This is a genomic window from Cryobacterium sp. CAN_C2 (assembly GCF_015751745.1).
GTDB lineage: Bacteria > Actinomycetota > Actinomycetes > Actinomycetales > Microbacteriaceae > Cryobacterium.
In genome coordinates this window covers 1-57671 of the sequence record NZ_JADOUX010000013.1, presented here as the reverse complement: position 1 = coordinate 57671, position 57671 = coordinate 1, and the positions used below count along the sequence as shown (strand labels likewise).

The window sequence follows — 57671 nt, the reverse complement described above, 5'->3', positions numbered from 1 at the left end:
GTCCTGCCAGCCGCTCGGGATGCGGCGGGCGACGTTGTCGATCACGCCGAGCACGGCAACGACCGGGGTCGGGTGAATGGGCTGGTCGCCGGTCTGGTTGTAGAACGAGACGTTGCCGCCGGTGACGGGAATCTCCAGCTCGAGGCATCCGTCGGCGAGGGCGGTGACGGCCTCGCGGAACTGCCACATGACCTCGGGGTTCTCGGGTGAGCCGAAGTTGAGGCAGTCGCTGACGCCGGCCGGAACGGCTCCGGTCGCGGCGACGTTGCGGTACGCCTCGGCGAGGGCCAGCTGCGCGCCTCGGTACGGGTCGAGCTGGCAGTAGCGGCCGTTCGCGTCGGTGGCGATCGCGACACCGAGGCCACTCTCTTCGTCGACGCGAATCATGCCGCCGTCGTCGGGGAACGACAGGGCCGTGTTGCCCTGCACGTAGTGGTCATACTGGTCGGTGATCCAGCTCGGGTCGGCGAGGTTCGGCGAGCCGAGCAGGTCAAGGAACTGCTCGCGCAGGGTCTCACGGTCGAGGGCGCGCGGCAGCACGGAAGCGGTGTCGGCCTGCAGTGCGTCGATCCAGGTCGGGTAGGCGAGCGGACGCTCGTAGACGGGGCCGTCGACGGCGACCGTGCGCGGCAGCACGTTGACGATCTCTTCGCCGTGCCAGTTGATGATCAACCGGCCGGTGCCGGTGACCTCGCCGAGCACGCTGGTCTCGACGTCCCATTTCTTGGTGACGGCGAGAAAACCCTCGAGCTTCTCCGGCGTGACGATCGCCATCATGCGTTCCTGACTCTCGCTCATGAGAATCTCTTCGGCGGTGAGCGTGGGGTCGCGCAGCAGCACCTTCTCGAGCTCGATGAACATGCCGCCGTCGCCGTTGGAGGCGAGTTCGCTCGTGGCGCACGAGATTCCGGCCGCACCGAGGTCCTGAATGCCCTCGACGAGCTTGCCCTGAAACAATTCGAGGCAGCACTCGATGAGTACCTTCTCGGCGAACGGGTCGCCGACCTGCACCGCGGGGCGCTTGGTCGGCCCGCCGGCGCTGAACGTGTCCGAGGCGAGAATGGATGCCCCACCAATGCCGTCGCCGCCGGTGCGGGCACCAAACAGCACCACCTGGTTGCCCACGCCGCGAGCGTTGGCGAGGTGCAGGTCTTCGTGACGCAGCACGCCGACCGAGAGCGCGTTGACGAGCGGGTTGCCCTGGTAAACCGCGTCGAAGTAGGTTTCGCCGCCGATGTTCGGCAGACCCAGGCAGTTGCCGTAGAAGCTGATGCCACTCGTGACGCCGTGCACGACCCGGGCGGTGTCGGGGTCATTGATGTCGCCGAAGCGCAGGGCGTCCATGACGGCGACCGGGCGGGCGCCCATCGAGATGATGTCGCGAACAATGCCGCCGACGCCGGTCGCGGCGCCCTGGAACGGCTCAATGTAGGAGGGATGGTTGTGCGATTCGATCTTGAACGTCACCGCCCAGCCCTCGCCGACGTCGAGCACGCCGGCGTTTTCGCCCATGCCGACCATGAGGTTCTTCTTCATGGCCGGGGTGACCTTGTCGCCGAACTGGCGCAGGTACATCTTCGAGCTCTTGTAGGAGCAGTGCTCGCTCCACATCACCGAGTACATGGCGAGCTCGCCACTCGTGGGGCGCCGGCCCAGAATTTCGCGGATCTTCGCGTATTCATCGGCCTTGAGTCCGAGCGCGCCGTAGGGTTGCTCCTTCTCGGGCGTCGCGATGGCGTGAGAAACGGTGTCGGCGACGCCGCGGGAAGAGGTGTTGGAAACAACGGTCACGTGTGGAATTCTCCCCGAGATAGCGGATGCCTGACCTGGCAAGTCTACCCGTCGCGTCGCCCCTGCCCGCGGGCCGTGTTGGGCGCGCTTCTAGATCACTGCGGCACGCTCTCTGGCGCGCAGGTCCTTGCGCAGAATCTTGCCAGACGACGACTTGGGAATCACGTCGATGAACTCGACCGCTCGCACCTTCTTGTGCGGGGCGACCCGCTCAGTGACGAATGCCATGACTTCCTCGGCCGTGACGAAAGACTCAGCCACGACGACGACGAAGGCTTTCGGAATCTCCTGGCCGTCGGCATCCGCTGCGCCGATCACCGCCGCGTCCGCGATCTCGGGGTGGGTGAGCAGCAGCGCCTCGAGTTCGGCCGGCGCGATCTGGTACCCCTTGTACTTGATCAGCTCCTTGCTGCGGTCGACGATGGTGACCTCGCCGAGTGCACTGACCGTGGCGATATCGCCGGTGTGCAGAAAACCGTCGGCGTCGATGGTCTCGCGGGTCGCTGCGTCATTATTGAGGTAGCCGAGCATCACGTTCGGACCGCGCACGAGCAGCTCACCGGGTTCGCTGGACCCGACTGAGGGAACCTCGATCTCTTCCCCGGTTTCGGTCGAGACGAGCTTGCAGTCCATGTTCGGCACGGTCACCCCGACCGAGGCACGCGACAGGTGCACAGCGTCGATCGGGATCAGGTGGCTCACGGGGCTGACCTCGGTCATGCCGTAGCCCTGCAGAATGCGGCAGTCCAGCCGGGATGCCACGGCCGCGGCGAGGGCGCCGTCGAGCGGTGCCGCCCCCGAGAGAATCGTGTGCACACTCGACAAATCGTAGCTTTCGACGAGCGGATGCTTCGCCACGGCCACCGCAATCGGCGGCGCGATAAACACGTAGCTGCAGCGGTGGTCCTGGATCATGCGCAGAAACTCGACGAAGTCGAACCTGGCCATGGTGACGAGCGCGGCCCGCTGTTTGAAGGCGAGGTTGAGTAGAACCGTCATCCCGTAGATGTGATAGAACGGCAGCAGCGCGAGCACCTTGTCTTCGGGCACGACCCCGATCAGGTCACGGGCCTGCTGCACGTTCGCGACGAGGTTGCGGTGGCTGAGCATGACGCCCTTCGGCGCCGCGGTCGTGCCCGAGGAGTAGGGCAGAACGGCCACGTGCGTGGCCGCCTCGATGCTCACGACGGGCGCTGCGGCATCCGCTTGGAGAAGATCAGCCAGAGACGGATGCCCCGGCTCACCGTCGATCACTACGATGCACTCGTTCGAGATGCCCGCCGCGTGTGCTGCCGCCCGGGCACCGGCCAGCAGCGGTGCGATGGTCACGAGCCAGGTCGCACCGGAATCATCGAGCTGGCGTTTGATGTCGTCGGGGGTGTAGAGCGAGTTGATGGTGGTCACCGTTGCGCCCGCGCGCAGGATGCCGTGGAAGACGGCCGTGAACTCCGGTGTGTTCGGGCAGAGCAGGCCCACGACCGTGCCGGTGCCGACGCCGCGCTCGGCGAGAGAGCCGGCCACCCGGGTGATCTGATCGACCAGGGTGCGATAGCTGATCATGGCACCGCTGGCCCCGTCGATGACAGCGGTGCGGTCCAGTTCGGTCTCGCTGAGGTCGCCGAACAGATAGTCAAAAATGCTCAGGTCGGGAATCTCAACGGGAGCGTAGGGGCTCGTGAACACGGGGATCTCCTTTGATCGGGTGTGGCCTGCACACGCTACCGCCCTGCGCTGCCGTGAAACTGTGCATCCGGCCCCAGTCGTCACTGCTCGTTCACCTGCCGGTTACCCGGGGCGACATTGCTGTTGGTGGGGCCTGCCTAACGTGAGGGAGCGTACTGCCCTCGACTCAGGAAGGTTTCACGTGGCAATCCACAGTGCTTCTTCACGCAGTGCTTCTTCACGCAATACTTCTGCCCGCACCGCCAAGACGGCGCTTGCCGCCGGTGCCGCCGTCCTGCTCACCCTGAGCCTCGCATCGTGCTCGACGGACACCGCCGACACGACCGGCAACGATGCGGCCGGCGTGAGCTACGCCGCCGACGAGAATACCCTTGTTTTCGGAGTGGTTCCCGACTCGGTGGACACGCAGACCAACTACCAGCCGCTGATGGACTACGTCGAGCAGGAGACCGGCAAGACAGTGGAATACCACGAGTCGACCGACTACGCCGCCCTGATCGAGGCCGCGATCGCCGGCAAGATCGACGTGGCCTCGTTCTCCGGCTTCACCTACATCACCGCGACCAATAGCGGAGCGGCCATCACCCCGATCTCCTCGATCGTCACGACCGCGGGTGCGGCGCCCGGGTACTACTCGCAGGCGATCGTGCCGGCCGACAGCGCGATCACGTCGCTGACGGAATTCGCCGGCAAGAAGGTCTGCTTCGTTGACCCGTCATCGACGAGCGGCTACCTGTTTCCCTCGTACAATCTGCTCGAAGCGGGCGTTGACCCGGTCGCCGACGTGACCCCGGTGTTCGCCGGCAAGCACGACGTGAGCGTGCAGAAGGTCGGCGAGGGCAAGGAGTGCGAGGTCGGTTTCGCCGAAGACAGCGAAGTCGCCAAGAGCGACCAGGTCAAGGTCATCGCCGAGACCATGGTTCCCGGTGCCCCGATCGTCGTCTCCGACACCCTGCCGGCCGAACTCAAGACTCGACTGGCCGCGGTGCTCGGCGAGGTCACCATCGAGGACATCATCGCGTCCGGAGTGAAGAGCGCGGATACCCAGGCCTTTCGCGACACGTTCTACGCCACCGAGCCGGTCGATGACCAGTACTACGACACCATCCGTGATATTTGTGTGAAGACGTCGGCGGCCCAATGCCAGGGCTGACCGAGCCCTTTCGCTCGCTCACCGGCTCCGCTCTCGAGGTGCAACCGGTGATCGACGTGCGCGGTGTCACGAAAACCTTCGGGGAGACCACGGCCCTGAACAATGTGTCGCTCACTGTTGCCCGCGGCGAAATTGTCGTATTGCTCGGACTGTCGGGTTCGGGCAAGTCAACCCTGCTACGGCACCTCGACGGCCTCGACCGGCCCGACTCGGGAACGGTGACCGTGCTCGGCGCGGCGGTGTCGCGTCTCACGGGCCGTCCGCTGCGTGCCCTACGCGGTCAGGTCGGCTTTGTCTTTCAGCAGTTCGAGCTGGTCGGTTCGCTGACCGTGCTCGAAAATGTGCTCACCGGCGCCCTGTTTCAGGTGCGGGGGCCGCGCCTCGGCCTCTGGGGTTATCGCCGCGCCCTCAAGCTGGCCGCCCTCGGCCATCTCGACCGGGTCGGCCTGCTCACACAGGCCTATCAGCGCGCCGACACGCTTTCCGGCGGGCAGCAGCAGCGAGTGGGGATCTCCCGGGCACTCATGCAAAATCCGTGCATTCTGCTGGCCGACGAACCGGTCGCCTCGCTCGACCCGGAATCCAGTGATCAGGTCATGGCGCTGATTCGCGAAATCGCGCTCGACCAGGGCCTCACCGTGGTGTGTAGCCTGCATCAGGTCGACCTCGCCCTGTCCTGGGGCGATCGCATTGTGGGGTTGCGGCACGGCGAGGTTGTGCTCGACACGCCCGCGGCGGGTCTCAGCAAGGCCGAGGTCATGGAGATCTACGGCCGTGTCGCCACCACGACCGCGGAACCGGGCACGATCGCGAACGAGCTCAAGACCAGTGCTGCTGTCGGCGTGCCCGTCGAGGAAACGGCCAGGAGTGACCTGGTCGACGCGACGTGGGAGCCGCGACGGTGACCGGCACCACGGTCGATCTGCTCGATAGGGTACCGCGGCGTCGCCTGTCACCCGAGAAGATCGCGGCCGGGCTGACGCTGCTGGCGCTCGTGCTCACCTCCGTCGTCTCACTGGTGGGCATCGATATTTCGATCCCGCAGATGATTGCGAGTTGGTCGAACGCCCAGAACTTCTTCGAACGGGTCGGCTTGATCAGCTTTCCCGAACCGGGGGAGCTGCTCCACCTGACCGGTCTCACGGTCGGGCTCGTGCTCTGCGGAACCCTGTTCGCGGCCTGCATCTCGGTGCCGCTGGCCTTTCTTGCTGCCGCCAACACGACGCCCGGCCGCGGCTGGATGGTGGGCGGGCGTTTTATCGGCGTGCTGTGCCGAGCGGTGCCGGACGTCGTGCTCGCCATGGTTTTCGTGCTGATGTTCTCGCTCGGGTCGCTGCCGGGAATTTTGGCCATCGGCATCCACTCGATCGGCATGATCAGCAAGATGTTCGCCGACGCGATCGAGCAGATCGATGAGGGGCCGCGGCTGGCGATTCGCGCGGCGGGCGGCTCGAAACTGCAGGAGTTCGCCGCGGGCGTGCTGCCGCAGGTGCTGCCGTCCTGGGTCGCGACCGTTCTGCATCGCAACGACATCAACCTGCGGGGCTCGGTCATTCTTGGTTACGTCGGCGTTGTCGGCCTCGGCCTGGAAATGTCCTACGCCTTCAAGTCGCTGAACTATTCGCTCGGCCTCGGCATCGCGCTTGTCATCTTCGCCCTCTGCGTGATCATGGAAATCGTCTCCAGCGCCGTGCGCACCATGATGCTCGGTACCGGCCCGACTGGGCGCGGCCTCGATGATCGCCCGTTGCGCCGTCTGTCGATCACCGGTCGCCGCCGTACCCTGGCCACCCGCGCCGCACCACGTCAAGCGGATGCCCGCAGCCGCGACCTTCGCCGCCCATGGAACGCCGCTCGCCGCCGCACCACAGCGTGGGGCTGGGCCGCGGCGCTCGTCGTGGTCGGCAGCGTCATCATCTCCGACATCCACTGGGGCGACTTTGCAACCGTCTGGGCCTACCTGCCCGAGACCGCGGCAAAATTCTGGCCGCCGAGTTTTGGCAGTTACGACGCGCCCACCATGTTCTCCGCAATGGGCGAGACGATCGCGATCGCCCTCGCCGCGACGATCCTCACGATCATCGCCTCCATCGTGATCGGTTCGCTCGCGGCCCGCAACGTGGCACCGAACCCGCGGGTGCGCAGCGGGATGCGACTGTTTCTCGTCACGATCCGTGGCATCCCCGAGATCATCCTGGCCATCGTGCTCATCGTCGTGACCGGCCTCGGCACCCAGGCCGGCACCATCGCCCTCGCAATCGGCGGCGTGGGCCTGCTCGGCAAGCTGCTCGCCGACTCGCTCGAGGAGGTCAAGCCCGGTCCGGAACAGGCGCTGACTGCGGCCGGTGCGACCCGACTGCAGGTGTACGCCGGCGCCACGGCGCCCCAGGGCATGAAGGCCCTGATCGGTCACAGTTTCTACATGCTCGACACCAACATTCGCGCGGCCACCATTCTCGGGCTCGTGGGCGGCGGCGGGGTGGGATACTTTCTGCTCAACGCCGGCCAGGGCTCACGCTACGACCTGGTCGCGACCATCGTGCTGATGATTCTGGCGGCCGTGCTCGTCATCGAGGGCCTCGCTGTGTGGATGCGCCGGGTGTTCCGGTGACCGCCTTCGACGTCGTCGTCGTCGGCAGCGGCATCGTCGGCCTCGGGCACGCGCTCGCCGCGACCGACCGGGGTCTGTCCGTTGTCGTCGTGGACCGCGCGGCGGCCCTGCACGGGGCATCCGTTCGTAATTTCGGGCACCTGTGTTTCACCCCGCAGACTGGCCTGGCCCGTGAATTCGCGCAGCGATCGCGCCCGCTGTGGCGGAGGCTCGCAACGGATGCCGGTGTCTGGCTGCGCGAATCGGGCACGGTCGTCGTAGCACGGCACGACGACGAAACGGCTGTGCTGCGCGAGCTGGCAGCCCAGCGCGGGACCGAGTCGGTCTTCGGCGTCGGGCAGCCCGACGTCGTGCTGTGGAGCGCCGCTGAGGTCGAGGCTCGCCTGCCACTGGCTGCCGGCACGTCGAGGGGCGGAGCCGTTCTGCCTTGGGACCTGCAGATCGATCCGCGTCAGGCCGGTGCCGGCCTCGCCGCCTATCTCGCGAGTCGGGGAGTCGCGTTTCGCTACCGCACCGCCGTGACTGCCGTGTGTCCGGGGCGGGTCACGACCACCCGCGGGCCGATCGACGCTGGAACGGTCGTCGTGGCGGTCAACCACGACATCGACCAGCTCTACCCGGAGGTCGCGGAGCGGGACGGCATTTTGCGGTGTGGCCTCGACATGCTGCGCGTCGATGCCGGCCTGCGCGCGCCGCTGCCCGCGCCGGTGCTCACCGGCTGGTCGCTGCTGCGCTACGGAGCTTTTGCGACGCTGCCAAGCGCTGCCGATCTGGGCGACCGGTTGCGGCGGGAGTACCCGGCGCTGGCCGAGCTGGACCTCAACCAGATGTACACCCAATTGCCCGACGGCTCGCTGATCGTGGGGGACACCCACTATCGCGGGGCATCCGTTTCTCCATTCCAGAATGAGAACGCGTTCGAGCAGCTGCTAGAGCTCACCGGCGACCTGTTCGGCGTGCCGCGCCCGCGCGTGCTCGAACGTTGGCAGGGTATCTACGCCTCGGGCCGTGCCGACTTTCTCATTGACGAACCCGAACCCGGCGTGCACCTCGTGGCGGCCACGACCGGAATCGGTATGACGACCGGTCTCGGCCTCGCCGAGCACGTCATTGCCGGCGTCTGTGACTCACCCATCCCCTCCCTGAAAGGCACCTCATGAGCACCGCACCCCTCTCTCTCGATTTTGACCTAAACGATTTCGACCCCGAAGACGTTGGCGTTGAACTCGTCGTGTTCGACATGGCCGGCACCACGGTGAGCGACGACGGACTCGTCGAGCGGGCGTTTGTGCTCGCCGCCGAGCGCAGCGGCCTGGCCGACACCGCCGACGAGTCGGCGGAAGCCGTTGCGTTCGTGCGCGAGACCATGGGGCAGTCCAAGCTCGATGTCTTTCGCGGGTTGACCGACTCCGACGAAGCGGCCGTCGCAGCGACAGCAGCGTTCGAAACCGCCTACGGTGAACTCGTCGAGCAGGTCGGTGTGACGGCGATCGCCGGCGCGGCTGAGCTGTTTCAGGAACTCCGTGGCGCCGGAGTGAAGGTCGCCCTCGTCACCGGATTCGCCCGTGCCACGCAGAACACGCTCATCGAGAAGCTCGGCTGGAGCGACCTCATCGACGTCAGCCTCTGCCCGGCCGAAGCCGGTCGTGGCCGCCCGTACCCCGACCTGCCGCTCACCGCGCTGCTGCGCACCGGGGCATCCAGCGTCGCGGCCGTGGTCGTCGTCGGCGACACCGCGAGCGACATGCTCTCCGGCGTGAACGCCGGCGCCGGCCTGGTCGTGGGTGTGCTGACCGGCACGCACGACAGCGAGACCCTCGACGATGCCGGAGCCGACGTCGTTATCGCGAGCGTCGCCGACCTCGCCGAACTGCTGGGCCTGCGTGAGGAAACGATCGAGTAACCATGCCCGAACACGATCCGCACGCTGAACCTGCTCCCGTGCCCGCCCCGACGCTCGCCCCGACGCTCGCCCCGACGCTCGCCGCCGGGCGGGAGGTTGTGTTGCCGCGGGCCGCCGAAGCCATGGTCTGGTCGGGCATCGGTCTGCCGTTGGAGCGAGTGGCCGTACCGGGCGTGCTGCTCCGGCCCGGCGACGTGCTGGTCGAGGTCGAATTGGCCACGATCTGCGGCTCCGACGTGCACACGGCGCTGGGGCACCGACCGGCCGCGAAACCGCTCGTGCTCGGGCACGAGCAGGTCGGCCGCATCGTCGCGACCACTCAACAGTCATATGCCGCAAATGGAATGCCTGTACGCGTGGGGCAGCGTGTGGTCTGGTCGGTCACCGTGAGCTGCGGAACGTGCCCGCGTTGTCGCCGCGGCCTGCCCCAGAAATGCCTCGAGCTGGCCAAATACGGCCACGAACGGATGCAGCGTGGCTGGGAACTCAGCGGCGGCTTCGCCACTCACGTGCAGGTGCGCGCCGGAACGGCGATCGTGGTCGTGGACGAGCAGGTTCCGGCGACGGTGCTCGCGCCGGCCTCCTGTGCGACCGCAACGGCCGTCGCAGCGCTGGGGGCGGCCTCCGCTCTCGTCCCGCTGGCCGGAGCAACCGTGCTGGTGACCGGTGCCGGAATGCTCGGCGTGACCGCCTGCGCGATGGCGACGGATGCCGGTGCCGTCGTGGTCGTCAGCGACCCGGATACGGCCCGCAGGCGGCTCGCGCTGGACTTCGGGGCCGCGGCCGTCGCTGACCCGAGTGCACCCGGCGAGTCGCCGGCCGGGGCCGCGAGCGTGCTCGCCGCGCTCGCGCAGGCCGGCGCGGCCGAGCCGACGATCGCGCTCGAACTGAGCGGTGCCCGGCCCGCCGTGCACACCGCCCTGGACCTGATCGGCATCGGGGGCGTGGTCGTGCTCGTCGGGAGCGTTTCGCCCGGGGATCCGGTGCTGCTCGACCCCGAGTCGGTCGTGCGCCGCCTGGTCACCCTCCGCGGCGTGCACAACTACACGCCGGGCGATCTGCAGCAGGCGGTGGACTATCTCAGCGGAGCCTGGCACCGGCATCCGTTTTCAGCCCTCGTCGGCACGACCTTTCCGCTGGAGAAAACGGATGACGCTCTCGCGCTGGCCGCAACCGCCCGCCACCGGCGCGTGGGAATCACCCCGCAGCCGCCCGCGACCCTCGGCTGACGCACTCAGACGGTCCGCTTCTGCGGGTGGCCGAGAACTGGGGCTAGCTGGTGCCGCCGGGGGGACCGATGCTGAGCAGGGTCGCCATGATCGACACCAGAGCGATCCCCATGATGCCGGCCAGTAAAACCGGACGGGCCAGCATCCAGCGCAGCAGGGCGCTCAGCCGGGTGTGATCGCGGGGGTCGGCCGTGCGCGTGAGGCGCCAGCCCCCACCGAGAGCGCCGCGGCGTTCGAGGGCCCGGTTGAACGGGATCGTCGCGAACGGAATGACCGCCGTGAGGCAGGCGAGCGCGATCAGCCGTGCGTTCCAGTGCTGGTTGACGCCGATGAACACGGCCGTCATGCCGTAGGCGATGAAGACCAGACCGTGCGCAAAGCCGCCGATCTGCACGCCCCATTCTCCGGCCTGCGCGACGTATTTCAGCAGCATGCCGGTAATCAGCAGCGCCCAGGTGATCGTCTCGGCAATGGACACACAGCGGTACAGCGAGCGGGGAGACACGAGGACACTCCAGAGGTCGGCAGGTGGGGTGGGCAGGCCCAGTCTTTCAGACCGTGCCTCGTGAAGCTGAGAGCCCGCCACGAGTGTGTGCAATTCTCTCAACGAGCGGTTGCGCACGAAACGCACTCGTAATGGGTGAACCGAACATGGGGCGTCGCGAGAGCACGCAGCGCGAAACAAGCCTGTGTCAACTGGTTCGAAAGCTAGGATGCCGCGATTCTCGGCCATCGTGGCCTCGGGGACCAGCAGGGCCATCGGCAGCGCCGGACGAACCTTTACGGCCTCGTTCCGCGGCCTCGTTCCACTGCCTCGTTCTACGCCCCTGGAATCATGGAGGCGACCCTGCTGGTGTCGTCGAGCTTGGTGCATTCGAGCAGGTGGAGGCCGGCGTGGCCTCCGTGGTTTCGACGTACTCGGGCTGGCTCCAGTCGATATCGGGGGAGTAGATCAATGCGACAGAGCTGGTCACGGCGCGCTCCTGCACGAGAAAATGGTGAACACCGACTATCGGGCGACGAGCGCCTGGGCGATGACCGAGGTGAAGAAGGTGAGGCCGTCGACGCCGCTCGCCATGGCGTCGTCGGTGTCGGGACCGAACCCGGCCTCGACGGCGTGCTCGGGGTGCGGCATGAGGCCGACGACGTTGCCGCGGGCGTTGGTCACGCCGGCGATGTCATTGAGCGACCCGTTCGGGTTGCCGCCGATGTAGCGGGCCACGATGCGGCCCTCGCCCTCGAGCGCCTTGAGGGTTTCGTCGGAGGCTATGAACGAGCCCTCGCCGTTCTTGAGCGGAATGACGATCTCGGCGTTGGCGGCGAACCCGGCGGTCCAGTCGCTCCTGGTGTTCTCGATGCGCAGGCCCTGGTCGCGGCAGATGAAGCGGCCCTGTTCGTTGCGAATGAGACCGCCATCGAGCAGGTGGGCCTCGGTGAGCATCTGGAATCCGTTGCAGATACCGAGCACGGGCATGCCCGCGTTCGCCGCGTCGATGACCTCGGTCATGATCGGCGAGAGGCTCGCTATGGCGCCGGCCCGCAAGTAGTCGCCGTAGCTGAACCCGCCGGGCAGCACGAGGGCGTCGACACCGTGCAGGTCGTGGTCGCCGTGCCAGAGGGCTACGGCGTCGGCGCCGGCCAGGCGAATCGCGCGCACAGCGTCGCGATCATCGAGCGATCCGGGAAAGGTGACGACGCCGATGCGCATCAGGCGACCGCTGACGAGGGAGCGTCCTGAACGTGGATGCCGACGACATCCTCGATCACGGAGTTCGACAGCACGGTGTCGGCGAGCTCACGCACGGCCGCGAGGGTGGCGGCATCCGCGTCACCCTCAATAGAAATCTCGAAGCGCTTGCCAACGCGCACACCGAGAAACTGGGTCTGACCGAGCCGACCGAGGGCGCCGGCGACGGCCTTGCCCTGGGGGTCAAGCAACTCGGCCTTGGGCATTACTTCGACGACGATCGTTGGCACAGGGCACTCCGCATACAGTCTGGGGCTTATTGTCGTGGCAAATCTCTCCAATTCTACAGGCCGGGCCCGACCGGCCCGGCCCGCTTCGGTGCGGGCCTATTCAGCACGCCGCCGGTCTAGTGCGCTACGCCGCTTTGGCCGAGCAGAATGCCGCGCAGCACATCGCGCACGGCGGAGACACCGTCGTAGGTCTCGACGAAACTCGTGCTGAGCGGGGCGAGGCCGAGCCGCAGACCGTTCGGTGCCCGAAAATCGGGAATCACGTCGTTGTCCCACAGAATCTTCGTCACCTGACGCATGAGCGGATGGTTGATGGTCACGTGACCGCCGCGATGCGTCTGCTCCCGCGGCGAGGCCACCGTGACCCCCATCGGCGCGAGCCACTCATCGACGAGGGCGATTGCGAACTCGGTCAGCGCGACCGACTTGGCCCGCACCGAACCGATCGTGGCTTCCTCGAGCATGGCGATGGTGTCCTGCATGGCAAGCATGCCCACCACAGGGGGTGTACCGCTTATGAATCGACGGATGCCGGTGGCCGGCAGATACCCCGGCCCCATCTCGAAGATGGCTTGGACTCCCATCCAGCCCTGAATCGGCTGGGTCAGCACATCGTGCAGGTCGCTCTTGACATAGCCGAACGCCGGTGCACCCGGCCCGCCGCTCAGGTATTTGTAGGAGCAGCCGACCGCGAGGTCGACGTCGCAGCCGTCGAGCTCGATCGGCACCGACCCGACTGAATGGCTGAGGTCCCAGAGCACGAGAGCGTCGTGCTCGTGGGCGATGGCGGTAATGGCCTGCATATCGGCGAGGTAACCGGAGCGATAGGCCACATGACTGAGCAGCACGAGCGAGGTCTGCGGGCCGATCACTCGGCGCACCTGGTCGGCGGTGACCCCGCCCTCGGTGTCGGATTCGATCCACCGGAGAGTGAGGCCGCGCTCTCGCGCTATGCCCTCGAGAATGTAGCGGTCGGTGGGAAAGTTGTCGCTGTCGAGCACGATTTCGGTGCGGTGCGGGCGCGAATCCACGGCGGCGCGGGCCAGTTTGTAGAGCAGAACGGTGGTGGAGTCGCCGACGAAGACCTGCCCGGGAGCGGCACCGAGGGCGACCCGACCGAGGTCGTCGCCAATCTGCAGGGGAAGCTCCATCCACTGTTCGTCCCAGCCGCGAATGAGCCGGGTGCCCCAGTCCTTCTGCAGAAAGTCGGCGATGCGTTCCGCGCTCGCCCGCAGCGGGCGGCCGAGCGAGTTGCCGTCGAGGTAGGAACGGGGGTTGGCGGTGTCGGGGTCGGCATCGGTGCCGAGAAACCGGGCGCGATAGTGCGCCAGGCCGTCGATGCGGTCCATGCGCCGCGCGAAGGCGAGGTGGGCGTCAAGGCCGGTCGTGGGGCCGGGAGCACTGTTAAACGTGGGAGTCATGTGAGAACCTCGAGTTCGGGGCGGGTGAGAGCGCGAGCGGTGCAGAGCCAGTCGGTGAAATCATCGGGGTCTCGTGGCCGTTCGCCCGGAATAAAGGTAACCCGATTGTCGGGCAGGGTCAGGCCGAGCGGTGCGGGCGCGCAGAGAGCGGTCAGTACCTCGTCGGGCGTCAGGCCTGCGCCGAGCAGCGCGCCGATCTCGCCGCGATTCAGCCCGAGCGGGAGCGGCCCGTTGCCGAGGTCGGTGCCGTACAGCACCCGGCCGCCGGCCGCATGAAACCGGCGCAGATTGTCGCTCGCGATCTCGAAAGCAGCGGTGGGGCGGCCCCAGCCGTGCATGTCGAGGGTGCTGATCCAGGTCATGCGGGCAGCCATCGCGGCCACCAGGTCGCCGGCGAGGCGCTCCGAAAACGGGGTGTGCGCGAACGCATCAACGCCGGCCGTGAACGCGCGATGGGCCTGTCCGGAACCCTCGGCGTGCGCGACGACCGGCAGACCGCGTTCGTGCGCCCGGTCCACAACCGCGGCCAGCGCCTCGGCGTCCAGTACCGGCCCGACCAGGGAGTTCAGGGTGACTTTCAGAACGGATGCCCCGGCTGCAGCCTGTAGATCCACCGCTGTGGCGGCATCTGCTCTGGTCGTCACCTCGCAGCTCCAGCCGCGCTCGGCCCAGCCGGCGCGGGTGGGATAGCCGCCGGGAGCGGTGACAAACTGATGCGCGTATGCCAGATCAGGCATAGACGTGCGGAGGCCATCGTGCAGCCAGCCGCCGAGGTCGAGCACCCGGGCGATGCCGCCGCTGGGTAGGCGGCTCGGGTCGATCAGGGCCAGGTGCACGTGCGCATCGACAAAGCCCGGCAGTACGGTTCCGCGACCGACAAGAAAATAACTGGTCACGCCCCGATCTCCGTGCGCACCGCGAAAAGCTCCGGAAAGAAGGTGAGTTCGAGGGCCTTCTGCAGAAAGGCCGCGCCGCTCGACCCGCCGGTGCCCTGCTTCATGCCGATGATGCGCTGCACGGTCTTCAGGTGGCGAAACCGCCAGAGTTGAAAGTTGTCCTCGAGGTCGACGAGTTCTTCGCAGGCCTCATAGGCGGCCCAGTGCTCGGTAGCGTTCTCGTATATTCCCCGAAAGGTATGCACGAGTTCGGGGTGGAACGTCCAGGCCTCGGTCACGTCGCGCGCGAGCACGGCGGCGGGAATGTTGTAGCCAGCCCGGTGCAGGAAGCGCAGAAACTCGTCGTAGAGGCTAGGCGCATCGAAGGTGGCGGTCAGCAGCGCGTGGGCCGGTGCATCCGCTTCGAAGACCGTGAGCATGCGACGGTTCTTGTTGCCGAGCGCGAACTCGACCGCGCGGTACTGGTGGGACTGAAAGCCACTGGAGTTGCCGAGGAAGTTCCGAAACTGACCGTATTCGGTCGGGGTGAGGGTCGCGAGCACCGACCACTGCTCGGTGAGGGTGCGCTGAATGTGCTTGACCCGGGCGATGCCCTTGAGGGCCGGCGCGAGCTGATCCTGCCGCAGCGCCTCGATGGCTGCTTGCAACTCGTGCAGCACGAGCTTGAGCCACAGCTCGGTGGTCTGGTGTTGAATGATGAAGAGCAGTTCGTCGTGGTGTTCCGGAACGCTGACCGGCTTCTGCGCGTCGAGCAGGGTCGACAGGTCGAGGTAGGACCCGTAGCTCATCTTTTCTCGAAAATCGGTGACGATCTCGGGGTCGAATTCACGGGTGTTGTTCTTGAGGGTCATCGGGTTCCTTCGGCTTGATCAAATTGTGCGCCGGTTGCGGCCACGGGCGCAACACCGGGGCGAACCGTCAAGGTCAAAGTTCTAGACTGGAGCGTATGACCTCGCCGACCCGAAAGCCCCAGGATGGCGTGCCAGCCCCGTCTGCACCCGAGCGCACCGCGCCACTGCCGCCCCGCCGCCGCGACGCCCGGCTGAACCGTGACCGGCTCATTGCCAGCGCCCGCACCCTGCTGGCCCAGCACGGTGTCGACGCCTCGCTCGAGGCGATCGCGCGTCAGGCCGAAGTTGGCGTGGCCACGCTCTACCGCAATTTTCCGACCCGCGACGACCTCGTGCGCGTGCTCTATGACCTCGCACTCGCGCAACTGCACGCGGTGCGTGGCGAGATCGAGGCCGCGCCCACGCCGTGGGAGGCGCTTGTCATCTACACCGAACGGGTCGCCGAATGGCTTGTCGCTGACCCCTCTCTGCCGCCGATCCTGCGGCGGATGGCCGTGCTCGAGCCCTCGGCGCGGCCGGCCGCGGAGTTCGACGGCTTCATCGCGAGCCTCGTGGCCCGCGCCAAGAGGGACGGCACGCTGCGCCGGGATGTCGACGCGGTCGATCTCGCCGTACTCGTCACCATGGTCGGGTCGCTCGGAGGTCTCGGCGCCGGCTATGCGGGCCAGTGGCGCCGCCAGCTGTCCATTGTTCTCGACGGCCTGCGGGCGGCTGACGCGCCGCGGCCCAGGCTGCCTGGCCGCCCCCTCAACGTCAAGGAGTACCAGGCCACCGTGCACGGCCTGACCCGCCGGGCGGCCCGCGCCGCCCTCTGAGCGTTAGGGCGTCGCGACCGGCTTCTGCGTTAGGGCGTCGCGACCGGCTTCTGCGTTAGAACGTCGCTACCGGCTCGATTGCGGATGCCGCGGCGTCGTTGGTGCGGTCTGCCGCGCGCACCCGGATGTGGTTCGCCCACGGGTCGTCGAAGTCGAGGGTCTGCCCGTCGTGACGGGTGTCGACTTTGTAGTGGGTCATCCGCTCCTCTCGGGCACCCACGTCGTCGGTGCTGGGCACGATGATGCTGACCTCGCCGAGCCCCAAGGCGAGGCGTCGCTTGCCGCTGCCCGAACTCTCCCAGGTGTTCATAGCCATGTGGTGGTGGTAGCCGCCGGTGGAGACGAACAGGGCCGCCGGGCCGAAGCTTGCGGTCGCCTCGAAGCCGAGACGGTTCACGTAGAATTCGCGGGCGCTCGCAACGTCGCCGACCGAGAGGTGAACGTGGCCCACGGTGGCGTGACCAGCGCTCGGCTCTGCCGACAGGTGCTCAGAAATGAATGCGTTCGGGTCGAGGTAGAGCGAGGCCATTTCGACCTGGCCGTGGGTCCAGCTCCAGAGGGTGCGGTCGCGGTCCCAGTACAACTCAATACCGTTGCCCTCCGGGTCGGTGAAGTAGAAGGCCTGGCTGACGAGGTGATCCGCGCTGCCGGTGAATGTCCCGGGAGACTTCGTGCCGATTGAGTCGACCGCGGCGGCGAGATCGGCCTGCGTGTCGAACAGAATGGCCGTGTGATACAGCCCGGCCGAGCGCGGTTCGGCGGCTGTGAGCTCGGGGGCGTGCTGCAAAATCACGAGCGGGATCTGGCTGCGACCGAGCACCGCGACTGGTCCCTCCTGGCTCAGGAGCTCAAGGGTCACGACGTCGCGGTAGTAGGCGATCATGGCGCCGAGGTTACCCACGCGCAGGGTCACCGCGCCCATGCCGGTGTCGGCGGCCAGCAGATCTTTCGCAGTAAGAGTCACAGCAGTCTGAACTCCGGTGTGGGCCCGGCTATTCCGCGATCCGCGGGCGAACGGTCCCCCTTCGCCCATCAGCGTGCGGAAAGCACCATTCGGGCGGTGATGACCGCCGCCCGGCACCCCGACCTGGTGCGGGAGGTCAGGCGCTGGTCAGGCGCTGGAGCAGTTCTCGGTAGCGGGCCGCGGTCTGCTCCACGATCTCGGTCGGTAGCGCGGGCGGGGTGCCGGCACCATCCCAGTGCGCGGATAGCCAGTTGCGCACGATCTGCTTATCGAAGCTCGCCATGCGGGTCTCCGCGGTGGTGCCGGTGTGCCAGGCCTTGGCGTCCCAGTAGCGGCTGGAGTCGCTCGTGAGCACCTCGTCGGCGAGTACGGTCACGCCGGTCTGTCGGTCAGCTCCGAACTCGAATTTGGTGTCGGCGAGAATGACGCCGGCCTTCTCGGCGATCGTTCCGGCGGTCTGGAACAGGGCCAGTGAAAGGTCGCGCAGCTCGGCGGCGATAACGGGCCCAACCAGTTCGACGGTGCGCTCGAAGGAGATGTTCTCGTCGTGCTGGCCCATCGGAGCCTTCCAGGCCGGGGTGTAGATGGGTTCGGGCAGCCGGTCGCCGTTCTGCAGTCCGGCCGGCAGCATAATGCCGCACACCGACTGGGAGTGCAGGTATTCCTTCCAGCCGCTGCCGGTGAGGTAACCGCGCACAACACATTCGATCGGGTACATATCGAGGGTGCGGCAGAGCATTGCCCGCCCGGCGACACTGGCGGGAATGAGCGCGCGAACCGTGCTGCCGACCAGTTCGTGGTCGGCGACGAGGTGGTCGGGAATGCCGGTCAGCAGGTCGAACCACCACAGGCTCAGGGTGGTGAGCAGCTCGCCCTTGCCCGGAATGCCCGGCTCGAGCACGTGGTCGAACGCGCTCACGCGGTCGCTGGCGACCACGAGCACGCGCGACGCGCTCGTGAGCGAGGGCGCGGCATCCGTTGTTTCCACGTACAGGTCGCGCACCTTACCCGAATAGACGAGTGTCCACCCGTCGAGTGCGGCGACAGATGCTGGGGGCTGCTGATCGGATTGGCTCACCCCTGTATTCTCCCGCATCTCGCCGAGCCGTGAGTTTGGGCTGTTTTTTTCGCGAGAATCGCTTCAAACTCACGGCTCGCGGGCGGAGGAAACGGGTTAGGCGACGCGGGCGGCGATATCGGTGCGAAAGTGGGCGCCGGCGAGGGTGATCTGGCCGAGGGCCTCGTAGGCGCGGGCGCGGGCCAGGGCGAAGGAATCGCCGACGGCGACAACGCTGAGCACCCGGCCGCCGGTCGACACGAGAGTCCCGTCGACGAGCCGGGTCGCCGCGTGGGCGATCGTGACGCCGTGCACGGCCAGGGCTGCGTCGAGCCCGGTGATTTCGCGCCCCACGAGCGGGGTTTCCGGGTAGTTTTCGCTCGCGAGCACGACGGTGACGGCGACGTCGGCGGAGAACTCCGGCCGGGGGAGGGCGCCGAGCACGCCGGTCGCGGCGGCGAACAGCAGGCCAGACAGCGGCGTGACCAGGCGCGGCAGCACGACCTGCGTCTCGGGGTCTCCGAAGCGCGCGTTGAACTCGATGACGCGAATGCCGGCATTCGTCACAATGAGCCCGCAGTAGAGCAGCCCGACGAACGGGGTGCCCTCGGCGTCGAGCTGGCGCACGGTCGGTAGCGCGACGGTCTCGATGATCTCGTCGATGAATTCGTTTTCACTGCCGAACGCGGCGTCGAGCCAGGGTAGCGGCGAGTAGGCACCCATGCCGCCGGTGTTGGGGCCGGCGTCGTTGTCGAGGGCGCGCTTGTAGTCCTGGGCGGGGGAGAGCGGCAGGACGTTCTGGCCGTCACTGAGCAGAAAGAGGGAAATTTCCGGGCCGTCGAGAAATTCTTCAATGAGCACGCTGCCGTGTTCGAGCCAGAATGTGGCGTGGGCGAGGGCGGCGGGGCGATCCTCGGTGACGAGCACGCCCTTGCCTGCGGCGAGACCATCAGCCTTGACCACGTAGGGGGCGCCGAATTCGTCGAGGGCGGTTTCGGCCTCGACGAGGGTTGCGGCGCAAACGGCGCGACCGGTGGGAACGCCGGCCTCATCCATGATGCGTTTGGCGAAGGTTTTGCTGCCCTCGAGCGCGGCGGCGGCCCGGTCGGGCCCAAATACAGCCACGCCGCGGGCGCGCAGGGCGTCGGCGACCCCGGCCACGAGCGGAGCCTCCGGCCCGATCACGACGAGCTCGACGCTGTGCAGTACCGCATAGTCGGTCACGGCGACAGGGTCGTTCGGGTCGAGCGCGACAACTGGCACATCGGCCGCGATACCGGCGTTACCGGGCGCGCACACCACGCTCGGCCGCGGCTCCTCACGGAGCAGGCCGGTAATAATGGCGTGCTCGCGGGCACCGGAACCAAGGACCAGAATTTTCACAGCTTCAGGCTACCCGATGCGCCCGGCCCGCCCGATCCCGCAGACTAGACGCATGGCACGAGCACGAATAGACGACGGCGCTGGGCGGATCGCGGTGCGCAAGGCGCTTTCCGAGGGGGACAGCGCAAGTCGGGACATCCGCGCGCAAGCCGTGCGCTACACCCTTCAATTGCTCGCCGAACAGGCCGAGGGCAACACCCTCGAGGTGCGTGTGCCGCCGTTCGGTGCCGTGCAGTGCGTCGCCGGCCCACGTCACACTCGCGGCACCCCACCGAACGTTATTGAAACGGATGCCGCCACGTGGCTTCACCTCGCCACTGGCAGCCTGGCCTGGGCTGAGGGACTCGCAAGCGGTCGCATCCACGCCTCCGGTGCCCGCGCCGACCTGAGCGGACACGTGCCGGTGTTGCCAGGGCCGCCCTGACCCCGTCGCGAGTAGACGTTAGGCGAGAATCGCCTCGACCTCGTCGCGGGTGGGCATCGACGACGTTGCCCCGGCCCGAGTCACCGCCACCGACGACGCGGCCGTGGCGTAGCGCACTGCTTCGATCATGTTGTCGGGGGTCACGGCGGTGCCGCGCACACAATCCACCGCCAGTCGTGCCACGAGTGCCCCAACGAAAGTATCACCGGCCGCGGTGGTATCAACCGCGCTCACCGGTCGGGCGGGCGCAAGCCCGATAACTTTGCCGTCGAAGGCCACGACCGACCCTTGCGAACCCAGCGTGACAATAGCCCAGGTGCCGCCGGCGCTGAGTACCTCGGCGGCGCGCACCGGGTCGCTCTCCCCGGTGAGTTCGGCCGCCTCACCCTGGTTGGGCACGATGAGGTCCACCGAGGCGAGAAAACCCTTCGGCAGCGGCACAACCGGCGCCGGGGTCAGCACGGTGAACACGCCGGCGGCGCGGGCCGCGGCGATTCCCTCGACCAACACGGAGATCGGCAGCTCGCACTGCATCACCAGAAACGCCGAATCGGTAACGGCCAGACGCTGCGCGGCGCTCAGCGTGGTGACGGTGGCGTTGGCGCCCGACACGACGACGATCGAATTCTCGCCACTGTCCACAACGGAGATGTGGGCGGTGCCGGTGGGGGCATCCGCGGTGGCCAGTGCGGGAGAACGGATGCCCTCGGTCGCCAGCAGCTCGCGTAGTTGGGTCCCGTAGGCATCCGCTCCCACCGCTCCCAGAAAATTCACGGACGCTCCCATTCGCGCAGCGGCGACCGCCTGATTCAATCCTTTGCCACCCGGAACGGTAGTGAAACTAGCCCCAAACATCGTCTCGCCGGGGAGGGGTAGCCGCGCCTGCCGCACGACGAGGTCCATGTTGGCGCTTCCGAGTACCGCAATCGTCTTCATAGGGTCAGTCTCGCATCTGCCCATGGAACAATAGAGGGGTGAGTTCTATCGAGCAGCCCCAGGACCCGTCAACCGAGAGTATCGCCGACAACGAGACCGCCAGTGAGACCGTGCTGGCGGAGGCGACCGTCACCGTGCATCGGGCCCCGCGTTACCGCAACTTCATGCTGCTCGGAGCGATTCTGGGAGTGCTGCTGGCCTTCATCTTCACGCTCGCCTTTCCGGAGAACGACGAGTATGACCGCGCGCAGATTTTCGGTTTCCTCCTGCTCGGCGGCGTCACTGTCGGTGCCGGTCTCGGCGCGGTCGTGGCCCTCGTCATCGACCGGATCATCGGCCGATCGCACACGACGGTCGTCGCCGATAGACTGGGCGCGAACGAACCACGCGCCGCTGAGCCTGGCTCCGGCACCCCCAACGACGATTTTCAAACGTTCAACGAGAAGTAAAGAGGCTGCGGCTTGCCCGGTGGCGACGGACTGTTAAATCACGATATTCTCCAAGGCGAGAAGGGTCCACAGGATGCCTGTGGCGTCTTCGGCGTCTGGGCTCCCGGCGAAGAGGTAGCCAAACTCAGCTACTTCGGCCTCTATGCCCTGCAACACCGCGGCCAGGAATCGGCCGGAATCGCCACGAGTGACGGCAGCAAGATTCTCATCTACAAAGACATGGGACTTGTCTCGCAGGTCTTCAATGAGGCCTCGCTGAGCACCCTGCTCGGGCATATTGCCGTCGGGCACACCCGATATTCCACCACCGGATCATCGAGCTGGCAAAACGCCCAGCCAACCCTCGGGCGAACCGCGAGCGGAACGGTGGCCCTCGGCCACAACGGTAACCTCACCAACACGGCCGAGTTGCTGCGGCTCGTGCACGAACGCTATCCGCAGGTTGACGGTGAACTCGCCCGCGGCAACACGACCGATACCGCCGTGGTCACCGCGCTGCTCACCGGCGACCTCGACCACACCCTCGAAGCCACCGCGCTCGAGGTGCTGCCGCGCCTGCGCGGCGCCTACTGCCTGGTCTTCATGGACGAAACCACCCTCTATGCGGCCCGCGACCCGCAGGGCGTACGGCCACTCGTGCTCGGTCGCCTGGAACGCGGGTGGGTTGTGGCCTCCGAGACCGCCGCGCTCGATATCGTCGGCGCGAGCTTCGTGCGCGAGGTTGAACCCGGCGAACTGATCACGATCGACGAAAACGGGCTGCGCACGCAGCGTTTCGCGAAGGCCGACCCCAAGGGCTGCGTCTTCGAGTACGTCTACCTTGCCCGCCCCGACACCACGATCGCCGGCCGCGGTGTGCACGAGGCTCGGGTCGAGATGGGGCGCCGGCTCGCCGCCGAGCACCCGGTCGAGGCCGACCTCGTCATCCCCACCCCGGAATCCGGTACGCCAGCTGCCATCGGCTACGCGCAGGCATCGGGCATTCCATTTGGCCAGGGCCTCGTCAAGAACTCCTATGTCGGCCGTACCTTCATTGCGCCGTCGCAGACCATCCGGCAGCGCGGCATCCGCTTAAAATTGAACCCGCTCAAAAACGTCATCAAGGGCAAGCGCCTGATCGTGGTCGATGACTCGATCGTGCGCGGCAACACGCAGCGCGCCCTCGTGAGCATGTTGCGGGAGGCCGGTGCAGCCGAAGTGCACGTGCGCATCTCCAGCCCGCCGATCACCTGGCCGTGTTTCTACGGCATCGACTTCGCCAGCCGTGCCGAACTCGTCGCGACCGGCCTGGAGATCGACGAGGTGCGCCAGTCGATCGGCGCCGACAGCCTCGGCTACCTCTCGGAAGACGGCATGATCGAAGCCACCGAGCAGCCGCGCGAACGTCTCTGCACCGCCTGTTTCACCGGCGTGTACCCGATTGCGCTGCCCGAGTCGCAGCACCTCGGCAAGAACCTGCTCGAGCGTCCGGCGGCATCAAACGGATGCGACCCCGGCCCGGATTCCGACCTGGAAGCAGTGTTGGCACCCGCAACGCGCAAAGAAGAAGCCCTTGCCCGCCTGGGCCAGGTACCGTTCGGTGACCCGGGAAGACCAGAATGAGCAACACCCCCACAACTTCTCAGGCATCGTATGCAGCAGCCGGTGTCGATACCCGGGCCGGTGACCTCGCGGTCGAGCTCATGAAGTCTGCTGTCTCGAAGACGCACGGCCCCGAGGTCTGGGGCGGTGTTGGGGGTTTCGCCGGGCTTTTCGATGTGTCGTTCCTCACCAAGTTTCGCCAGCCGCTGCTGGCCACGTCGACCGACGGCGTCGGTACCAAGGTTGCCATCGCCCAGGCGATTGACAAGCACGACACCATCGGGCAAGACCTGGTGGGCATGGTCGTCGATGACATCGTCGTCGTCGGCGCCCGCCCGCTGTTCATGACGGACTACATCGCCTGCGGCAAGGTGGTGCCCGAGCGCATCGCGTCGATCGTGGCCGGAATCGCCCGCGCCTGCTCCGAGACCGGAACGGCCCTGGTCGGCGGCGAGACCGCCGAACATCCTGGCCTGCTCGGCCCCGACGACTATGACGTCGCCGGCGCGGCCACCGGTGTGGTGGAAGCCGACCAGGTGCTCGGCGCCGACAAGGTCATTTCCGGCGACGTCGTCATCGCCATGGCCTCCAGCGGCCTGCACTCCAACGGGTACTCGCTCGTGCGCCATATTCTGGCCCAGCGCGGCATCGGTTACACCGCCATGTCAGCCGAACTTGGCGGTATGGTCGGCGAAGTTCTGCTCGAGCCGACCCGGCTGTATACCGGCCCTCTCCTCGACGTACTCGGCGACCCTGAGCTGGCCGGCGCCATCCACTCACTCAGCCACGTGACCGGTGGCGGAATCGCCGCGAACCTCGCCCGCGTGCTGCCGGTCGGCTCGTGGGTGGAGGTGGACCGCTCCACCTGGTCGCCCGCGCCCGTGTTTCGCATTCTCGGTGACATGGCTGGTTCCACGCTGGAAAGCGCGGAGGGAACGTGGAACCTCGGAGTGGGCATGTTCGCGGTCGTCGATGCGGCATCCGTTTCGTCGGTCATTGCGAGGCTGGCGCGAAGCGCTATACCGGCCTGGGCCGCCGGCCGCGTCTCACGCGCCGCGCACGACCTGACCGGGTTCGAGCAGGGTGCAAAGGGTGTCAATGGCGGTGCCGTGCGCCTCGTCGGGGCCTACGCGAGCTGAAGCACACTGCGTGCGGGCGCCCGTTTGCCGATGCGCTCAACGGGCCCGGTACGGCCGGTCAAACCCGGCCGGCAGCAGTCCCCGCGGGTCAGTTGCCACCTACGTCGCCACCGAGCAGACCGGCTCATCATCGACGTGGGTGCTCTCCAACCACGACCTTGTGCGCCTGGCGACCCGGTACTTACTGCCGGCGCTGGGTGGCCGCGGGCAGCGACCCTGCTGGAGTCGGCTCTGCCGGGGTCTGCCTACCTGTATCAGGGTGACGAACTGGGGTTACCGCAGGTCGCCTCGATCCCCGCTGCCGACCGGCAGGATCCGGCATTCTTCCGCAGCCGGCCTGGTTCGGGCAGCTGTCGGTCGAAGCGGCGGACTCGAGTGGATGGAGGCCGGCAGAACGGATCTGCTCACCTTCCAACGCCCGAACGGTTGGGTCACTGTTACCAATCTCAGCGACAGCTCTGCCTAGGCGCGTTTCTTCTCGTCTTCGGTGGCGTAGTGGTCTACGTAGCGGTCGTCGTCGCCGTCGGGGTCATCGTCACCGTCAGCGGAATCCGTGGCGTCAGCGTCGGCGCCCTGCTTGGCCTTGTCCGCTTCGTACTCGGGCCACTTGGCGAGGTCTTCGTCAAGGCGCGGGTCGGACGGATGCCCGGTCAGCTCACGTTCGAGCGCGTTGTAGTTGGTATCCGGGCTGAAATACTTCAGCTCCCGAGCTACCTTGGTGTGCTTTGCTTTTTGACGGCCGCGCCCCATGCGTGACCCCCTTACGATGCCAGGCCGAGCAGGTCGCGAGACCCTCGGGATTTGCCGAACGGAATGTGTAAAAACTAAACCTTAGTTTAGCATGGTGGGCCTAGCGCCCCGCGGACGCCGTTCGCACGGCTAATCCGTAGAAACGGGGTGGCATGACGGGCAATCTCAGCGTGCCCAACGTCATTATCGGAGCCGGCCAGGCTGGTCCGTCCGTCGCCTTCTGTCTGCGCTGCGGAAGGGCGAAGCCGCTACTTGCGCTTGCGGCGACGGGATGCCGCGGGCCTGGACTGCGCGGGGACGGTTCCGACGATCGTGGTCGACTTCGTCCCAGTGTCGAGCGCTCCCGGGGGGGGCGCGAGTGGCCGGCGCGACACCGGGCGCGACCGCACCGGCTCGCCGCGGCGGTCCTGACCGGGAATAGGGCGGGACCGCCGACCGTAGATGAGCTCCGAGGAGTCGAGCAGCCACGGCACGAGGGCAATCGTGACGCCGTGCACGAGCATGAGCTTCTGACGCAGCCGGCGGGCCTTGTGGTTGTGCAACAGCCCCTCCCACCAGTGGCCGACGATGTAGATCGGTGTGTACACGGTGATGACCTCGGAGCCGTGGTCCTCACGGCGACCGCGAATGTAGCTGATCAACGGCCAGCTGATGTCGCGGTACGGCGAGGCGACGATTCGTAATGGCACCTGGATGTTCTGCCTGACCCAGGCGCGTTTGAGCTCTTTGGTCTCGGCGTTGTCGATCGAGATGTGCACCGCCTCAAGGCTGACATGCCGCGCGGCAATGGCATAGTCGAGCGCCTTGAGCACCGGCTTCTGCATCTTGCCGACGAGCACGATTGCGTGGTCGCCCTGCGAGCCGAACGTCGTAATCGGGTCGACCTCGATCTCCTTCGCAACGTCGCGGTAGTACCGGTTGACCCCCATCATGAGAAAGAACAGAATCGGCATCATCACGAAGACGAGCCAGGCGCCGTGGGTGAACTTGGTGACGGTGACGACGATGAGCACGACTCCGGTCAGCAGCGCGCCGAATCCGTTGATGGACAAGCTGAAGATAATCGAACTGCGATTGGGCGGGTTCTTCTTGAGTAGTTTCAGCCAGTGCCGCACCATTCCGGTTTGCCCGAGGGTGAACGACACGAAAACACCGATGATATACAGCTGGATCAGAACGGTGAGGTTGGCCTGGTAGACGACCATGATCGCCACCGCGGCCAGGGCCAGCAGAACGACACCGTTGGAGTAGATGAGCCGATCGCCGCGCGTGCTGAGCGACTTGGGTGCGTAGGAGTCCCGGGCGAGAACGGAGCCCAAGAGCGGGAAGCCGTTGAAGGCGGTGTTGGCGGCGAGCAGCAGCACGGCCGCGGTCGCGGCCTGCAGCACGAAGAACATGACCGAGAAGTCGCCGAAGGTCGCCGCGGCCACCTGCGCGATGAGACTGCGCTGGGGCTCGGTGGCGCACTCAGCCCAGCCGATCAAGTCGCAGGGATTCTCGGCGTAGTGCACCTTGGAGATGAGCGCGAGCGCGGTCAACCCGACGAACAACACGATGGCGATGGCGCCCATGAGAGTGAGGGTGCGCTGCGCATTCTTGACCTTGGGGTGTTTGAACGCGGGAACCCCGTTGGCGATGGCTTCGACCCCGGTGAGCGCGCTGCATCCGCTCGCGAAGGAGCGCAGGAGAAGCAAGATGAACGCGGCCTGAGCCAGGTTCTCGCCCTGTACGTCGTACCCGGCCGATTCCGCAATGGGGGCATCCCCCAGCAGGGCCCGACCGAGTCCTACCATGATCATCAGCAGCACACTGCCGATAAACAGGTACGTCGGGAGGGCGAACGCGTTGCTTGACTCGCGAACGCCGCGCAGGTTGACCGCGGCGAGCAGAATGATGAAAACCACGGCGAGTTCGACCCGGAACGGAGCCAGGCCAGGTAGTGCCGAGATGATGTTGTCCACGCCGCTGGCCACCGAGACCACCACGGTCATGACGTAGTCGACCAGGAGAGCGGATGCGACGACGAGGCCGGCCTTCTCGCCGAGGTTCTTGTGGGCGACTTCGTAGTCGCCGCCCCCCGAGGGATAGGCCTTGATCAGCTGGCGATACGACGCGACCACGACGAGGAGCAGCACGACCACGACGGCGGCGACCCACGGTGCGAAGCTGAGGAATGCGAGCCCGCCGAGGGTCAGGATCATGAGGAGTTCCTGGGGCGCGTACGCCACGCTCGATAGCGGGTCGCTCGCAAAAATCGGGAGGGCGAGGTGCTTGGGAAGTAGCTGGCCCTCTAAGTGCTCGGTTGGGAGCGGATCGCCAATGATCCACCGCTTTGGTGAACGGCTTTCCGGTACTGGGGCGTTCGCCTCGGTTGTCACGAGCATCGACACTACACCCACGGCGACCCGTGTCAAATCGACCTCATTTATTGGGCGTTTTCTGACATCGTTGCGGGGCCGCCGCAGGCTCCTACTGGTGGAGGGTGGCGAGGATGCTCGCGCGCACGTCGGCGAGCTGCCGACGGAGCGACGGGACGGTGTCAGGCGGCACGACCGACCGATAGGCCTGCGTGCGCAGATCGGCGCGCAGCTGCTGTCGGAACTCGTTCAGCACCATGTCGGCCTCGCGCAGGGACCGCGTGGAGTCATGGCGTGGGGCTGTGCCGTCGCCCGTCGTGGTGTCAGCATTCGAGGTCTCGGTGGACTTTTCCTCGGTGGACTTTTCCTCGGTTGCGGTCGGTGTCGGGTGGCCACGGTTCCAGGTCGACGAGCCCGTGGGGTCCCACGAATCGGCGGTACCGTCGTAGCCGCGCGAGTCTGCCGAAGCGGCATCGCGGGCCTGGCGGGCGGCCGAGGCGAGGTCGGCCCGCAGGGTCTTCATGGCGGAGTTGACGCCGCTGCGCACCTGGTCGGCGAGGCGCCGCACCGAGTCGGTCACCTCGTCTTCGATCGCGCCGAGTTCGCCGTCGCGGGCGAGCAGTTCGGCACGGCCCGCAGCGGTGATCTCGTACACGGTCTTGCGGCCGTCGGTCGACTTCGTGACGAGCCCGTCCTCCTCCAGCTTGGCCAGCCGCGGGTAGATCGTGCCGGCGCTCGGGCTGTAGGTGCCGCCGAAGCGGTCGCTGAGCGCCTGGATCAGCTCGTAGCCGTGCCGGGGCCGCTCGGCGAGCAGGCTCAGCAGGTAGAGGCGCAGGCTACCGTGCGCGAACATGGCACTCATGCCTGCTCCTGCGGGGCGTCCGCGGAGGCCGCCGCTGCGCCATCCGCCGTGCTGGTCGACGCCGTGCTGGTCGACGCTGGGCTGGCAGTCTCGCGGCGCACGACCGAGATATCGCCCGACACCGAGTTGGAGCGGACGTCGACCCAGCTGCCGTCGAGGGCACCGGTGGAGCCCTCGTAGCCCTTACCGAACGCGGTGCGCACCGTCTGATCGTCGAGCTGGATCGTGCCGGAGATGGTGTTGAGGTGGTAGCGCGCGGCGACGCCCGGCTCGAGCCGCACGGTGAGGTTGCCGCTGACCGAATTCGTCACAATCTGGTCGGGCGTGCTGGTCAGGTCGAGAAATACGTTGCTGGAGACCCCGTCGAGCGTGAATTGATTGATACTGCCGCTCGCCGTGATATCGCCCGATACGGTGTGCACGACCAGCGCTCCCGCGTGGTTACGCACCGAGATTTCGCCGTTCACCGCGTTGAGTTCGAGGTCGCCCTCGACATCGTCGATGACGAGATCGCCGGAGACGGTGCTGAGTCTGGCGTCGTTGCGCAGGCCCGAGACGAGGGCATCGGCCGAGACGACCCCGAAGCGCAGCGCGACGTCGCGGGGAACCGAGATGCTCACATCGGCGCGTGCGGTGCCGCGGAACGAGGCGAATACCTCGATGAAGTTGTCCCAGCGCAGTTGTGGGTGGTCGATTTCGAGGCGGTCGCCGTCCATCGAGATCTTGAGGTCTTTGCCGGTGACGCCGTGCACTTCGATGCGGGCGCCGGGCTCGTCACGGCCGATGATGTCGACCGTGCCGCTGATGAGGCCGACCTTCAGCTTGCGCACCAGTTCGACATCGATACTCTTGGTCTGCCCAGGGGCGACCAGCCATTTTTCCAGTGACACTGCGTTGTCCTTTCAGCTTGAATCTCGCGTTATATCGCGTGTACTGAATGACACTTTATAGCGCGTTCCTGAGGGGTTCACGAGGGTCAATACAAAAAGATGGCCAGCCAGTCGCGATTGTGGGCGTGCACGAGCACGAGAAACACGACCACATCGAAGAGCAGGTGCACGCAGACCACATAGGTCAGCGACCGGGTGCGGGCAAAGGTGTAGCCCTGGAGAAGCGCGAACGGTACGGTCAGCAGGGGCCCCCAACTTTGGTAGCCGAGTTCCCAGAGGAACGACGAGAAGATCACGGCCTGCAGAATATTGGCCTGCCAGTCGGCAAAGTGCCGGCGCAGCAGGGCGAACGCGATGCAGATGAAGAACAGTTCGTCCCAGATGCCCACGAAGCCCACACCCACGAACAGCCGGGCAATCTCATCGGGCGCGGTCACCGCCGGCCAGTTCCGGTACGCGCCGCTTCCGATGAAATAGCTCGGCAGAATCAGGTACCCGAGCAGTACTACGATCGGGAGGTAGGCGCGTTCGAGCGTGGTCCAGCGCTGCCCGGTGCGAATCGGAAAGCGAATCGCGTGGTCCATGAAGTAGTAGCGCGAGAGCAGGTATGGCACGAGCACCGAGAGGCTCAGCACCGTGCCCATGAGGGCGATGTTGGGGTAGCTGATGTTCGCTTCGACCGAGATCGAGCTGATAATCGCGAGTCCGACCGCAATGAGCAACAGATCGCGAAACAGTGCGCGGTTGATCACGAACGCGAGCGTCAGGGCTGCTGCCAGAACGGCGTAACCGGGCAGCGGCAGGCGCAGCGCAAAGAGTAGAACCGCGGATGCGCTCACCAGCGCAGCTGGAATCAGCCCCAATCGGGAAGTGGAACGCATGCTGCACCCTACCGGGAGCGCCTCCCAATTCGGGGAGCCCGCACCCGGCCGCTGTGCCCCGAAGTAGTGGTTTAGCCCTTCTCGTGCGAGGCGCTAGGTTCGAAGGATGACCCGTCTACCCGCCGAGAGCGACCCCGTCGCGATCCTGCAGCAGCTCGTGCGCATCGACTCCGTCAACCCCGATCTCGTGCCCGACGCCGCCGGTGAAGCCGAGATCGCCGCGTGGTGCGGTGACTGGCTGCTCAAGCAGGGCTTCGACGTCACCGTGCTGGAGCAGACTCCCGGGCGACCGTCCGTCGTCGGCCTGAAGCGCGGCACCGGCGGTGGTCGCTCGCTCATGCTCAACGCCCACCTCGATACGGTCGGCATCGCGACCTACGCGGGCGATCCGTTCAGCGGTGATCTCACAGGGGGCCGGGTGCACGGGCGCGGGGCCCTCGACACCAAGAGCGGGCTCGCGGCCATTCTCGTGGCGGCCGCGCGGGCGTCCGCTGCCGGGCTTCCCGGCGATGTGATCGTGACGCTCGTCGCGGACGAAGAATTCGGCAGCATCGGAACCGAAGAGGTGCTGCGTAGTTTTCGTGCCGACGCCGCCCTCGTTATCGAGCCGAGCAGCCTCGAACTCACCACCGCACACCGCGGATTCGCTTGGTTCGAGCTCGAGCTGACCGGCCTCGCCGCGCACGGCTCGCAGCCCGAGCTCGGCGTCGACGCCATCTGGCATGCCGGCCTCGCCCTCTGCGCCCTCGACGGCCTGCGTCAGCAGTTGAACGCCGCCCCGGCACATGTCACGCTCGGTCACGGCGCCGTGCGGGTGTCGCAGATTGCCGGTGGTGATGATGCGGCCACGGTCGCAGCCCGCTGTGTGCTCACTTTGGAACGACGGATGCTGCCCGGCCAGTCGCCCGAGAGCGTCGAGACCGAGCTGCGCGCGCTGTTCAGTGAACTGGCGCGCACCGCGCCACAATTTCAGTTCACGCTGACTCGGCTGGTGGCGCGCGCGGCCTTTGCGGCCGAGCCGCACTGGCCGATCGTGCGTGCGCTGTCCGGCCACGCCGAACGGGTGCTCGGCCACCCGGCGGCCACCCGCGGCGAACCGTTCTGGACCGATGCCGGACTCATTCACGAGGCCGGCATCCCGTGCGTCGTGTTCGGCGCCGACGGTGAGGGCCTGCACGCCGACACCGAGTGGGTCGACGCCGCCTCGGTGCGCGCGCTCGCCGACATCCTGGAGGGCACCATCACCGAGTTCTGCGGGGCTACGGCCGGCTGATCCGTTCGCAGCCCCGACCCTCGTGCCACGAGTCGGTGACCAGATGGGTGTTGTCGGGGTCGATGTGGGTGAGTTCGCCCGGCGCAACCTCTAACCCCGCCCTTACCTGCGTTCCGCGAGGGGAGCTGCCTCCACGTCGATCTCGGGGGAGACGTCGGCGCGGGCGATCAGGCCGGGGCGGCGGATCGCGAAGAGGGGCAGTGTCCAGTTGCAGAGGGGGCCGATCAATACGGCAAAGAGCACGGTTCCGATGCCGACATTGCCGCCGAGCGCCCAGCCGATGCCGAGCACGGTGGCCTCGAGCAGGGTGCGCACCACCCAGATATTCCAGCCGGTGCGCTTGTGCAGCCCGGTCATCAGACCGTCGCGCGGGCCGGGCCCGAAGTGCGCACCAATGTACAGGCCGGTCGCGCAGGCAAGCGTGAAGAGACCGAGCGCGAACAGAATAATGCGCAGCCACAGGTCGAGATCCGCCGGAATCAGGTGCAGACCGACATCCGCAGCCGGCCCGACCAATACGGCGTTGAAGATTGTGCCGACACCGAGCTTTTGCCGAATCGGAATCCAGAACAACAGCACGATCGCACTCGTCATGACCGTCACCAGACCGAAACCAAGCCCGGTGTGCTTGTCGATGCCCTGGGTCAGGACGTCCCACGGCGCGACCCCGATGCCACCACGCACGATCAACGCGATGCCCAGTCCGTAGAGGAAGAGGCCAATAAAGAGCTGGACGAGGCGTCGGGTCATAAAAACCCATCCAATTCTATAACCTCTCTGTTATCAAGTAGCCACTATGCCTGGAGCGGATTTATGGCGGAGCTGTAGCTCAGAGCCCGGGCGTGCACCTCGGCGGGTCGGGTTTCGTCCCCGACGAAACCGACGGCGACAAGGGCTGGGACGAAACGGCGCTGCTGCAAATTCTGGAGCGGAGCAACCCGCAGCTCGGTTACCTCATGCCCGACTTTCATAACCCGACCGGCCGGACCATGCCCATCGATCAGCGCGAACGCGTGGTCGCGGCCGCAGCCAGGCAGGGCACGGTTCTGATTGTCGACGAGACAATCGCTGAACCCAACATCGACCGGAAAGGCACGTTTCTGCCCTGTGTCGCATCGGCTGGTGGCAGCGCGGACACGGTTGTCACGGTCGGATCGGTCGGCAAGGCCGTGTGGGGCGGTCTCCGGGTTGGCTGCTCCGACCTCGTGAGCGCCTCGCCGATGCTTTTTTCGAGCTGGCAGGTGCCGCACGTGCACGGCGGCGTAACCGCCGGGGTGAATCTCGGCAGCCCGCTGAGCTCGCAACTCGCCGACGTGGTCTAGTCGCCCACGGAACAACCCGGGCACTGACATACTGAGCGGGTGCATTTTCTCGCGGTTCTGAGCATGAAGAATCGGGCGCTCATCGCCCTCATCACGATTGTCGCGGCCGTGTTCGGCAGCCTGGCCCTGACCAGCCTCAAGCAAGAGCTGATTCCGTCACTGCAGCTGCCGCAGCTGCTCGTGTCGACGAGCTATCCGGGCGCTTCGCCGCAGGTCGTCAACGACGACGTGTCGACCCCGATCGAAACCGCCATTCAGGGCCTCGCCGGGCTCGAAACGACGTCGACGACAAGCAACACGAACTCGTCCCTCGTGAGCGCCACCTTCACCTACGGCACCGACCTGGTCAAGGCCGAATCCCGCATCGACCAGGCCATCAACCGCATCACGAACGTTCTGCCGGCCGGTCTCGACCCGCAGGTGATCAGCGGCAGCATCGACGACTTTCCGGTGATCTCGCTCGCGGTCTCGTCGAGCGATACCGTGGCGCTCGCCGACCAGCTTAAACGCAGCGTGCTCGGCGACCTCCGCGACGTGGCCGGCGTGCGCGACGCCGCCCTGGTCGGCGACATCGGCCGCCGGGTCACGATCACCCCCAATGCCGACGAGCTCGCCGCGCGCGGACTGAGCACGCAAAGCCTGCGGGATGCACTGCAGCAGAACGGCGCGCTGATTCCGGCCGGCGCCATCACCGAGGGCGACACGACCCTGTCGGTGCAGGCCGGCAGTAAACTCGGCTCGGTCGACGACATCGCCGCACTGCCGCTTGTGGCGAGCTCGACCGGCTTCATCGCCACAGCGGGCATTACAGCGGATGCCACCCCCACAACCATCGGCGACGTCGCCACTGTCGCCCTCGTTGAGAACCCGGTCACGAGCATTTCCCGGGTGAACGGCGAACCTGCCCTCACGATCGCCGTCACCAAGGTGCCGGCCGCGAATACGGTCGATGTGTCGAAGGCCGTGCGCACGATTCTGCCGCAGCTTGAGGCGGCCGTCGCGCCCGCCACGTTCACGGTCGTGTTCGATCAGGCGCCGTTCATCCAGCAGTCGATCGACGCGCTCACCCAGGAGGGCCTGCTCGGCCTCGGCTTCGCGGTGATCGTGATTCTGCTGTTTCTGCTCTCGGTGCGGGCCACGCTGGTCACGGCGATTTCGATCCCCACCTCGGTGCTCATTACCTTCATCGGCCTGCAGAGCGTGGGATATTCGCTCAATATCCTCACCCTCGGAGCGCTCACGATCGCCATCGGCCGGGTCGTTGACGACTCGATCGTGGTCATCGAGAACATCAAACGGCACCTCGTCGCCGGCGCCGACCGCGCCGCCACGATCGTCTTCGCCGTGCGTGAAGTGGCCGGAGCCATCACGGCCTCGACCGTCACGACGGTGACCGTGTTCCTGCCGATCTCCTTCGTGGGTGGGGCGACCGGCGAACTGTTTCGGCCGTTCGCGCTCACCGTGACGATCGCCCTGCTGGCGTCGCTGCTCGTGTCGCTCACGATCGTGCCCGTGCTCGCGTATTGGTTTCTGCGGGCGCCGAAGGCCGTGGCTACGCTCGATCTTGCTGCCGATCCTGCTACCCCGAATGACACGGCCACCGAATCGGCGAGCGTGCCCGCTGCGACGGGTCTGTCGGCGGCCGCCGAGGCCGGCGAGAACCCCGGGCGGCTGCAGAAGGGCTATCTGCCGGTCATTCGATTCACGCTCAAGCACGCCGTCGCGACGTTGCTGCTCGCCGTGCTCGTGCTCAGCGGAACGGCCGCGCTCGTGCCGTTCATGAAGGTTAACTTTCTCGGGTCGACCGGGCAGAACACGTTCCGGGTGACGCAAACGCTGCCGGTGGGCAGCAGCCTGGCTGCGCAGGATGCGGCATCAGCTTCGGTGGAGACAGCGCTGCGTGCCCTGGACGGCATCGACATTGTGCAGTTGTCGATTGGCGGCGGTAGCGCTGGGAGCGCGTTTCGTGGCGGGGCGCCCGCTTCGAGCGCCGTGACCTATTCGATCACGACCGCCGACGGTGCCGACGCCGATGCGGTGCAAGACCGCGCGCGCCGCGCTCTGGCCGGCCTGGGCAATGTTGGCGAGATCTCGGTGGCTGCGGCGAGCGGGTTCGGGGCATCCTCCGACATTGCCGTCGATATCACGGCGGCAACGGATGCCGACCTGCAGACCGCGACGACGTCCATTCTCAGCGCGGTCCAGAAACTCAGGGCCATCAAGGAGAGTGCGAGCACCCTCGCCTCCTCGCTGCCGTACCTGGCCGTCACGGTCAATCGAAGGGCGGCGGCCGCCGCCGGTCTCAGCGAATTCGCCCTCGGAACCCTCGTGTCGCAGGCCATGCAGCCGAGCGTGATCGGGTCGATCGCGATCGACGAGACCAACCTGACCGTGTATCTCACAGCGCAGTCTCCGCCGACGACGTCTGCTGATCTCGCGGCTGTGCAGATTGCCACGCGCACCGGATCGGTGGCCCTCGACACCCTCGCGACCGTCGAACAGGTCGACGGCCCAAGCACCCTCACCACGGCGAAGGGACTGCGCACGGCGACCGTCTCGGCGACGCCCGCGAGCGACGATCTGGGCACGGCGAACGCGCAGCTGAGCCAGATACTCGTCGACACGAAGCTGCCGACCGGGGCAACCGCGACACTCGGCGGGGTGAGTGCCGACCAGGCCGAGGCTTTTCAGCAACTCGGGGTCGCCATGCTCGTGGCCGTCCTCATCGTGTACATCGTGATGGTGGCGACGTTCCAATCGTTGTTGCAGCCGCTGCTGCTGCTCGTGTCGGTGCCGTTCGCGGCGACCGGGGCGATCGCGCTGCAGGTCGCGACCGGCATTCCGCTCGGGGTGCCCTCGCTCATCGGCGTGCTCATGCTGATTGGAATCGTGGTGACCAACGCGATCGTGCTCGTCGACCTGGTCAATCAGTACCGGCGGCGCGGTCTCTCGGTACCCGACGCACTCATCGCCGGTGCGAGCCGCCGGTTGCGACCCATTCTGATGACGGCGCTCGCCACGATCTTCGCCCTGCTGCCGATGGCGATCGGCCTCACTGGCCACGGCGGATTCATCTCCCAGCCGCTCGCCCTCGTGGTCATCGGAGGGCTCGTGTCATCGACGGTGCTGACGCTGATCGTGCTTCCGGTGCTCTATCTGTTGGTCGAGGGCACCCGCGAGCGTCGGAATATCCGCCGTGCTCTGGAGCACCGGCAAGCGAACGGTCAGCAAGAGCTACTACCCTCAATTGGGTGACTTTACAGACCGCTGCCGCGCTACCCGCGTCGACGACGCCCATACCGACGAACCGCCTGACATCCCTCGATGGTCTGCGGGGAGTTGCGGCACTCGTGGTGATGTTGCACCATATCTATCTCGTCGCAAAGCCGACGCTGGTCAGTGCTGGCGGATCCGCACCGGGAAGCGTGTATTGGGTGGTGTCCGAGACTCCCCTGAAACTCGTGACCGCGGGATCAGAAGCGGTACTGGTCTTCTTTGTGCTGAGCGGACTCGTCGTCGCCCTTCCCGCGTTGCGCAAGCCTGGGTTTTCCTGGACGGGGTTTCTCACGGGTCGGATGGTGCGCATCTATCTGCCGGTTTGGGCTTCTCTGGCGATAGGAACCGCGCTGATTTGGCTTCTTCCCCGAGACCAGTCGGTTGTCACCGCCGGCTCCTGGATGAGCCAGTCGAACGCCACGGCCGTGACGCCTTCGACGCTGTGGGGCCAAATGAGTCTCACCGCCGTCTCGTATGACATCAACAACGTGCTCTGGTCCTTGAGGTGGGAGCTCATTTTTTCCGTGCTGCTGCCATTGTTCGTGGCGGTGGCCCAGGTGGTTCGACGTCGCTGGCTACTAGCAGGCGCTGTCGCGTTTATTCTTATTCTGCTGGGGACGCTGGCCCACATCGACGCTCTAAAATATCTCCCGGTTTTTTTCATCGGCACGCTTTTGGCCGTGCGATTGGATTCCATCAACGAGTGGACTCGGCAACGCCTCAAGCGCCCGCGTGCGACCCTCTGGGGAATCATCTTGGTCGTCGGCGTGCTCCTGCTTTTGGTCGCCCGGTGGTGGGCCGGCTCGCTTGCTTCCTTTGGCACGCTCTCAGACAGCGTCTTACGCCTGATGCCAGTGCTCGGTGCGGCGGGCCTCGTGTGGGCTGCTATCGGGGTACCGTTTCTGCGCCGCGCGCTAGACTCCCGCCCCGGTCAATGGCTTGGACGGATATCTTTCAGCCTCTACCTCATTCACATCCCCATTCTGGCCACCCTGACCTTCGTGCTCGGCGACCATAAATGGTGGCTGGTGGCAGTGCTCACCGTTCCCGTTGCACTGGTCGCGGCCTGGGGATTTTATCGGGTCATCGAACGACCATCCCACCGCCTGGCCCGATACACCTCGCAGATCACAGCCCGGGCTACGGCGAAGTTCCGGGCCCGGGTATCCAGATGACGAGTCGGCTACGCACTCCGGGGCAGCGCCCCGATGGCACGCTGAAACCGGTCAAACGCAGCAGCGCGGTGGTTCAGTGCATCGGGGGGCGACGGTGGCACATCTTCACGATCGAACGTTGAAACAAATTTCTCTCGAGGAGCATACTGAGCGAGTCTTTCAGCATTGATTTCTTCGAGCTCCGGTGAAGTGGACACAAGATTATCGTATTCACGATAGAGCGACAAAATGCCCCGTGCGTGCTGTGATTGCCGGTGGTTCTCGCCGTCGGTCTCTGGCACCTCGACAGATACACCATCATGCAACCAGATCGATCGTCGGGCTGACGGCGCATGCAGCATCAGGGTTGCCCAGAGCGGATCCCGCCCGCTGAAGTCAACGGCGTAATCGAAAACACTGCTTCCAAAACACCGAGTCCATTCCTCATCCCACAGGGATTTCTGCCGCGGGGATCTCGAGTGTGCGCTCAGGTCAGCGCTGTGCCACTGGTACCGACGCCTGAGATGGGCAATTTTGGCGCCGTTCATCCCGCCCACGCGCACGAACTGGCGGACTGCAGGGTGAATTTCCGCTTGTTTTTCCAAGACGCCGCGCACGCGACTGTTCGGAAATACCACTGAAACGTCGTATCGGCCGTGATCGATGGCGTTCAGCAAGTTCAGTGCCGCGGTCGTTATGTGGCCGGGTCGCAAGCTGCCGACGTTGATGAGAATGGATGTCCTGTCGTCCGTGGCCACGTGTCTCACCTCGTAACCGTCGCGCTGACCCCGAAAAACGATGTCGATAACGCGCTCCGTTGCGTGGCCGTCTTCGTGCCCCGCATACTTCTGCGCCATAACGCGATACTTCTGAGCACTGTCAGGTCGCGGCCCCGAGCGCGCGATTATGTTCAATTCAACGGCCAGTTCGCTGACCGTGCGCACCACTGGCCCCGGCCAGTTGTCGGACTCGGTGTACAAACCACGGTATCCGGCATAGTCGTCGATGTCCGGAGTAAGGAACGCAATGGGTCGCCCGGTCGACAAAAAATCGAAAAACGTACTGGAATAATCGGTGACGAGAATTTCTGTTGCAGCCAGAACGGCGTTCGTCGGTATTTCGTTGGGCACCAGTCGCCCGCTGAATTCGGTTCGCTCAGCGGCGAATTTGTAGACCACCTGGTGAATCTTCAGGAGGACCACGTAGCGCTTCGTGTCGATAAGCGCTTCCAGTTCGGTCACCCGACGCAACAGCTCGGCCGCATCATCACTGGGGCGGGCGAAAGACTCCCCCTTCCACGTCGGCGCGTACAGGATGATCTTTCGCCCGCCGATGGGCAGGCCGGTCGCTTCGAGTCGCTCGGTTATGGCGGCGACGCCGCTGGAGTCAACAAACTGACGGTCGATTCGGGGATAACCCTCCTCGATGATGTGGCCCCGGTAAATGTTGTGAAGTCGATGGCCGGTTTCATACATTTGTTCGGTCATGAACCGATTCGCGGCGAGGAGGTAGTCCGCCAATAGAAAGTTTCGGACCACATTGCCCACCCGTGCCGCACGATCTCCGATGTCGTACCCCATGCGCTTGAGCGGTGTTCCATGCCACGTGTTGAGATAGACCTGCTCGATACGCTTGCTGAATTGCGCGGGAAACGTGGCGTTATTGATGAGGTACCCGCTGGTGGCGAGTGCTCGGTAGTAGGCCAGGGACTGCGGGCGAACAAATCGAACAGAAGAATCACCGGCAAATTCACGAGTGACCGATAGGTTATCGTGATTGTTCGCGAGCACCCACACGTGCTTGAGATGCGTGAAGTCGGGTGCCGCGCGCAAGCCTCGAAAAATCGCCTCCGGATTGCACAGCATTCCATTTCCCGCAAACGACTCGTAGAGCACCAGATTCGGGTCGACAGGGCGCCGGCGCCAGAATGCGTACACCTCGGCCACTGCGGCCCGACGGATTCTGTCGACGGCACGGTTTGCACGAATGGAAGCGGTACGTGGCACAATGCGCATTCCTTTATGCTATCCAGCGCTTGCACTCCCGTGAAAGTGCACCGGAGAAGCGAACTAAACTGACGGCTTCGCGCGGCGTTGGTGAGTGATCACGGTGGGCGCGAAAAAAAGAGGAGAGGAGATGCGGCGGGCCATGAACCTCACCCGTGTGATGCGCCTCGCGTCGCGAGCAAAACGTTTTGCCCAATCCCAACTCCACGCTCATTGGCGCGGTGAGCCGATCCGACAGGGAACTGTTCTCTATGAGTCGTTCTCCGGTAATGGCGTGCTCTGCAACCCGGAAGCCATCTTTCGCCAGCTCTTGGCAACGCCCGATATGGGGCAGCTCAACCATATTTGGGTTTTGTCAGACCTGAAACAGTATGGACGGACCGTCGCGGAGTTTTCTGGCGCGCCCAACGTGACGTTTGTTCGCCACGGCTCACCGTCGTACCATCGCGCTCTGGCGACGAGCGAATTTCTTGTTAATAACTCGACTTTTCCGCCTCAGTTCAGCAAGCGGCCTGGCCAGACATACCTCAATACTTGGCATGGCACACCCTTGAAACGCATGGGCTATGACATAGACGGCGGTGCGCGCGGAACGGCCAATATCGTACGCAACTTCGTTGCCGCCGACTACCTGCTCGCTGCCAATCCGTTCATGGCCGAGCAGATGTATGAAAAAGGATACAAACTCAGTGGCATTTTCACAGGTCTGATCATTGAGGAAGGGTACCCGCGCATCGACCGGCAGGCTCTCGACGGTGCTGGCGTCTTTGCGGGCCGCGCACGCTTGACCGACGCGGGCATCCCCCTGGGCGATCGCACAATCGTGCTCTACGCTCCGACGTGGAAGGGCGCGTCTTTCGCCCGGCCGAACGACGACATCGACCAACTGCTCGACCACGTCGCCCGAATAACAGCGAGGATCGACACCAGCAAGTACGTGGTCCTCCTAAAAACGCACCAAATCGTTCATGCCCGTGCCGCTTCCAGGCCGGATCTGACGCGTTTGCTGGTGCCGAACGATATGCCCACCAATGTCGTCCTCGGACTCGCCGGCGTTCTGATCACGGATTATTCGAGTATCTTCTTTGATTTTCTGTGCACAGGGCGACCGATCGTGTTCTTTGCTCCGGACCTGGATGAATATGAGGGTACGAGGGGTCTGTATTTCGCGCCCGAAAACTGGCCAGGCCCAGTCTGCCGCACGATGGAAGAGCTGACGATTGAGCTCGCAAGAACCTTGCTGACCGGTGGTCTGCCGGCTGAATCAGCCGCCCGGTACCGCGCCGCCCAGCTCGAATTCTGCGGCCGGAATGATGGTGGCGCGAGTGCCCGCATTGTGGACATCGTCTTTCGTGGCAACGTGGGGGCGCACCACGTTCGCAGCGTAGCTTCCTCGGCTCATCGGTCCATTCTGGTCTACCTGGGCGGGATGCAGCCAAACGGCATAACGACATCCGCTTTGAACTTACTGAATAACATCGACCACACCCGGTTCGACGTTTCCGCATTTTTCGCCCAGAGCGCAGTACCGGCCGCAATCGCCAACCAAAACGCGATCCATCCCGCAGTCCGCCAGTTTGCGCGAGTGGGCGGGATGAACGGCTCCGCCCGTGATCAGCTGGCCCGGCGCCTCCACTATTATTTCGGTCGAATTAGTCAGCATCAAGGCCAAGCGACGCAGAAAAGACTGTGGGATGACGAGTGGGCGCGTTGTTTCGGGGACAGTCGCTTTGACTACGTGATCGACTTCAGCGGATATGGACCGTTCTGGTCGGCGCTACTGCTTCATTCTCCCGAGGCGATCCGATCGATCTGGCTGCACAACGACTTGGCTTCCGACGCGCACCGTACGGTGCGGGGTAGAAAAAGAATGCTGCGAAGTCTCACCCAAAACTTCACACTGTACGAGCAATACGACCATCTCGTGTCGGTTTCACAGAGTCTGTCGCAGATCAATAGTCGCAAACTTGCCCACTATGCCGAGCCGGCGAAATTCACATTCGCGCCCAACACGGCAAATGCAACACACGTCCTGGTCGCGGGCGCGCAGGACTTGCGGGAAACGGCTCGAGATACGCTGACGGGGATAACTCCCGCCTGGGTGGACGACATTCTCGCCGATGACGATATAACAACCTTCGTTTCGGTCGGGCGGCTCTCTCCGGAGAAGAATCAGGCACGCCTTATCCGTGCGTTCGGTCTCGTGCACGCGCAGACGCCCGCCACTCGGCTCGTTCTCGTTGGTGAGGGTGTTCTTCGTGGCGCGCTCGAGGCCCTGATCAAGAAGCTGGGGTTGGAGGGGGCGGTCACCCTCACGGGCGTGCAGCAGAACCCCTACGCCATCCTTGCCGCGTCGGACTGCTTCGTTCTCTCGAGCGACTATGAGGGCCAGCCCATGGTCATTCTCGAAGCGCTGGTGCTCGGCCTGCCGATCGTCACGGTTGACTTCGAGTCTGTGCAGAATGCTCTCCCGATCGGTTTCGGGCTGGTCGTGCCTCAAACTGACGCCGGACTGGCCGCAGGGCTGAGAACGTTTCTGAGCGGGCAGGTTCGTTCCGGCGCGTTCGACCACGGCGCATATACCCGGCTGGCCGTCGATCAGTTCTACCGGGCCATCGGCGCGGAGACGTAACCAGCGGGCCTGAAGCTGCGAGGTCGCTCAGATGGCGCGCAGAACACGTTCCTGCGACCGCGCGATCAACCGCCGAGGACGACGCCGCGGTTCAGGAAGAACGATTGGGGATCGATGCGCACGCCGTCGACCCGAACCTCGACGTGCGTGTGACAGCCGGTGGACAGACCGGTGCTGCCGACGTTCCCAATCTGTTGGCCGGCGGCGACGTGTTTACCGACAGTGACCAGGGTGTCGCCGGTGGCGAGGTGGGCGTAGCCCGTCTGCACGCCCTCACCGTGTTCGATAATGATCCAGTTGCCGTAGCTCCCGACGGAGCCGGCGGCGTGCACGATCCCGGAGGTGGCGGCAAAGACGGGTGTTCCGCAGCTCGCCCCGATGTCGGTGCCATAGTGGAACGCTCCGACGCCGGGGAGCGGGCGAACCGGGCGCGGCCCGTAGCCATCCGTTATCGGACCGCTTGCCGGGTTGGCCCAGCCCTGATCGCTCAGCTGGCCGACGTCGGTGCGAATGATCGGGCGCACGTCGAGTGCGGCCAGGCTTGCGGCGGCGGTCGCCGCCTGCGACGCCGCAGCGACCAGTGCCAGACCCGCTGCCTCGAAGTCGCTCGTGGCCGCGTCGAGTTTTGCCTGGCTGGCGTCAACCGACAACGTACTCGCAGCCGCGCGTGTCTCGGTGTCTTGTTGATTCAGCTTGACCGCGCGCACGGTGTCGGCCTGGGCGCGGGCCTGGATCGTCTCGATGTTCTCGGTGACGCGGTCCAGCTGGTCCAGCGTGCTGAGCTGGTCGAGCACGTTGCTGAGCGAATGCCCGCCGAGAAAGACATCGGTGACGATGGCGCCGCTTCGTTGCTGGGCCAGTTTGCGCGCGAGCACGGCGAAGCTGCGGGTGGTTTCGGCGGCTGTCTGCGACGCCTCCACGGCTAAACGGTGCACGAGGGAGGCTCGACCCAGTGCGATCCTCTGGCTCGCCAGGGTTGATTCCAGGTCGCCGCGCGCGGTGTCGAGCGCGGCTTGCGCGGCTTGGGAGCGGGTCAGGGCGCTCGCCAGCGCCGATGCCCGTTGCACGGTGAGTTCTTGGGCGGCGGCGCGCGCAGTTGCGGCCCGCTCGGCGGCAGCCTGCTGCGCCACGTGCGCCTGTGCGGCGGCCGCGCGGGCGGTGGCTGATGGCCGAGGTGATGGCTGAGCCTGGGCAGCAGCCTCTGCCGCGATCTGCGCGCCGGTTGGGGTGGGCGTGACCAGGCTCGGATCTGCGGCCGGGGCTTCGGCCGGGGCTTCGGTCGGGTCTGGGGTCTCGGTCACCGGCGGGATGGGGCCATCGCTTGGTTCCGGCGAGGGTTCCGCGGTCGGGGTCGGGGCCGGGGTCGGTGTCGGTGTCGGTGTGGGGCCGGCCGTGGGCTCGGGGGTCGGTTCTGCAATGGGTTCAGGGATCGGCGCGACGATGGGTTCAGGCGTGGGTTCAGGCGTGGGTTCAGGCGTGGGTTCCGGCGTGGGTTCCGGCATGGGGTTGCTGGTCGGTGGCGACACCGGTTGTGGCGACGGCGCGGGCAGTGGTTCCGGCTCCGGGGTCGTGCTGACGATCGGTGTGGGCGTGGCGGGGGCGCCAACGAGCGCGTCGTCGGCGCTCGCCGCGATGGGTGCGCCGAACAGGACGAGTGCCGTGACCACGACCGTCGCCAGCCAGCCGACGATGCTCCGCGGCGCCCGGTGGGTCTCGGCCCGATGCCGCGGCTGTGCGCGCACGAGCCGCACGGTGCGACGGCGGTTCTCGGGTAGCAACATTGCAGTACCTGATCCATTCGGGTAATGGATGTGCGCGGCTCGGGCGGGCCAGCGTGGCGCAAGTATGGCACGGTGTCGCAGAGGCCACAACGGGGCAAAATCATCGTGCAGGGTTGCTGCAAGGTTGGCCGGGCGCTACGCCAAATCGGTTCCTGCTGCCGCGCGCACCGCGCCCGACGCCACGAGGGCCGCGACCCCCTCGATTTCGGGGGAAAGAAAGCGGTCGTGCCCGGGCCCGGCGGCAACCGTACGCACGAGATCGCGCACCGCCCCGGTCGCCCCGGCGGGAGTGAGCGGCGCCCGCAGATCGAGCGACCGCGCCGCGGTCATGATCTCGATCGCCAGCACCCGGCCGAGCCCGTCGAGTGAGCGGCGCAGCTTGCGGGCGGCGTGCCAGCCCATCGACACGTGGTCCTCCTGCATGGCCGAGGAGGGAATCGAATCAACGGATGCCGGCGCGGCGAGTCGCTTCAGCTCCGACACGATGCCGGCTGCCGTGTACTGCGCGATCATGAGCCCGGAATCCACGCCCACTTCGTGCGCGAGAAATGGCGGCAGGCCCTTGCTGCGGCCTGCATCGAGGTGACGGTCGGTGCGTCGCTCACTCATGCTCGCGACATCCGCTGACGCAATGGCGAGAAAATCGAGCACGTAGCCGAGCGGAGCGCCGTGAAAGTTGCCGTTCGATGAGACGTGTCCGTCGACGGTGACGACCGGGTTGTCGATGGCGCTTGCCAGTTCGCGACCGGCCACGAGGGCGGCGTGGGCGGCCGTGTCGCGCGCGGCGCCGTGCACCTGCGGGGCGCAGCGCAACGAGTAGGCATCCTGCACGGACGTGTCTTCCGGGCCGGCGTGGCTCGCGAGAAGGCCGGAGCCGTGCAGCAGCCGGCGCAGGTTGGCGGCGCTGTCGGCCTGGCCGAGCTGGGGCCGCAGCTGCTGCAGGTCGGCTGCGAAGACGGCATCCGTTCCGAGCAGGGCCTCAACGCTCATCGCCGCGGCGATGTCGGCGGTGGTGAGCAAACGCGCCAGGTCGTCGAGGGCGAGCACGAGCATGCCGAGCATGCCGTCGGTGCCGTTGATCAGGGCGAGGCCCTCCTTTTCGGCGAGCACGACCGGTGCGATGCCGGCGGCGGCCAGGGCATCGCCGCCGCCCAGCAGTGCGCCGCTCGCATCGCGCGCCTGGCCTTCGCCCATCACGACGAGAGCGCAGTGGGCGAGCGGGGCCAGGTCGCCGGAGCAACCGAGCGATCCATATTCGTGCACGACCGGCGTGATCTGCGCGTTCAGCACGGCGGCGTAGGTGGCGGCGGTGGCCGGCCGCACGCCGGTACGACCGGTCATCAGGGTGCTGAGCCGCAACAGCATGAGCGCGCGCACGACCTCGGGTTCCACCTCGGCGCCGCTTCCGGCGGCGTGTGAGCGTACGAGGCTCGCCTGCAGTTGGGCGCGACGGTCGGGCGCAATGAACGTCGTCGCGAGGGCGCCGAATCCGGTGGAGATTCCGTAATGTGGCTCGCTGTCGGCCGCGAGCGCATCGATGATCGTGCGGGTCGCCGCGACTTCCTCAAGGCTCGCCGGGTCGAGGGTGACGCGCGCACTGTGCCGTGCCACGGCGATCACGTCGGCAAACGAGAGCGCGGCGGTTCCCACGACGACGCTCGCTCGGGCAGCGGAGGCACCGACCTGGTCGAGCGGGGAGGCGGAGATGCTGGGGGCGGTCACGAGGTTCATGTTTCGATTGCACACCCTCGTGGTGCGCGGCGACAGGGCGATACGCTGGATGGTGTCTGGGATACCGGACACGAGCATTCCCTCGGGAGGGAACCGATGGCATCGAAGGTTCCGGCGGCACAGAGCACCCTGCGCATTCTGACGCATCTCGCCGCGCAACGCGGGCCGATACCGGCGGCGGTCCTGGCGAGCGCGCTCGGCCTGCCGCGCTCGACCGTGTATCAGCTGCTCGGCGTGCTCGTGACCCAGGGGTTTGTCGTGTATCTGCCCGAGGAACACCGGTACGGACTCGGCATCGCCGCCTTCGAGCTGAGCTCGGGGTTCAGTCGCCAGGAGCCGCTCTCCCGGCTCGGCCGCCCGTTGATCGCGCAGCTCGTCGACCGGTTGGGGGAGAGCGCGCACCTCGTGGTGCTGCACGGGCGTGACGTGATCTACCTCGTCGAGGAACGCGCCGCGCATCGCCCCTCACTCGTCTCTGATGTGGGGGTGCGGCTGCCCGCCCACCTCACAGCGAGTGGACGTGCCCTGCTCGCGGCTCTGCCCGCCGCGCAATTGCGCGCGCTCTACCCGAACCGGGCGGCGCTTGAACAACGCGACGGCCGTGGCCCGCGCACCAGGATTGAGTTGCGGGCCGTGCTCGATCGTGTGCGAACGGATGCCTACGCCACCGAAAACGGTGAAATCACGCCCGGCATCGCCTCGGTGGCGCTGGCCGTGCGGGACCATGCCGGCTGGCCTGCCGCCGCGATTGCCGTGACGTTCGCGCACGACCGGTTCACCGACGGGGAATGGCCGGCACTCGCCGCAACCGTGGCGGCGACCGCTGCTGAATTGTCTCGCCGCATCGGCGGCCGGCCTCGCTGAAGAGCTCACGGTCAACAACCGCACGCTGAGCCAGATTACCGAGGTCGCCGCACGGGTTCCGGCGCGCTGTGCGTCGCCATGACCCGGGCTACACAGCGACGCTACTTCATGACGAACGGGCTCCTGCCGCTCGGTTTCCCGTAACCGCGGCAGGGCTGAGTTCAGCCCAACGCTTTCTGACAGCACGCTGACCATTGGAATACCCGCCCACCGGCGAGGGTTACCACGCCCCATGCAAGCAATTACGTACAGTCACTATGGCAGCCCCGATGTTCTGGAGTTGACCGAGCAGCCCCTTCCCAAGGTCGGCCCCGGAATGGTGCTGATCAGGGTGAAGGCCGCCGCCGTCAATCCAGTGGATTGGAAGGTTATGGCCGGATACCTCGACACGATGCTGGACATCATTTTTCCTGCCATTCCCGGGTGGGATGTCGCTGGCGTGGTCGAGGCCGTCGGCGTCGATTCGCCACGCTTCACTGTCGGCGACGAGGTCATCTCCAACGGTCGTAAGGATTATGTGCACGGCGGTAGCTTCGCCGAATTCATTGCTCTTCCCGAGCGTCTCGTGGCGCGCAGGCCCGCTTCGCTCACGTGGGAGCAGTCGGCTGGGCTGCCGCTCGCCGGCCTCACCGCCCTTCAGGTCATCAGTCGTTTGGGTGTTTCTGGCACCGACACGGTATTGATTCACGGTGGCGCCGGGGGAGTGGGGTCCCTCGCCACACAGATCGCCGTCTCCCGAGGGGCGCGCGTGCTCGCCACGGCGTCGGAGGCCAATCATGAGTATCTTCGTTCGCTCGGCGCCGAACCGGTGGCCTACGGGAACGGCCTCGCCGAACGAGTGCGCGGGCTGGCCCCTGCGGGTGTTGAGGTCGTCGCCGATTTCGTCGGCGGCGTGCTGCCCACCACTCTCGCGGTTCTCGCCGAGGGCGGACGTCACGCATCCGTTGCCGACGGTGATGTTGAATCGCATGGCGGCACCTGGATGTGGGTCGATCCGGCCGGCACCGACCTGCAGCAGCTTGCCGACCTCGTCGACGAGCGCCGCTTCACCGTCGATATCGCCCGTGCCTTTCCCCTCGCCGAGGCAGCGGATGCCTACCGTCTCAACATGCTGGGACACACCCGTGGCAAGATCATCGTCACCGTTGATCAGCCGTAACCATAGACTTTTTCACCGATCAAGGAGAATTACAGATGACTACACCTGCTACCACCACCGTCGTCCCCACCGCTGCGTTGAGTAACGGCACCACCATTCCGCAGCTCGGTTTCGGCACGTACCAGATCGCCCCGGCCGACGCTAAGGCCGCCACACTCGCCGCGCTTGAAGCAGGCTACCGCCACATCGACACCGCCGAGATGTACGGAAACGAGAAGGAGGTCGGTCAGGCCGTCGCCGAATCCGGTCTCGCCCGCGCTGACGTCTACGTCACGAGCAAGCTCAACAATGGCTTTCATGCGCGAGCGGATGCCCTCGCCGCCTTCGATCGCACGCTCGACGAACTCGGCCTGGAGTCGCTTGACCTTTTCCTGATTCACTGGCCGCTGCCCGCCGTGGGCGACTACGTGGAGACCTGGAAGGCCATGGAGGAGATGCACCGCTCGGGCCGTGTGTCGACCATCGGCGTGTCCAACTTTCAGCAGGTTCACCTGCAGCGCCTCTTCGACGAGACCGACACTGTTCCAGCCGTCAACCAGATCGAGGTACACCCGTACCTCACCCAAGAGCAACTGCGTGCGTTCAACACCGAGCACGGCATCGTGACGGAGGCGTGGTCGCCCCTCGCCCAGGGAAAGGTGCTCGGCGACCCCGTCATAGCGGCGATCGCTGAGCGCGTGGGCCGAACGACCGCCCAGGTGACGCTGCGCTGGCACCTGCAGCGTGGCGACGTAGTCTTCCCGAAGTCGGTCACCCGGGCCCGGGTCGACGAGAACTTCGCACTCTTCGACTTTGAGCTGACGGATACTGACCTGCTCGCGATCGCAGCGCTCAACCGCGACGAGCGCACCGGCCCGAACCCCGACGAGTTCAATTACATCCCGTAATACGCCCTCACAGCAGCCCGTCGGATGCTGCTGGTTTCGAGGGAATAGTCACGACTCAGGTCATGCAGGGTCGTGATGATGGAAAGCGGCGCGCGGGTTTACGTTGACGGATGATCCGCGATCCCGGAACCTTCTCGATTCACGTCTTCTCAGTGCCAACCTCGATGCCTGCCTGATCACCGACGAGGAGTTTCTCGCCGGAACCCTGTACTGGAGCACCCTGGCCGACCCGTTCCCAGCCCGGGTGTTCGAAGGGGCCGCCTGAGCTACAGGGTCTTGGCGAAGCAGACGCTGAAGTCTTCGCCGACGTACTGGCCGAACAGCTCAATCTGCTCGTAGCCGCGGCCGCGGTACAGTGCCACCGCCGCGTGTTGCAGCGGGCCGGTTTCCAATGCGAGTGAGCGGATGCCGCGACTCGCGGCATCCGCTTCGATGCGGTCGAGCAGGCGGCCGGCTACACCGCGCCCCCGAGCATCGGAGTGCACAAACAGCCGCTTTAACTCCGCGGTATTGAGGGGGGGCGTCGTATCGGAGCCCAGCGGTACCAGAGCGGCCATGCCGCAGGCGGAACCGTGTTCGTCGCGGGCCACGTATACGTCGACGCCCGGACGTTCGAGTTCGTCGGTGTTGAGCAGAAAGCTGTTCCCCTCCGGATAAAGGGAGTGCGCGAAGGCGGTGCCAGCGGTCAGCAGTGCCTCGACATCGGCCTGCCGGGGTGGCTCAACACTGATCGAAATGGTCATGTCACCAGAATAGAGCCACGCAATATGGGCTCTTTCCGTGACTTTTCGGGGTGCATCGGGTAGCGTATATAAGTCGGCTCTTGACACCGTGCTGTGCGCGGATGGGTTTGTAAGTCAAGTTGGGCCGGTTTCCCAGCAATTCGCTGGTGAAAAATCACTGTATGTGAACGGCCCCGGCCATAGATTGCTCGGGTTCTCAGTTGCGTCGCATGTGCGTCGTTGTTCTGCCATGTACTGAACACAACCCAGGAAAATCTCTATGCCTCAAGGCAATTCACACAACTCCACCGTCGGTCGTGGCGGTAAGAACTTCGAGCCCAAGTATGCCTCCAAGAATGGCTCGGGCCACGGTGGTTCCAACAACTCCGGTAGCAAGAGTCCCGGACACCGCGGATACCGCGCTGACGAGGGCGCCCCGAAGAAGCAGCGCTGGAACGCCGACGAACGCGCCGCACGCTCGAATGAACGCCCCTCGAGCGAACGCCCGGCCTACGGTTCGCGTTCCGTTCGCCCCGAAAACGGTGGCCGCACCAACAGTGAGCGCAACGAGCGTCCCGCCTACAACAACGACCGTCCCCGCACCGACCGTCCGTCCTATAACAACGACCGCCCGTCGTATGGTGACCGCAACAGCGCATCGCGCACCGAGCGCCCGTCGTATGGTGACCGCAACAGCGCATCGCGCACCGAGCGCCCGTCGTATGGTGACCGCAACAGCGCATCGCGCACCGAGCGCCCGTCGTATGGTGACCGCAACAGCGCATCGCGCACCGAGCGCCCGTCGTATGGTGACCGCAACAGCGCATCGCGCACCGAGCGCCCGTCGTATGGTGACCGCAACAGCGCATCGCGCACCGAGCGCCCGTCGTACGGTGACCGTGCCCCGCGCACCGATCGTCCGGCCTACAACAAAGACCGCCCGGCTCGCACCGAGCGGCCCTCCTATGGTGACCGCACCAGCGCATCTCGCACCGAGCGCCCGTCCTTCGGCGATCGCGCACCGCGCAGCTACGAAGACCGCGCCCCTCGTCGCTCGAACGACGACCGCCCGCCCCGTCGCGATTTCGGTAACGACCGTTCCACCCGCTCCGCCGATGGCGACAGCAAGTTCTACCCGAAGCGCAGCGAGAACGGCGCCAAGCCGACCTTCGCCGGTGGCGAGGACGTCGTGCTTGAGCGTCTCGAAGCCATCGCGACGACGGCATCCGATGTCGTCGGTGTGACTTTCGGCGACCTGGGCCTCGGCGAGAACATCGTGCGCGAGCTCGCCGCCCTCGGCGCTCCGTCACCGTTCCCGATCCAGGCGGCAACCATCCCGGACGTGCTCGCCGGGCGCGACGTGCTCGGCCGTGGCAAGACCGGATCCGGCAAGACCATCGCCTTCGGTGCTCCGCTCGTCGAAAAGCTCATGGAGAACAACGGCGCCAAGGACCGCAAGATGGCCCGCAAGCCCCGCGCACTCATTCTGGCCCCAACCCGTGAGCTCGCGCTGCAGATCGACCGCACCGTGCAGCCCATCGCCCGCAGTGTCGGCCTCTTCACCACCCAGATCTATGGAGGTGTGCCCCAGTACCGTCAGGTCAGCGCCCTCCAGCGCGGCGTGGATATCATCATCGGTACCGCCGGCCGCATCGAAGACCTCATTGAACAGGGTCGTCTTGACCTGTCCGAAGTTGTCGTCACCGTGCTCGACGAAGCCGACTACATGTGCGACCTCGGGTTCCTTGAACCGGTTCAGCGCATCCTGCGCCAGACCAAGGCCGGCGGCCAGAAGCTGCTCTTCTCCGCCACCCTCGACAAGGGCGTTGCCTCGCTGGTCAGGGAATTCTTGACCAACCCGGCCGTGCACGAGGTTGCCGGTGAAGACCAGGCGTCCTCCACGATCGACCACCGCGTGCTCGTCATCGAGCACCGCGACAAGGGCCGCATCATCGAGGAACTCGTCAATCGCGAGGGTAAGACGCTCATCTTCAGCCGCACCCGTGCCTACGCTGAGCAGCTAGCAGACCAGCTCGAAGACGCCGGAGTGAAGGCTACGAGCCTGCACGGTGACCTCAACCAGGCCCGTCGTACCCGCAACCTGCAGATGCTCACGAGCGGCCGGGTCAACGTGCTCGTCGCAACGGATGTCGCTGCTCGCGGCATCCACGTCGACGACATCGATCTGGTCATCCAGGCCGACGCCCCCGACGAGTACAAGACGTACCTCCACCGTGCCGGCCGTACCGGTCGCGCGGGCAAGACCGGAACCGTTGTGACGCTCATTCCCAAGCAGCGCAAGCGCCGCATGGACGAGCTGCTCGACCGTGCCGAGATCGACGCGAGCTACACCTCCGCCACCCCCGGTGGCGCGGCTGTGCGCGAACTCGCCAACATCTAGCATCCGCTTGATCCGCAGAAGGGGCACCCGCCAGCCGGCGGGTGCCCCTTCTGCATGCCCCAGCGCGCGGCGGGTTGCCGAAGCCGCTCGCATCTGCCAGAATTACTTTCCGAACGATCGGTAACTTATTCGTCGTTCCCGCACGCACGCGCAGACACCGTCGTCAGGAGAGAACATGGCTGAGGCCTACCTCGTTGGAGGAGCACGCACCCCCGTTGGCCGTTACGGTGGCGTGCTGGCCACGGTTCGTCCCGATGATCTCGCCGCGCTCGTGGTCGGCGAGGCCGTCCACCGCGCCGGCATCGACCCGGGCCTGATCGAAGAGATCATCTTCGGTGCCGCGACCCAGGCAGGCGAAGACAACCGCAACGTCGCCCGCATGGCCGGGCTGCTCGCCGGACTGCCCGATCACGTGCCGGGCATCACCGTCAACCGGCTCTGCGCATCGGGCATGTCGGCGATCACCATGGCCGCCCAGGCCATCCGTGCCGGCGATGCCGACCTGATGGTCGCCGGCGGCGTCGAATCCATGACCCGCGCCCCCTGGGTGCAGGCCAAACCCGATCGCGCCTGGGCCAAGCCCGGCGCCCAGTTCGACACCTCTATCGGCTGGCGGTTCGTGAACCCCAAGCTTGCGGCCCGCGACAAGGCCACCTTCTCCATGTCGGAGACGGCCGAAGAAGTCGCCCGGCTCGACGGCATCACCCGTTCAGAAGCGGATGCCTTCGCCCTCCGCAGCCATCAGCGCGCCGCCGCCGCGATCGACGCCGGCCACTTCGTCGATGAAATCGTCGGCGTTTTGACCAAGAAGGGCGAGGTGCTCGTCGACGAGGGCGTGCGCCGTGATACCAGCCTCGAGGGACTTGCCGCTTTGCGGCCCATCGTCACCGGCGGCGCTGTCGTCACGGCCGGCAACGCGAGCTCGCTCAACGATGGCGCCTCGGCGATTCTCGTGGCGAGTGGCGAGGCCGTGAAACGGTACGGCCTCACGCCGCGTGCCCGCATCGTCGTCGGCGCCAGTGTTGGGCTCGCCCCGGAGATCATGGGCCTCGGCCCGGTTGCCGCCACCCAGCGCGCCCTCGATCGCAGCGGGCTGAACATCGCCGACCTGGGTGCGATCGAGCTCAACGAAGCTTTCGCCACCCAGTCCATCGCGTGCATCCGTCGCCTCGGCCTCGACGAAGAACTCGTCAACCGGGACGGCGGCGCTATCGCGCTCGGGCATCCGCTTGGATCGAGCGGGGCTCGCCTCATCGTCACCCTGCTCGCGCGTATGGAGCGGGAAGATGCCCAGCACGGCCTCGCCACCATGTGTGTCGGCGTCGGCCAGGGCTCGGCCCTCATTCTGGAGCGTGTCTGATGAGCGTTTCTGAACGTGAACTCGGCGATCGAGGAGAGTCGGGCGTGCCGGACCGGGTCGGTGTGCTCGGCGGCGGGCGCATGGGCGCCGGCATTGCGCACGCCTTCCTGCTCGCCGGAGCCCACGTGGCCCTCGTCGAACGCAACGACACCGAGGCTGCGGCCGCCCGCGAGCGCGTGCTGCGCGCCGTAGACGTGAGCATCACCCGCGGTGCAACCGGTGAAACACGCCCGGAAATCGAGGCTCGCCTCGCCGTTGGCGCCGATTTCGGCCTGTTCAGCGACCGGGAACTCGTCGTCGAGGCCGTTCCCGAGGTGCGCGCGCTCAAGGTCGAGGCCCTGCAGAAGGTCGAGGCGCAGCTTCCCGCCGACGCCGCGCTCGCGAGCAACACCTCGTCCATCTCGATCGACGACCTTGCCGATGAGCTGGCGCGCCCGACGCGTTTTCTCGGCCTGCACTTCTTCAACCCGGTGCCCGCCTCAAACCTGGTCGAACTCGTCACCGGCAGCGCTACCTCGCCCGAATTGGTAGCGGATGCCCAGAACTGGGTTTTGGCCCTCGGCAAGACTCCGATCACCGTCAGCGACGCGCCCGGATTCGCCTCCTCCCGGCTCGGAGTGGCCCTCGGACTCGAAGCCATCCGCATGCTCGAGGAGGGTGTCGCGAGCGCCTCGGATATCGACGCCGCCATGATGCTTGGCTACAAACATCCAGTGGGGCCGTTGAAACTCACCGATCTGATTGGGCTTGACGTGCGTCTCGGCATCGCCGAGTACCTGCACAAGCAACTCGGCGCCCGTTTTGAACCGCCGGCGCTGCTTCGCAGGCTCGTCGCAGAGGGCAAGCTCGGCCGCAAATCCGGCCAGGGCTTCTACCGCTGGGACGAGGCCTGATGTCCGCCCACATCGACGCCCCGCCAGCACCGCGCACGCACCACAAAGGAGATCCCATGACGACCATTCTGCCCAGCTACGTCCAGGGCGCCTGGTGGACCCCGACCGAAGAAGACGCCGTCGCTGCCGTCGAGGTCTGCGACGCCTCGACCGGCGAGGTCGTTACCCGCGTCAGTACGCAGGGCCTCGACCTAGCCGCGGCGCTCGAGTACGCTCGCACGATCGGCCAGAAGTCGCTCGGCGAGCTCACCTTTCACCAGCGTGCCGTGTTGCTCAAGCAGATGGCGCTGCTGCTGACCGAGCGCAAGCAGGAGCTCTACGCGCTGTCCAGCCGCACCGGCGCCACGAAGGTGGATTCCTGGGTCGATATCGACGGCGGCATCGGCGTACTGTTCAGCTACTCCTCGAAAGGCCGCCGCGAGCTGCCGAACGCCCGCGTCTACGTCGACGGGCCGGTCGAGCCGCTCTCCAAAGACGGATCCTTCATCGCGCGCCACATCTACTCGCGTCTGCTCGGTGTTGCCGTGCAGATCAACGCGTTCAACTTTCCGGTCTGGGGCGCGCTTGAAAAGTTTGCGCCCGCCTTTCTGGCCGGCGTGCCCAGCCTGGTCAAGCCCGCGACCCCCTCCGGCTTCCTCGCCGAGGCCTTCGTGCGCATCCTCGCCGACTCCGGCCTGCTTCCCGAGGGTTCGCTGCAGCTCGCTTCGGGCAGTGTTCCGACCCTGTTCGACGATGTGCGCCTCGGCGACCTCGTCGCCTTCACCGGATCCGCCTCCACCGCCGAGAAGCTGCGTGCGAGCGACTCGGTGCAGACCGGGGGAGTGCGCTTCACCAACGAGACCGACTCGATCAACGCCTCGATTCTTGGAACAGATGCCATTCCGGGCACGCCCGAATTCGACGCCTTCGTCAAGCAGGTCGTCACCGAGATGACGGTCAAGGCCGGCCAGAAGTGCACCGCCATCCGCCGCGTCATCGTGCCGCGCGCGGCTATGGATGACGTCGTCACGGCCGTGCAGGCCCGCATCAGCGAACGCATCGTGCTCGGCGACCCCCGCGCCGTGGGTGTCACCATGGGCCCGCTCGCCTCGACCGCGCAGCGCCTTGAAGTGCTCAAGCAGGTGACCCGTCTGCAGGCCGCCGGCGGCCAGCTGGTCGTCGGCAGAACGGATGCCCCGGTTGTGCTGCACGCGGATGGTACGACCGCCGTTGCTCCCGACGGCGCCTTCGTCGAGCCGCTGCTGCTGCGCTTCGACGACGCGTCCGCCGCCGCCGTGCACGAGGTCGAGGCCTTCGGCCCGGTCTCCAGTGTGCTCGGCTACGACACGCTCGATGAGGCCATCGCCCTCGTGCGCCGCGGCGGCGGGTCGCTCGTGACCAGCATTGCCACGCATGACCCGGCCGTTGCCGTCGCCCTGATGACGGGCATTTCCGCTTTCAACGGCCGCGTGCTCGTCCTCGACCGCGACGACGCACGCACCTCGACCGGGCACGGTTCGCCGGTGCCGCAGCTCGTGCACGGAGGCCCCGGCCGGGCTGGCGGCGGCGAAGAGCTCGGCGGCATCCGTGCGGTGCTGCACCACATGCAGCGCACCGCCATTCAGGGCTCGCCCGAGATGCTCACGGCCATTACCGGAATCTGGCACCAGGGCGCGTCTGCGCGAGCCGGCGACACCCATCCGTTTAGGAAGAGCCTGGCCGAACTCGTGATTGGCGACCAGATCGTTTCGGACTCGCGCACGGTGACCCTCGAGGACATCGAAACCTTCGCCCGGTTCACCGGGGACACTTTCTACGCCCACATGGACGAAGAGGCGGCCGCCGCCAACCCGTTCTTCCCGGGCCGGGTGGCGCACGGTTACCTGCTCGTCTCCTGGGCCGCCGGCCTGTTCGTGGATCCGGCGCCCGGGCCCGTGCTCGCGAACTCCGGCCTCGAGAACCTGCGTTTCGTCACGCCGGTCTCTCCGGGCGACAGTATCCGTGTCGCCCTCACCGCGAAGCAGATCACGCCCCGCGAAACCGACGAGTACGGCGAAGTGCGCTGGGATGCCGTGCTGACCAACCAGCACGATGAGCTCGTCGCGTCCTACGACGTGCTCACTCTGGTCGCCAAGCACTAGGGCCCTCACAACCGAACCCGGTGGTACACCGGCCTGAGCGGTCGGCCAATGACTCAGCCGCCACTCGCGCTCGCTTCACGGATTGAGTGAGCGCGTTGTCGGTGCGCGCGGGCGCGATCATCGATTTCCACGACGAGGCGGTCATACGTGCGAGAACCCATGATTGTCTTCCTGATCGATTCAGCAATGTCACTCACGTCAGTCCTTCGGCTGCGTCCGGCTAGCGCCCAAGTCCCACTGCCCACTGCCCACTGCGTTCCGGGCCCGGGCCTGCTGTCGTACGGTGGGCCCGCATCGCTCTGATGAATTTGACCACGGGTATCCGCCTGCCCGCATCCACTCAGCCGGCGTCATCGTCGGTCGTACCGGCACGAACACGAGCAATCGTCTCCCACGCCGCGACGGTGACCAGAATGACCGAGGTCGCCGCGCCCAGCCCCAGCGGAGTCAGAACCGCTGCCGCCGCACCGGCCAGGGCGAGCAGACCGAGCCCGACGACGTGCGACACGATCACCACGCGTGTGACGATCCAACGAAACAGAAGCAGTCCCACGAGGTAGAACAGCGGCCCGCCAACGATGGTGACGGCTACCGGCAGCGTCATGGCATCCTCGGGGTGTTCCAGAACCGACTTATCGGCGACCGAGGTCACCACGATTCCCGCGATGATGATCGCGTGTACGTAGGTATATGCCAGCCGAGCGATGCGGCCCGGCTCGCTCGATGCTGAGATTGCCTTGCTCCCGGCCCGCTCTCCGTGATCGAAATAGAGCCACCACATGGCCACGCCGTTCACAAAGGCAAGAAACAACCCGGTTATCCCGAGAACGGATGCCTCTTGGTCGACAAATGCGAACCCGGTCACCAGAAAAGACTCACCGACGGCGATGATCACGAACAGGGCGCTGCGCTCCGCAATATGCGGCCCCGAGACATCCCAGTCATCAACGCCCGGCGCTTTCAGCCCCGGAATACGAAACCCGAAGCTCGCCGAGCCATACTCAATCGCGAGAGCGATCAGCCAGGCCGGCAGCCGCACCGACAGTGGCATAAGCGCCCCCACGATCCAGAACACACTGGCGACCGCGAGCCACAGCAGAATACGCAGAAACGTCGCGTGCAGAGCCGGATCGTGCCGGGCGAGGGCGAGCACCATGAACACCGTGCGGCCCAGTTGCAGGGCAGAATAGGCGACGGCGAAGACCAGCCCCTGGTCGCCGAACGAATCGTAGATCGACGTGCTGACCACAAGACCCACTAGGGAGAGCCCGATCACGACGGAGCGCACCGGGAGCTTGGCCGGATCGAGCCAGTTGGTCACCCAGGTCGTGTAGACCCACATCCACCACAGCGCGAGCACGAGAATGATCGACTCAAGCGCGCCGACCCAGGACTGGTTGGCATAGAGATACCGCGACAGCTGGGTGAGCGCGAAGACGAAGATGAGATCGAAGAACAACTCAATGTAGGTGACCCGATCGCTGCGCTCGGAATCGTCAGGCCGCAACAGGCTCCGTCGAAACCCGAGGCGCAGAATCCACGCGCGATGCTCAAACGGATGCTGCTGCGTCGTGTTCGATGTCCGGCTCACGTCCCCAGTCTTCCCTATGCCCCTACCTTTCCGAGGTTCCAATTCCCTTACCGCTTCTTTCCGACGGTGGGACCGGGGTTCCTGCGTGGCGCGGGGAGTGGCTCTCGGGGTGTGGGGTGTGGGGTGTTGGTCTGGCGACACGCCCGGGTGGGGGGCGTTTTGACGGGTGGGCTGGGTGGCCGTAATGTATCTATACGTACCCCAAAGGTGCGAAAAAGCCGTTGTGCTTTTCGGCCTCATGTGGGACCGCATCTTGGCCGTTGCAATATCGGGACGTGTGCCGCATTTCGTGTGTGCAGGTTCGTGGGTGTTGGGTCTAGGATGGTAAGCCTCCCTCCTGCTTTTCCTTGTTGGTCGAGTCGTTGTTTCGTCGCGTTTTTTGCGCCGAAAACAGAGCCCTGTTGTGGGTACGACGTGATTTGACAGGGTGTGGCTGGAGGGGTAAGTTAGGAAAGTTGCCCCGGAGCGACAGCCCAGTAGGGTGTGAAGTCGGGTG

Annotated in this window: 47 protein-coding genes and 1 pseudogene (1 of these 48 running past the window's edge); 25 read left to right on the top strand and 23 right to left on the bottom strand. The window is 66.0% G+C overall.

The window, feature by feature from the left end; genetic code table 11:
* Together purL and IWX77_RS11375 are read right to left on the bottom strand one after the other, a co-directional pair.
* Positions 1-1791, bottom strand: the 5' portion of a protein-coding gene (gene purL / locus IWX77_RS11380) for a phosphoribosylformylglycinamidine synthase subunit PurL (RefSeq protein WP_196844629.1). The gene continues 516 nt to the left of window position 1, outside the view; the window shows 1791 of its 2307 coding nt (coding positions 1-1791); the start codon lies at positions 1789-1791; the stop codon falls past the left edge of the window.
* Between the two features lie 90 nt (positions 1792-1881).
* Complete coding sequence (locus IWX77_RS11375) at positions 1882-3474, bottom strand: AMP-binding protein (protein WP_196844628.1); 1593 nt, start codon at positions 3472-3474, stop codon at positions 1882-1884.
* Between the two features lie 181 nt (positions 3475-3655).
* Here IWX77_RS11375 and IWX77_RS11370 point away from each other — a divergent pair, with 181 nt between their 5' ends.
* The 6 genes from IWX77_RS11370 to IWX77_RS11350 are packed head-to-tail and all read left to right on the top strand — an operon-like array spanning position 3656 to position 10370.
* A complete protein-coding gene (locus tag IWX77_RS11370; RefSeq protein ID WP_327012181.1) occupies positions 3656-4627 on the top strand; it encodes a phosphate/phosphite/phosphonate ABC transporter substrate-binding protein in 972 nt (323 codons plus the stop codon).
* Entirely contained in the window at positions 4615-5532 is a 918-nt protein-coding gene (phnC, locus tag IWX77_RS11365; protein ID WP_196844627.1) for a phosphonate ABC transporter ATP-binding protein, read from the top strand. Before IWX77_RS11370 ends, phnC begins: the two co-directional genes overlap by 13 nt.
* On the top strand, positions 5529-7238 hold the full coding sequence (locus tag IWX77_RS17190; protein ID WP_297413475.1) for a PhnE/PtxC family ABC transporter permease: 1710 nt from the start codon (positions 5529-5531) through the stop codon (positions 7236-7238). The genes phnC and IWX77_RS17190 overlap by 4 nt, the downstream gene beginning before the upstream one ends.
* On the top strand, positions 7235-8398 hold the full coding sequence (locus IWX77_RS17185; RefSeq protein ID WP_297413477.1) for a TIGR03364 family FAD-dependent oxidoreductase: 1164 nt from the start codon (positions 7235-7237) through the stop codon (positions 8396-8398). Before IWX77_RS17190 ends, IWX77_RS17185 begins: the two co-directional genes overlap by 4 nt.
* Positions 8395-9141 (top strand): phosphonatase-like hydrolase, encoded by a 747-nt coding sequence (locus IWX77_RS11355; protein ID WP_196844625.1) that lies wholly within the window; start codon positions 8395-8397, stop codon positions 9139-9141. The genes IWX77_RS17185 and IWX77_RS11355 overlap by 4 nt, the downstream gene beginning before the upstream one ends.
* A 38-nt stretch (positions 9142-9179) precedes the next feature.
* A complete protein-coding gene (locus IWX77_RS11350; protein ID WP_334353668.1) occupies positions 9180-10370 on the top strand; it encodes an alcohol dehydrogenase catalytic domain-containing protein in 1191 nt (396 codons plus the stop codon).
* 43 nt (positions 10371-10413) lie between these two features.
* Here IWX77_RS11350 and IWX77_RS11345 read toward each other — a convergent pair whose 3' ends face one another.
* From IWX77_RS11345 to kynA, 6 genes are all read right to left on the bottom strand, one after another.
* On the bottom strand, positions 10414-10875 hold the full coding sequence (locus IWX77_RS11345) for a DUF3817 domain-containing protein (RefSeq protein WP_196844624.1): 462 nt from the start codon (positions 10873-10875) through the stop codon (positions 10414-10416).
* Between the two features lie 504 nt (positions 10876-11379).
* Complete coding sequence (purQ, locus tag IWX77_RS11340) at positions 11380-12078, bottom strand: phosphoribosylformylglycinamidine synthase subunit PurQ (RefSeq protein WP_196844623.1); 699 nt, start codon at positions 12076-12078, stop codon at positions 11380-11382.
* Positions 12078-12347 (bottom strand): phosphoribosylformylglycinamidine synthase subunit PurS, encoded by a 270-nt coding sequence (purS, locus tag IWX77_RS11335; RefSeq protein ID WP_196844622.1) that lies wholly within the window; start codon positions 12345-12347, stop codon positions 12078-12080. Before purS ends, purQ begins: the two co-directional genes overlap by 1 nt.
* A gap of 116 nt (positions 12348-12463) precedes the next feature.
* Entirely contained in the window at positions 12464-13768 is a 1305-nt protein-coding gene (locus tag IWX77_RS11330; protein WP_196844621.1) for a kynureninase, read from the bottom strand.
* On the bottom strand, positions 13765-14664 hold the full coding sequence (locus IWX77_RS11325) for an amidohydrolase family protein (protein ID WP_196844620.1): 900 nt from the start codon (positions 14662-14664) through the stop codon (positions 13765-13767). Before IWX77_RS11325 ends, IWX77_RS11330 begins: the two co-directional genes overlap by 4 nt.
* Positions 14661-15515 (bottom strand): tryptophan 2,3-dioxygenase, encoded by an 855-nt coding sequence (gene kynA / locus IWX77_RS11320; protein WP_196844619.1) that lies wholly within the window; start codon positions 15513-15515, stop codon positions 14661-14663. The genes IWX77_RS11325 and kynA overlap by 4 nt, the downstream gene beginning before the upstream one ends.
* Before the next feature lie 95 nt (positions 15516-15610).
* Here kynA and IWX77_RS11315 point away from each other — a divergent pair, with 95 nt between their 5' ends.
* Entirely contained in the window at positions 15611-16330 is a 720-nt protein-coding gene (locus tag IWX77_RS11315) for a TetR/AcrR family transcriptional regulator (RefSeq protein ID WP_196844618.1), read from the top strand.
* Positions 16331-16385: 55 nt separating this feature from the next.
* Here IWX77_RS11315 and IWX77_RS11310 read toward each other — a convergent pair whose 3' ends face one another.
* The 3 genes from IWX77_RS11310 to purD all read right to left on the bottom strand — a co-directional run bounded on the left by IWX77_RS11310 (position 16386) and on the right by purD (position 19734).
* A complete protein-coding gene (locus IWX77_RS11310) occupies positions 16386-17252 on the bottom strand; it encodes a VOC family protein (RefSeq protein WP_196844673.1) in 867 nt (288 codons plus the stop codon).
* Positions 17253-17430: 178 nt separating this feature from the next.
* Positions 17431-18390, bottom strand: a complete 960-nt coding sequence (locus IWX77_RS11305; RefSeq protein ID WP_196844617.1) for a phosphoribosylaminoimidazolesuccinocarboxamide synthase — start codon at positions 18388-18390, stop codon at positions 17431-17433.
* Positions 18391-18468: 78 nt separating this feature from the next.
* A complete protein-coding gene (gene purD / locus IWX77_RS11300; protein WP_196844616.1) occupies positions 18469-19734 on the bottom strand; it encodes a phosphoribosylamine--glycine ligase in 1266 nt (421 codons plus the stop codon).
* 52 nt (positions 19735-19786) lie between these two features.
* Between purD and IWX77_RS11295 the strand changes: the two genes are divergently transcribed.
* Positions 19787-20158 (top strand): sterol carrier family protein, encoded by a 372-nt coding sequence (locus IWX77_RS11295; protein ID WP_196844615.1) that lies wholly within the window; start codon positions 19787-19789, stop codon positions 20156-20158.
* Between the two features lie 18 nt (positions 20159-20176).
* On the opposite strand, the gene IWX77_RS11290 is transcribed toward IWX77_RS11295, so the two are convergent.
* The gene (locus IWX77_RS11290; protein ID WP_196844614.1) at positions 20177-21094 is read right to left on the bottom strand and encodes a ribokinase; all 918 of its coding nucleotides are present in this window, start codon (positions 21092-21094) and stop codon (positions 20177-20179) included.
* A 38-nt stretch (positions 21095-21132) separates the two neighbouring features.
* On the opposite strand from IWX77_RS11290, the gene IWX77_RS11285 reads away from it, so the two are divergent.
* The 4 genes and pseudogenes from IWX77_RS11285 to IWX77_RS17180 form a co-directional block, all read left to right on the top strand.
* Entirely contained in the window at positions 21133-21543 is a 411-nt protein-coding gene (locus IWX77_RS11285) for a hypothetical protein (RefSeq protein ID WP_196844613.1), read from the top strand.
* A gap of 12 nt (positions 21544-21555) precedes the next feature.
* Positions 21556-23145 (top strand): amidophosphoribosyltransferase, encoded by a 1590-nt coding sequence (purF, locus tag IWX77_RS11280; protein WP_196844612.1) that lies wholly within the window; start codon positions 21556-21558, stop codon positions 23143-23145.
* Positions 23142-24263, top strand: a complete 1122-nt coding sequence (purM, locus tag IWX77_RS11275; protein ID WP_196844611.1) for a phosphoribosylformylglycinamidine cyclo-ligase — start codon at positions 23142-23144, stop codon at positions 24261-24263. The genes purF and purM overlap by 4 nt, the downstream gene beginning before the upstream one ends.
* Positions 24264-24378: 115 nt before the next feature.
* Positions 24379-24686: pseudogene (locus tag IWX77_RS17180) on the top strand (alpha-amylase family glycosyl hydrolase); the annotation flags it as partial.
* Between the two features lie 39 nt (positions 24687-24725).
* Here IWX77_RS17180 and IWX77_RS11270 read toward each other — a convergent pair.
* From IWX77_RS11270 to IWX77_RS11250, 5 genes are all read right to left on the bottom strand, one after another.
* Positions 24726-25013, bottom strand: a complete 288-nt coding sequence (locus tag IWX77_RS11270; RefSeq protein ID WP_196844610.1) for a DUF3073 domain-containing protein — start codon at positions 25011-25013, stop codon at positions 24726-24728.
* Between the two features lie 248 nt (positions 25014-25261).
* A complete protein-coding gene (locus tag IWX77_RS11265) occupies positions 25262-27397 on the bottom strand; it encodes an APC family permease (RefSeq protein ID WP_196844609.1) in 2136 nt (711 codons plus the stop codon).
* Between the two features lie 85 nt (positions 27398-27482).
* Positions 27483-28232, bottom strand: coding sequence for a PadR family transcriptional regulator (locus IWX77_RS17465; protein WP_442784468.1), 750 nt, complete (start codon positions 28230-28232; stop codon positions 27483-27485).
* The gene (locus IWX77_RS11255; RefSeq protein WP_196844608.1) at positions 28229-29122 is read right to left on the bottom strand and encodes a DUF4097 family beta strand repeat-containing protein; all 894 of its coding nucleotides are present in this window, start codon (positions 29120-29122) and stop codon (positions 28229-28231) included. The genes IWX77_RS17465 and IWX77_RS11255 overlap by 4 nt, the downstream gene beginning before the upstream one ends.
* A gap of 86 nt (positions 29123-29208) precedes the next feature.
* Positions 29209-30003: a CPBP family intramembrane glutamic endopeptidase gene (locus IWX77_RS11250; protein WP_196844607.1), complete on the bottom strand. Its 795-nt coding sequence runs from the start codon at positions 30001-30003 to the stop codon at positions 29209-29211.
* 106 nt (positions 30004-30109) lie between these two features.
* Between IWX77_RS11250 and IWX77_RS11245 the strand changes: the two genes are divergently transcribed.
* Positions 30110-31276, top strand: a complete 1167-nt coding sequence (locus IWX77_RS11245) for a M20/M25/M40 family metallo-hydrolase (RefSeq protein ID WP_196844606.1) — start codon at positions 30110-30112, stop codon at positions 31274-31276.
* 102 nt (positions 31277-31378) lie between these two features.
* Here IWX77_RS11245 and yczE read toward each other — a convergent pair whose 3' ends face one another.
* The gene (gene yczE / locus IWX77_RS11240) at positions 31379-32026 is read right to left on the bottom strand and encodes a membrane protein YczE (RefSeq protein WP_196844605.1); all 648 of its coding nucleotides are present in this window, start codon (positions 32024-32026) and stop codon (positions 31379-31381) included.
* 92 nt (positions 32027-32118) lie between these two features.
* Between yczE and IWX77_RS11235 the strand changes: the two genes are divergently transcribed.
* The 3 genes from IWX77_RS11235 to IWX77_RS11225 are packed head-to-tail and all read left to right on the top strand — an operon-like array spanning position 32119 to position 37049.
* Complete coding sequence (locus IWX77_RS11235; protein ID WP_196844604.1) at positions 32119-32598, top strand: aminotransferase class I/II-fold pyridoxal phosphate-dependent enzyme; 480 nt, start codon at positions 32119-32121, stop codon at positions 32596-32598.
* A 39-nt stretch (positions 32599-32637) separates the two neighbouring features.
* Entirely contained in the window at positions 32638-35853 is a 3216-nt protein-coding gene (locus tag IWX77_RS11230) for an efflux RND transporter permease subunit (protein WP_196844603.1), read from the top strand.
* On the top strand, positions 35850-37049 hold the full coding sequence (locus IWX77_RS11225; protein WP_196844602.1) for an acyltransferase family protein: 1200 nt from the start codon (positions 35850-35852) through the stop codon (positions 37047-37049). Before IWX77_RS11230 ends, IWX77_RS11225 begins: the two co-directional genes overlap by 4 nt.
* A gap of 8 nt (positions 37050-37057) precedes the next feature.
* Here the strand turns inward: IWX77_RS11225 and IWX77_RS11220 are convergent, their stop codons facing one another.
* A complete protein-coding gene (locus IWX77_RS11220) occupies positions 37058-39043 on the bottom strand; it encodes a CDP-glycerol glycerophosphotransferase family protein (RefSeq protein WP_196844601.1) in 1986 nt (661 codons plus the stop codon).
* A 133-nt stretch (positions 39044-39176) separates the two neighbouring features.
* Here IWX77_RS11220 and IWX77_RS11215 point away from each other — a divergent pair, with 133 nt between their 5' ends.
* Entirely contained in the window at positions 39177-41666 is a 2490-nt protein-coding gene (locus tag IWX77_RS11215) for a glycosyltransferase (protein ID WP_196844600.1), read from the top strand.
* A gap of 65 nt (positions 41667-41731) precedes the next feature.
* Here the strand turns inward: IWX77_RS11215 and IWX77_RS11210 are convergent, their stop codons facing one another.
* A complete protein-coding gene (locus IWX77_RS11210; RefSeq protein WP_196844599.1) occupies positions 41732-43447 on the bottom strand; it encodes a M23 family metallopeptidase in 1716 nt (571 codons plus the stop codon).
* A gap of 135 nt (positions 43448-43582) precedes the next feature.
* The gene (gene hutH, locus IWX77_RS11205; protein WP_196844598.1) at positions 43583-45178 is read right to left on the bottom strand and encodes a histidine ammonia-lyase; all 1596 of its coding nucleotides are present in this window, start codon (positions 45176-45178) and stop codon (positions 43583-43585) included.
* Between the two features lie 96 nt (positions 45179-45274).
* Between hutH and IWX77_RS11200 the strand changes: the two genes are divergently transcribed.
* From IWX77_RS11200 to IWX77_RS11185, 4 genes are all read left to right on the top strand, one after another.
* A complete protein-coding gene (locus tag IWX77_RS11200; RefSeq protein WP_196844597.1) occupies positions 45275-46042 on the top strand; it encodes an IclR family transcriptional regulator in 768 nt (255 codons plus the stop codon).
* 232 nt (positions 46043-46274) lie between these two features.
* Entirely contained in the window at positions 46275-47201 is a 927-nt protein-coding gene (locus tag IWX77_RS11195; RefSeq protein ID WP_196844596.1) for an NADP-dependent oxidoreductase, read from the top strand.
* 35 nt (positions 47202-47236) lie between these two features.
* Complete coding sequence (locus IWX77_RS11190) at positions 47237-48088, top strand: aldo/keto reductase (RefSeq protein WP_196844595.1); 852 nt, start codon at positions 47237-47239, stop codon at positions 48086-48088.
* Positions 48089-48191: 103 nt separating this feature from the next.
* Positions 48192-48353 (top strand): hypothetical protein, encoded by a 162-nt coding sequence (locus IWX77_RS11185; protein ID WP_196844594.1) that lies wholly within the window; start codon positions 48192-48194, stop codon positions 48351-48353.
* A gap of 1 nt (position 48354) precedes the next feature.
* Here the strand turns inward: IWX77_RS11185 and IWX77_RS11180 are convergent, their stop codons facing one another.
* On the bottom strand, positions 48355-48831 hold the full coding sequence (locus IWX77_RS11180; RefSeq protein ID WP_196844593.1) for a GNAT family N-acetyltransferase: 477 nt from the start codon (positions 48829-48831) through the stop codon (positions 48355-48357).
* A 259-nt stretch (positions 48832-49090) separates the two neighbouring features.
* Here IWX77_RS11180 and IWX77_RS11175 point away from each other — a divergent pair, with 259 nt between their 5' ends.
* From IWX77_RS11175 to paaZ, 4 genes are all read left to right on the top strand, one after another.
* Complete coding sequence (locus IWX77_RS11175; protein WP_196844592.1) at positions 49091-51211, top strand: DEAD/DEAH box helicase; 2121 nt, start codon at positions 49091-49093, stop codon at positions 51209-51211.
* A gap of 175 nt (positions 51212-51386) precedes the next feature.
* Complete coding sequence (locus IWX77_RS11170; protein ID WP_196844591.1) at positions 51387-52571, top strand: thiolase family protein; 1185 nt, start codon at positions 51387-51389, stop codon at positions 52569-52571.
* Positions 52571-53464: a 3-hydroxyacyl-CoA dehydrogenase family protein gene (locus tag IWX77_RS11165; RefSeq protein ID WP_196844590.1), complete on the top strand. Its 894-nt coding sequence runs from the start codon at positions 52571-52573 to the stop codon at positions 53462-53464. Before IWX77_RS11170 ends, IWX77_RS11165 begins: the two co-directional genes overlap by 1 nt.
* 56 nt (positions 53465-53520) lie before the next feature.
* Positions 53521-55584: a phenylacetic acid degradation bifunctional protein PaaZ gene (gene paaZ / locus IWX77_RS11160; RefSeq protein ID WP_196844589.1), complete on the top strand. Its 2064-nt coding sequence runs from the start codon at positions 53521-53523 to the stop codon at positions 55582-55584.
* A 340-nt stretch (positions 55585-55924) separates the two neighbouring features.
* On the opposite strand, the gene IWX77_RS11155 is transcribed toward paaZ, so the two are convergent.
* On the bottom strand, positions 55925-57175 hold the full coding sequence (locus IWX77_RS11155; RefSeq protein ID WP_196844588.1) for a low temperature requirement protein A: 1251 nt from the start codon (positions 57173-57175) through the stop codon (positions 55925-55927).
* Positions 57176-57671: the final 496 nt, after the last annotated feature.

Excerpts from the sequence above, each read along its gene's own strand:
- IWX77_RS11220 (WP_196844601.1), bottom strand. The coding sequence starts at position 39,043 with ATGCGCATTGTGCCACGTACCGCTTCCATTCGTGCAAACCGTGCCGTC.
- IWX77_RS11215 (WP_196844600.1), top strand. The coding sequence starts at position 39,177 with ATGAACCTCACCCGTGTGATGCGCCTCGCGTCGCGAGCAAAACGTTTT.
- IWX77_RS11250 (WP_196844607.1), bottom strand. The coding sequence starts at position 30,003 with ATGCGTTCCACTTCCCGATTGGGGCTGATTCCAGCTGCGCTGGTGAGC.
- hutH (WP_196844598.1), bottom strand. The coding sequence starts at position 45,178 with ATGAACCTCGTGACCGCCCCCAGCATCTCCGCCTCCCCGCTCGACCAG.
- IWX77_RS11315 (WP_196844618.1), top strand. The coding sequence starts at position 15,611 with ATGACCTCGCCGACCCGAAAGCCCCAGGATGGCGTGCCAGCCCCGTCT.
- IWX77_RS11295 (WP_196844615.1), top strand. The coding sequence starts at position 19,787 with ATGGCACGAGCACGAATAGACGACGGCGCTGGGCGGATCGCGGTGCGC.
- IWX77_RS11355 (WP_196844625.1), top strand. The coding sequence starts at position 8,395 with ATGAGCACCGCACCCCTCTCTCTCGATTTTGACCTAAACGATTTCGAC.
- kynA (WP_196844619.1), bottom strand. The coding sequence starts at position 15,515 with ATGACCCTCAAGAACAACACCCGTGAATTCGACCCCGAGATCGTCACC.
- IWX77_RS11305 (WP_196844617.1), bottom strand. The coding sequence starts at position 18,390 with ATGCGGGAGAATACAGGGGTGAGCCAATCCGATCAGCAGCCCCCAGCA.
- IWX77_RS11310 (WP_196844673.1), bottom strand. The coding sequence starts at position 17,252 with ATGGGCGCGGTGACCCTGCGCGTGGGTAACCTCGGCGCCATGATCGCC.
- phnC (WP_196844627.1), top strand. The coding sequence starts at position 4,615 with ATGCCAGGGCTGACCGAGCCCTTTCGCTCGCTCACCGGCTCCGCTCTC.
- IWX77_RS11330 (WP_196844621.1), bottom strand. The coding sequence starts at position 13,768 with ATGACTCCCACGTTTAACAGTGCTCCCGGCCCCACGACCGGCCTTGAC.
- purM (WP_196844611.1), top strand. The coding sequence starts at position 23,142 with ATGAGCAACACCCCCACAACTTCTCAGGCATCGTATGCAGCAGCCGGT.
- IWX77_RS11190 (WP_196844595.1), top strand. The coding sequence starts at position 47,237 with ATGACTACACCTGCTACCACCACCGTCGTCCCCACCGCTGCGTTGAGT.
- purQ (WP_196844623.1), bottom strand. The coding sequence starts at position 12,078 with ATGCGCATCGGCGTCGTCACCTTTCCCGGATCGCTCGATGATCGCGAC.
- IWX77_RS11210 (WP_196844599.1), bottom strand. The coding sequence starts at position 43,447 with ATGTTGCTACCCGAGAACCGCCGTCGCACCGTGCGGCTCGTGCGCGCA.
- IWX77_RS11200 (WP_196844597.1), top strand. The coding sequence starts at position 45,275 with ATGGCATCGAAGGTTCCGGCGGCACAGAGCACCCTGCGCATTCTGACG.
- IWX77_RS11165 (WP_196844590.1), top strand. The coding sequence starts at position 52,571 with ATGAGCGTTTCTGAACGTGAACTCGGCGATCGAGGAGAGTCGGGCGTG.
- IWX77_RS11245 (WP_196844606.1), top strand. The coding sequence starts at position 30,110 with ATGACCCGTCTACCCGCCGAGAGCGACCCCGTCGCGATCCTGCAGCAG.
- IWX77_RS11170 (WP_196844591.1), top strand. The coding sequence starts at position 51,387 with ATGGCTGAGGCCTACCTCGTTGGAGGAGCACGCACCCCCGTTGGCCGT.
- IWX77_RS11290 (WP_196844614.1), bottom strand. The coding sequence starts at position 21,094 with ATGAAGACGATTGCGGTACTCGGAAGCGCCAACATGGACCTCGTCGTG.
- yczE (WP_196844605.1), bottom strand. The coding sequence starts at position 32,026 with ATGACCCGACGCCTCGTCCAGCTCTTTATTGGCCTCTTCCTCTACGGA.
- IWX77_RS11180 (WP_196844593.1), bottom strand. The coding sequence starts at position 48,831 with ATGACCATTTCGATCAGTGTTGAGCCACCCCGGCAGGCCGATGTCGAG.
- IWX77_RS11175 (WP_196844592.1), top strand. The coding sequence starts at position 49,091 with ATGCCTCAAGGCAATTCACACAACTCCACCGTCGGTCGTGGCGGTAAG.
- IWX77_RS11270 (WP_196844610.1), bottom strand. The coding sequence starts at position 25,013 with ATGGGGCGCGGCCGTCAAAAAGCAAAGCACACCAAGGTAGCTCGGGAG.
- paaZ (WP_196844589.1), top strand. The coding sequence starts at position 53,521 with ATGACGACCATTCTGCCCAGCTACGTCCAGGGCGCCTGGTGGACCCCG.
- IWX77_RS11195 (WP_196844596.1), top strand. The coding sequence starts at position 46,275 with ATGCAAGCAATTACGTACAGTCACTATGGCAGCCCCGATGTTCTGGAG.
- IWX77_RS11265 (WP_196844609.1), bottom strand. The coding sequence starts at position 27,397 with ATGCTCGTGACAACCGAGGCGAACGCCCCAGTACCGGAAAGCCGTTCA.
- IWX77_RS17465 (WP_442784468.1), bottom strand. The coding sequence starts at position 28,232 with ATGAGTGCCATGTTCGCGCACGGTAGCCTGCGCCTCTACCTGCTGAGC.